This window comes from Streptomyces sp. NPDC014764 (genome assembly GCF_043082785.1).
Lineage (GTDB): Bacteria > Actinomycetota > Actinomycetes > Streptomycetales > Streptomycetaceae > Streptomyces > Streptomyces althioticus.
On record NZ_JBIBXY010000012.1, the window covers coordinates 56,789 to 112,970 of the forward strand.

Annotated in this window: 53 protein-coding genes (2 of these 53 cut by a window edge); 36 read left to right on the plus strand and 17 right to left on the minus strand. The window is 72.4% G+C overall.

What is annotated here, in order from left to right; translation table 11 throughout:
• The 4 genes from ACF1AG_RS24890 to ACF1AG_RS24905 all read left to right on the plus strand — a co-directional run.
• Nucleotides 1-82, plus strand: the final stretch of a protein-coding gene (locus tag ACF1AG_RS24890; protein WP_359601694.1) for a response regulator transcription factor. 647 nt of this gene lie to the left of the window's left edge; only the last 82 of its 729 coding nucleotides appear in the window; its start codon lies off the left edge, out of view; its stop codon occupies nt 80-82.
• Nucleotides 83-130: 48 nt separating this feature from the next.
• A complete protein-coding gene (locus ACF1AG_RS24895; RefSeq protein ID WP_359601717.1) occupies nt 131-1,534 on the plus strand; it encodes a HAMP domain-containing sensor histidine kinase in 1,404 nt (467 codons plus the stop codon).
• Between the two features lie 68 nt (nt 1,535-1,602).
• Nucleotides 1,603-2,868, plus strand: a complete 1,266-nt coding sequence (locus ACF1AG_RS24900; RefSeq protein ID WP_391810416.1) for an ArgE/DapE family deacylase — start codon at nt 1,603-1,605, stop codon at nt 2,866-2,868.
• Between the two features lie 44 nt (nt 2,869-2,912).
• Nucleotides 2,913-3,620 (plus strand): AAA family ATPase, encoded by a 708-nt coding sequence (locus ACF1AG_RS24905; protein ID WP_086704811.1) that lies wholly within the window; start codon nt 2,913-2,915, stop codon nt 3,618-3,620.
• 24 nt (nt 3,621-3,644) lie between these two features.
• Here the strand turns inward: ACF1AG_RS24905 and ACF1AG_RS24910 are convergent, their stop codons facing one another.
• From ACF1AG_RS24910 to ACF1AG_RS24925, 4 genes are all read right to left on the minus strand, one after another.
• Complete coding sequence (locus ACF1AG_RS24910) at nt 3,645-4,274, minus strand: VOC family protein (RefSeq protein WP_359601696.1); 630 nt, start codon at nt 4,272-4,274, stop codon at nt 3,645-3,647.
• Nucleotides 4,275-4,353: 79 nt separating this feature from the next.
• The gene (locus ACF1AG_RS24915; protein WP_391810465.1) at nt 4,354-5,844 is read right to left on the minus strand and encodes a SulP family inorganic anion transporter; all 1,491 of its coding nucleotides are present in this window, start codon (nt 5,842-5,844) and stop codon (nt 4,354-4,356) included.
• A 476-nt stretch (nt 5,845-6,320) separates the two neighbouring features.
• The gene (locus tag ACF1AG_RS24920) at nt 6,321-6,803 is read right to left on the minus strand and encodes a DUF4396 domain-containing protein (protein WP_391810417.1); all 483 of its coding nucleotides are present in this window, start codon (nt 6,801-6,803) and stop codon (nt 6,321-6,323) included.
• 113 nt (nt 6,804-6,916) lie between these two features.
• Nucleotides 6,917-7,795: an alpha/beta hydrolase gene (locus ACF1AG_RS24925; protein WP_359744426.1), complete on the minus strand. Its 879-nt coding sequence runs from the start codon at nt 7,793-7,795 to the stop codon at nt 6,917-6,919.
• Nucleotides 7,796-7,920: 125 nt separating this feature from the next.
• Between ACF1AG_RS24925 and ACF1AG_RS24930 the strand changes: the two genes are divergently transcribed.
• Complete coding sequence (locus ACF1AG_RS24930; protein WP_391810418.1) at nt 7,921-9,861, plus strand: BTAD domain-containing putative transcriptional regulator; 1,941 nt, start codon at nt 7,921-7,923, stop codon at nt 9,859-9,861.
• A gap of 11 nt (nt 9,862-9,872) precedes the next feature.
• On the opposite strand, the gene ACF1AG_RS24935 is transcribed toward ACF1AG_RS24930, so the two are convergent.
• Complete coding sequence (locus ACF1AG_RS24935; RefSeq protein WP_391810419.1) at nt 9,873-10,028, minus strand: hypothetical protein; 156 nt, start codon at nt 10,026-10,028, stop codon at nt 9,873-9,875.
• A 251-nt stretch (nt 10,029-10,279) separates the two neighbouring features.
• Between ACF1AG_RS24935 and ACF1AG_RS24940 the strand changes: the two genes are divergently transcribed.
• Nucleotides 10,280-11,254: a phosphotransferase family protein gene (locus tag ACF1AG_RS24940; RefSeq protein ID WP_391810466.1), complete on the plus strand. Its 975-nt coding sequence runs from the start codon at nt 10,280-10,282 to the stop codon at nt 11,252-11,254.
• 55 nt (nt 11,255-11,309) lie between these two features.
• Here ACF1AG_RS24940 and ACF1AG_RS24945 read toward each other — a convergent pair whose 3' ends face one another.
• Nucleotides 11,310-11,747, minus strand: a complete 438-nt coding sequence (locus ACF1AG_RS24945) for a hypothetical protein (RefSeq protein WP_359601701.1) — start codon at nt 11,745-11,747, stop codon at nt 11,310-11,312.
• A gap of 498 nt (nt 11,748-12,245) precedes the next feature.
• Here ACF1AG_RS24945 and hemL point away from each other — a divergent pair, with 498 nt between their 5' ends.
• The 7 genes from hemL to ccsB all read left to right on the plus strand — a co-directional run bounded on the left by hemL (nt 12,246) and on the right by ccsB (nt 20,087).
• Nucleotides 12,246-13,562: a glutamate-1-semialdehyde 2,1-aminomutase gene (gene hemL / locus ACF1AG_RS24950; protein ID WP_391810420.1), complete on the plus strand. Its 1,317-nt coding sequence runs from the start codon at nt 12,246-12,248 to the stop codon at nt 13,560-13,562.
• A 41-nt stretch (nt 13,563-13,603) separates the two neighbouring features.
• Nucleotides 13,604-14,251: a histidine phosphatase family protein gene (locus tag ACF1AG_RS24955; protein ID WP_359601720.1), complete on the plus strand. Its 648-nt coding sequence runs from the start codon at nt 13,604-13,606 to the stop codon at nt 14,249-14,251.
• Between the two features lie 154 nt (nt 14,252-14,405).
• The gene (locus ACF1AG_RS24960; protein ID WP_391810467.1) at nt 14,406-15,677 is read left to right on the plus strand and encodes a hypothetical protein; all 1,272 of its coding nucleotides are present in this window, start codon (nt 14,406-14,408) and stop codon (nt 15,675-15,677) included.
• 77 nt (nt 15,678-15,754) lie between these two features.
• Nucleotides 15,755-16,414, plus strand: a complete 660-nt coding sequence (locus ACF1AG_RS24965) for a TlpA disulfide reductase family protein (protein WP_359601703.1) — start codon at nt 15,755-15,757, stop codon at nt 16,412-16,414.
• A 1-nt stretch (nt 16,415) separates the two neighbouring features.
• Nucleotides 16,416-17,189 (plus strand): cytochrome c biogenesis protein CcdA, encoded by a 774-nt coding sequence (locus ACF1AG_RS24970; RefSeq protein WP_359601704.1) that lies wholly within the window; start codon nt 16,416-16,418, stop codon nt 17,187-17,189.
• A gap of 4 nt (nt 17,190-17,193) precedes the next feature.
• Nucleotides 17,194-18,978: a cytochrome c biogenesis protein ResB gene (locus ACF1AG_RS24975; protein WP_359601705.1), complete on the plus strand. Its 1,785-nt coding sequence runs from the start codon at nt 17,194-17,196 to the stop codon at nt 18,976-18,978.
• Nucleotides 18,975-20,087, plus strand: a complete 1,113-nt coding sequence (ccsB, locus tag ACF1AG_RS24980; RefSeq protein WP_359744414.1) for a c-type cytochrome biogenesis protein CcsB — start codon at nt 18,975-18,977, stop codon at nt 20,085-20,087. The genes ACF1AG_RS24975 and ccsB overlap by 4 nt, the downstream gene beginning before the upstream one ends.
• Before the next feature lie 66 nt (nt 20,088-20,153).
• Here ccsB and ACF1AG_RS24985 read toward each other — a convergent pair whose 3' ends face one another.
• The gene (locus tag ACF1AG_RS24985) at nt 20,154-20,603 is read right to left on the minus strand and encodes a nucleoside deaminase (protein WP_391810421.1); all 450 of its coding nucleotides are present in this window, start codon (nt 20,601-20,603) and stop codon (nt 20,154-20,156) included.
• Between the two features lie 164 nt (nt 20,604-20,767).
• Between ACF1AG_RS24985 and ACF1AG_RS24990 the strand changes: the two genes are divergently transcribed.
• Nucleotides 20,768-21,931 carry a serine/threonine-protein kinase gene (locus ACF1AG_RS24990; protein ID WP_391810422.1) on the plus strand — a complete coding sequence of 388 codons (1,164 nt, stop codon included), beginning with the start codon at nt 20,768-20,770 and terminating at the stop codon, nt 21,929-21,931.
• On the plus strand, nt 21,928-22,572 hold the full coding sequence (locus tag ACF1AG_RS24995; protein WP_391810468.1) for an RICIN domain-containing protein: 645 nt from the start codon (nt 21,928-21,930) through the stop codon (nt 22,570-22,572). Before ACF1AG_RS24990 ends, ACF1AG_RS24995 begins: the two co-directional genes overlap by 4 nt.
• A 6-nt stretch (nt 22,573-22,578) precedes the next feature.
• Here ACF1AG_RS24995 and ACF1AG_RS25000 read toward each other — a convergent pair whose 3' ends face one another.
• Together ACF1AG_RS25000 and ACF1AG_RS25005 are read right to left on the minus strand one after the other, a co-directional pair.
• Nucleotides 22,579-23,817 carry a hypothetical protein gene (locus tag ACF1AG_RS25000; protein ID WP_359601709.1) on the minus strand — a complete coding sequence of 413 codons (1,239 nt, stop codon included), beginning with the start codon at nt 23,815-23,817 and terminating at the stop codon, nt 22,579-22,581.
• 117 nt (nt 23,818-23,934) lie between these two features.
• Nucleotides 23,935-24,267 (minus strand): PLD nuclease N-terminal domain-containing protein, encoded by a 333-nt coding sequence (locus ACF1AG_RS25005; RefSeq protein WP_359601710.1) that lies wholly within the window; start codon nt 24,265-24,267, stop codon nt 23,935-23,937.
• Nucleotides 24,268-24,333: 66 nt separating this feature from the next.
• Here ACF1AG_RS25005 and ACF1AG_RS25010 point away from each other — a divergent pair, with 66 nt between their 5' ends.
• A complete protein-coding gene (locus ACF1AG_RS25010; RefSeq protein ID WP_387798143.1) occupies nt 24,334-25,791 on the plus strand; it encodes a menaquinone biosynthesis decarboxylase in 1,458 nt (485 codons plus the stop codon).
• Entirely contained in the window at nt 25,788-26,693 is a 906-nt protein-coding gene (gene mqnP, locus ACF1AG_RS25015; RefSeq protein WP_359601712.1) for a menaquinone biosynthesis prenyltransferase MqnP, read from the plus strand. Before ACF1AG_RS25010 ends, mqnP begins: the two co-directional genes overlap by 4 nt.
• 28 nt (nt 26,694-26,721) lie before the next feature.
• On the opposite strand, the gene ACF1AG_RS25020 is transcribed toward mqnP, so the two are convergent.
• Nucleotides 26,722-27,327 (minus strand): rhomboid family intramembrane serine protease, encoded by a 606-nt coding sequence (locus ACF1AG_RS25020; RefSeq protein WP_359744406.1) that lies wholly within the window; start codon nt 27,325-27,327, stop codon nt 26,722-26,724.
• A gap of 92 nt (nt 27,328-27,419) precedes the next feature.
• Between ACF1AG_RS25020 and ACF1AG_RS25025 the strand changes: the two genes are divergently transcribed.
• From ACF1AG_RS25025 to ACF1AG_RS25070, 10 genes are all read left to right on the plus strand, one after another.
• Nucleotides 27,420-28,106 (plus strand): UbiX family flavin prenyltransferase, encoded by a 687-nt coding sequence (locus ACF1AG_RS25025; protein WP_359744404.1) that lies wholly within the window; start codon nt 27,420-27,422, stop codon nt 28,104-28,106.
• Nucleotides 28,107-28,205: 99 nt separating this feature from the next.
• On the plus strand, nt 28,206-28,664 hold the full coding sequence (locus tag ACF1AG_RS25030; RefSeq protein ID WP_033272583.1) for an Lrp/AsnC family transcriptional regulator: 459 nt from the start codon (nt 28,206-28,208) through the stop codon (nt 28,662-28,664).
• 49 nt (nt 28,665-28,713) lie between these two features.
• The gene (gene mqnE / locus ACF1AG_RS25035; protein WP_359601715.1) at nt 28,714-29,877 is read left to right on the plus strand and encodes an aminofutalosine synthase MqnE; all 1,164 of its coding nucleotides are present in this window, start codon (nt 28,714-28,716) and stop codon (nt 29,875-29,877) included.
• 384 nt (nt 29,878-30,261) lie between these two features.
• Nucleotides 30,262-30,786, plus strand: coding sequence for a GNAT family N-acetyltransferase (locus ACF1AG_RS25040; protein WP_391810423.1), 525 nt, complete (start codon nt 30,262-30,264; stop codon nt 30,784-30,786).
• 108 nt (nt 30,787-30,894) lie between these two features.
• Nucleotides 30,895-31,212 (plus strand): DUF4229 domain-containing protein, encoded by a 318-nt coding sequence (locus ACF1AG_RS25045; RefSeq protein ID WP_359599318.1) that lies wholly within the window; start codon nt 30,895-30,897, stop codon nt 31,210-31,212.
• Between the two features lie 166 nt (nt 31,213-31,378).
• The gene (locus tag ACF1AG_RS25050) at nt 31,379-31,465 is read left to right on the plus strand and encodes a putative leader peptide (RefSeq protein ID WP_324614838.1); all 87 of its coding nucleotides are present in this window, start codon (nt 31,379-31,381) and stop codon (nt 31,463-31,465) included.
• Between the two features lie 57 nt (nt 31,466-31,522).
• On the plus strand, nt 31,523-32,842 hold the full coding sequence (locus tag ACF1AG_RS25055; RefSeq protein WP_359599310.1) for a dicarboxylate/amino acid:cation symporter: 1,320 nt from the start codon (nt 31,523-31,525) through the stop codon (nt 32,840-32,842).
• Nucleotides 32,843-33,007: 165 nt separating this feature from the next.
• Nucleotides 33,008-34,714 carry an SPFH domain-containing protein gene (locus tag ACF1AG_RS25060; protein ID WP_359599308.1) on the plus strand — a complete coding sequence of 569 codons (1,707 nt, stop codon included), beginning with the start codon at nt 33,008-33,010 and terminating at the stop codon, nt 34,712-34,714.
• Nucleotides 34,711-36,036 carry an SPFH domain-containing protein gene (locus tag ACF1AG_RS25065; RefSeq protein ID WP_391810424.1) on the plus strand — a complete coding sequence of 442 codons (1,326 nt, stop codon included), beginning with the start codon at nt 34,711-34,713 and terminating at the stop codon, nt 36,034-36,036. The genes ACF1AG_RS25060 and ACF1AG_RS25065 overlap by 4 nt, the downstream gene beginning before the upstream one ends.
• Before the next feature lie 23 nt (nt 36,037-36,059).
• Entirely contained in the window at nt 36,060-36,758 is a 699-nt protein-coding gene (locus ACF1AG_RS25070; protein ID WP_391810425.1) for a TetR/AcrR family transcriptional regulator, read from the plus strand.
• Between the two features lie 160 nt (nt 36,759-36,918).
• Here ACF1AG_RS25070 and ACF1AG_RS25075 read toward each other — a convergent pair whose 3' ends face one another.
• The gene (locus ACF1AG_RS25075) at nt 36,919-37,779 is read right to left on the minus strand and encodes a MaoC/PaaZ C-terminal domain-containing protein (protein ID WP_359599304.1); all 861 of its coding nucleotides are present in this window, start codon (nt 37,777-37,779) and stop codon (nt 36,919-36,921) included.
• 1 nt (nt 37,780) lies between these two features.
• Nucleotides 37,781-39,088 carry a 3-oxoacyl-ACP reductase gene (locus tag ACF1AG_RS25080; protein ID WP_391810426.1) on the minus strand — a complete coding sequence of 436 codons (1,308 nt, stop codon included), beginning with the start codon at nt 39,086-39,088 and terminating at the stop codon, nt 37,781-37,783.
• A gap of 100 nt (nt 39,089-39,188) precedes the next feature.
• Here ACF1AG_RS25080 and ACF1AG_RS25085 point away from each other — a divergent pair, with 100 nt between their 5' ends.
• Nucleotides 39,189-40,475, plus strand: coding sequence for an acetyl-CoA C-acetyltransferase (locus ACF1AG_RS25085; RefSeq protein WP_391810427.1), 1,287 nt, complete (start codon nt 39,189-39,191; stop codon nt 40,473-40,475).
• Nucleotides 40,476-40,717: 242 nt separating this feature from the next.
• A complete protein-coding gene (locus tag ACF1AG_RS25090; RefSeq protein WP_359599298.1) occupies nt 40,718-42,640 on the plus strand; it encodes a long-chain fatty acid--CoA ligase in 1,923 nt (640 codons plus the stop codon).
• 9 nt (nt 42,641-42,649) lie between these two features.
• Here the strand turns inward: ACF1AG_RS25090 and ACF1AG_RS25095 are convergent, their stop codons facing one another.
• From ACF1AG_RS25095 to ACF1AG_RS25105, 3 genes are read right to left on the minus strand one after another with little or no spacing between them, the layout of a single operon-like run.
• Nucleotides 42,650-43,336, minus strand: coding sequence for a class I SAM-dependent methyltransferase (locus tag ACF1AG_RS25095; protein ID WP_359599297.1), 687 nt, complete (start codon nt 43,334-43,336; stop codon nt 42,650-42,652).
• A gap of 50 nt (nt 43,337-43,386) precedes the next feature.
• Nucleotides 43,387-43,683, minus strand: a complete 297-nt coding sequence (locus ACF1AG_RS25100) for an AzlD domain-containing protein (protein WP_387798212.1) — start codon at nt 43,681-43,683, stop codon at nt 43,387-43,389.
• A 14-nt stretch (nt 43,684-43,697) separates the two neighbouring features.
• A complete protein-coding gene (locus ACF1AG_RS25105) occupies nt 43,698-44,444 on the minus strand; it encodes an AzlC family ABC transporter permease (RefSeq protein WP_387798123.1) in 747 nt (248 codons plus the stop codon).
• Between the two features lie 68 nt (nt 44,445-44,512).
• On the opposite strand from ACF1AG_RS25105, the gene ACF1AG_RS25110 reads away from it, so the two are divergent.
• A complete protein-coding gene (locus tag ACF1AG_RS25110) occupies nt 44,513-45,079 on the plus strand; it encodes an XRE family transcriptional regulator (RefSeq protein ID WP_359599291.1) in 567 nt (188 codons plus the stop codon).
• Between the two features lie 150 nt (nt 45,080-45,229).
• Here ACF1AG_RS25110 and ACF1AG_RS25115 read toward each other — a convergent pair whose 3' ends face one another.
• Complete coding sequence (locus tag ACF1AG_RS25115; RefSeq protein WP_006133199.1) at nt 45,230-45,433, minus strand: cold-shock protein; 204 nt, start codon at nt 45,431-45,433, stop codon at nt 45,230-45,232.
• 298 nt (nt 45,434-45,731) lie between these two features.
• Between ACF1AG_RS25115 and ACF1AG_RS25120 the strand changes: the two genes are divergently transcribed.
• Nucleotides 45,732-46,580, plus strand: coding sequence for a menaquinone biosynthetic enzyme MqnA/MqnD family protein (locus tag ACF1AG_RS25120; RefSeq protein WP_391810428.1), 849 nt, complete (start codon nt 45,732-45,734; stop codon nt 46,578-46,580).
• Nucleotides 46,581-46,776: 196 nt separating this feature from the next.
• Nucleotides 46,777-48,663, plus strand: coding sequence for a protein kinase (locus ACF1AG_RS25125; RefSeq protein ID WP_391810429.1), 1,887 nt, complete (start codon nt 46,777-46,779; stop codon nt 48,661-48,663).
• Between the two features lie 30 nt (nt 48,664-48,693).
• Here the strand turns inward: ACF1AG_RS25125 and ACF1AG_RS25130 are convergent, their stop codons facing one another.
• Nucleotides 48,694-53,400 (minus strand): FtsK/SpoIIIE domain-containing protein, encoded by a 4,707-nt coding sequence (locus tag ACF1AG_RS25130; protein ID WP_391810430.1) that lies wholly within the window; start codon nt 53,398-53,400, stop codon nt 48,694-48,696.
• A 328-nt stretch (nt 53,401-53,728) separates the two neighbouring features.
• On the opposite strand from ACF1AG_RS25130, the gene ACF1AG_RS25135 reads away from it, so the two are divergent.
• The 4 genes from ACF1AG_RS25135 to ACF1AG_RS25150 all read left to right on the plus strand — a co-directional run.
• Complete coding sequence (locus tag ACF1AG_RS25135) at nt 53,729-54,028, plus strand: WXG100 family type VII secretion target (RefSeq protein WP_078492978.1); 300 nt, start codon at nt 53,729-53,731, stop codon at nt 54,026-54,028.
• Nucleotides 54,029-54,321: 293 nt separating this feature from the next.
• The gene (locus ACF1AG_RS25140) at nt 54,322-55,104 is read left to right on the plus strand and encodes a hypothetical protein (protein ID WP_391810431.1); all 783 of its coding nucleotides are present in this window, start codon (nt 54,322-54,324) and stop codon (nt 55,102-55,104) included.
• Between the two features lie 342 nt (nt 55,105-55,446).
• The gene (locus tag ACF1AG_RS25145) at nt 55,447-55,758 is read left to right on the plus strand and encodes a hypothetical protein (RefSeq protein ID WP_391810432.1); all 312 of its coding nucleotides are present in this window, start codon (nt 55,447-55,449) and stop codon (nt 55,756-55,758) included.
• On the plus strand, nt 55,755-56,182 hold the beginning of the coding sequence (locus ACF1AG_RS25150) for a putative T7SS-secreted protein (protein ID WP_391810433.1). 814 nt of this gene lie beyond the right edge of the window; the window shows 428 of its 1,242 coding nt (coding positions 1-428); it begins with the start codon at nt 55,755-55,757; its stop codon lies off the right edge, out of view. The genes ACF1AG_RS25145 and ACF1AG_RS25150 overlap by 4 nt, the downstream gene beginning before the upstream one ends.

Sequence of the window (56,182 nt, forward strand, 5' to 3'; positions counted from 1 at the left end):
GCGCCGCAAGCTCGACGAGCCCGGCGCCCCGCAGCTCATCCACACGGTGCGCGGGGTGGGCTACGTGCTGCGGGAGGGCTGAGTGACGGCCGGCAGCGGTGCGCACCGGCCGTCGGTCCCGCGCCGCCGGATGCGGCTGCTGTCGCTGGGCACGACCTTCGCGGTGGCGTTCGCCGCGGTCACCGCGACCGTCACGCTACTGATCGGCTTCCTGTCGTACAACGCGGCCGCGCGGCTGGTGCGGGTGGACCAGCAGTCCGTCTTCGACGAGGTGGTGCAGGACCTGAGCGCGGAGGTGCGGCGGAACCGGATGTCGCCGCACGACTTCTCCTCCGCCGCGCCCGGCCACGACCTGGTGCGCCCGGCCCGCACCGACGTGCAGGTGCTCGGACCGGACGGCAGGGTCTTCGACCCCGGCGACCCCGGGCTGCCCGTGGAGGACGACGACCGCCGGATCGCGGGAGCCGCCGACGCCGGGCGGGTGGTCGTGCACGCCGGGGTGGACGTCGGCGACGACGTCTACCGGGTGGCGACCGTCTCCCTGGGCGGCGGCCGGGGCGCGGTGCAGGTCGCGCAGGAGTTCAGCGACACGGAGGACCTGCTGCGGGCGCTGCAACGGCGCACGTTCCTGCTCATGGCGGCCGTGGTGGTCGCCGCCGGGCTGTTCGGCTGGTGGCTGGCCCGGCGCATCACCCGCCGTCTCGTGGTGCTCACCGACACCGCCGAGGCCGTCGCCCGCACGCGCCGCCTCGGCATCCAGGTGCCCGTCGCCGGCTACGACGAGGTGGGGCGCCTCGGCCGCGCCTTCGACCGGATGCTGGGCCGGCTCGCCCAGTCCGAGGAGGACCAGCGCCGGCTGGTCCAGGACGCGGGACACGAACTGCGCACCCCGCTCACCTCCCTGCGCACCAACATCTCGATGCTGCGCCGCATCGACGAGCTCCCCCCGGACAGCCGCGAGGAGCTGGTCACCGACCTCGCCCAGGAGGCGCGGGAGCTGACCGACCTCGTCAACGAGCTCGTCGACCTGGCGGCCGGGCAGTCCGACACGGAACCGCCGCAGCACATCGACCTCGCGGACGTCGCCGAGGAGGTCGCGGGCCTCGCCCGGCGGCGCACGGGACGCGAGATCCAGGTCCACGCCGGCGGGGACACCACGACCCACGGACGGCCCGGGATGCTCACCCGGGCGCTGTCCAACCTGGTGGAGAACGCGGTCAAGTTCGACCGCGCGGGCCGGGCGCCGGTCGAGATCCACGTGGCGGGTCCGGCCCGCCCGGGCACGGTACGGGTGGAGGTCCGCGACCGGGGCCCGGGCATCGCCGACGACGACCTGACCCGCGTCTTCGACCGCTTCTACCGGGCCGCCGAGGCGCGCGCCCTGCCCGGTTCGGGCCTGGGCCTCTCGATCGTCCGCGAAGTGGCGCTCGCCCACGGCGGGGCCCCCTACGCCTTCCACCGGGAGGGCGGCGGCACGGTCACGGGCTTCACGGTGGCGGGGGCGACGGAGGAACGGCACGGGTCGGGGGCGTAACCCTCGCAGCGCCTGCGCAGGATGCATGCGGGGGCCGTGTCGGGCCGGTCCCCGTGAGGGGAGGCGTCGTGCTGAGCGATGACGAGAGTGCCGCGCTGGCCGCGGTGGACGCCGCGGCGATCGCGCGGACGTTGATGGAACTGATCTCCGTGCCGAGCGTCACGGGGAGCGCCGCCGAGTCGGAGCTGCAGCATCAGCTGGCCGGGCGGCTGGAGTGGCTGGGGCTGGACGTCGACCTGTGGTCGATGGACCTGCCCGCACTGCGCGCCGACCCGCACTTCCCCGGCACGGAGGCGCCGCGCGAGGAGGCGTGGGGGCTGGTGGGGACGACGCCCGACGGGGGTGACGGGCCGACGCTGATCCTCCAGGGTCACGTCGACGTCGTACCGCCGGGGGACCTGGCCGCGTGGGACGGGGACCCGTTCGTGCCGCGCGCGGAGGGGGACCTCGTGCACGGGCGCGGGGCGTGCGACATGAAGGCCGGTCTGGCGGCGCACCTCGCCGCGCTCGCGGCGATACGGGCGGCCGGGGTCCGGCTGCGCGGCCGGGTCGCCGCGCACTTCGTGGTCGGCGAGGAGGACGGCGGTCTCGGCGCGTTCGGCACGCTGCGGCGCGGTCACACCGGCGACGCCTGCGTCATCGCCGAGCCCACCGCCGGAACGCTGATCACCGCCAACGCGGGCGCGCTGACCTTCCGGATCGCCGTGCCGGGCCGGGCCGCGCACGGCAGTTCCCGGAAGGAGGGCGTCAGCGCCGTCGACGCCTACCTCCCGCTGCACCGGGCGCTGGCCGCGCTGGAGGAGGAGCGGAACCGGGACCCGGACCCGCTGCTCGCGGAGTACCCGCTGCCGTACGGCCTGTCGGTGGGCACGCTGCGGGCGGGGGACTGGGCCAGCAGCGTGCCGGACCTGCTGGTGGCGGAGGGCCGCTTCGGCGTACGGCTCGGCGAGGACCCGGCGGAAGCGCGCGCCGCGCTGGAGCGGTGCGTGGCCGAGGCGTGCGCCGCGGACCCCTGGCTGCGTGACCACCCGGCGACGGTGACCTGGCCGGGCGGGCAGTTCGCGAGCGGCATGCTGCCCGAGGGACACCCTCTCGCCGGCACGGTCGGCGCCGCGCACGCCGACGCGACGGGCGGGGGCGTGCCCCGGCGGCGCGGGGCGACGTACGGCAGCGACCTGCGGCACTACACCGGCGCCGGGATACCGGCCCTGCAGTACGGGCCCGGCGACATCGCGGTGGCGCACAGCGCGCGGGAGCACGTGAGTGTGCGGGAGGTGGTGGAGACGGCGCGGACACTGGTGCTGACGGTGCTGCGGACGGTGGGCACCAAGTGAGCGGGCGGGCTGCCCGCCCGGCCGCCCCGTGACAGACTCGACCCGTGATCATCGAACGTGCGTACGCCCATGTGGGTGCCTACGACGCGGGGGAGTGGCCCTGGTCGGTCCCGTGCGTCCGCGCGCTCCTCGACGGCGGTCTGCGGTTCACCGCCCCGGTCACCTTCGTCGTCGGCGAGAACGGCTCCGGCAAGTCGACCCTGGTCGAGGCGCTCGCCGAAGGCTTCGGTCTGGACCCGTGGGGCGGCTCGCACGAGTGGCGTTACGCGAGCCCCCGCGCCAAGTCGGTGCTGGGCGAGCACATCCGCTTCGACGCGGCGCCCCGCGGCCGCCGCATGCTCGCCTCCTGGTCCGCCCGCCAGGGCTTCTTTCTGCGCGCCGAGACAGCCCTGGACGCCCTCGGCCGGGAGGGCCTCGCCCCGGACGAGCGCAGTCACGGCGAGGGCTTCCTCGCGGCGTTCCGCGACAAGTTCCTGCGCCCCGGCCTGTACGTCATGGACGAGCCCGAGGCCGCCCTGTCCTTCTCCTCCTGCCTGGAACTGCTCGGCCACATCGACCAGCTGACGCGGGCCGGAGCGCAGGTGGTGTGCGCCACCCACTCCCCGCTGCTGACCGCCCTGCCCGGCGCGGACGTCGTCGAGGTCGGCGACCACGGCATCCGGCGCACCGCCTGGCAGGACCTCGCCCTGGTCGACCACTGGCGGCGCTACCTCGCCGACCCGACGGCGTACCTGCGGCACGTACTGGAGTGACCTGTCCCCGACGGCAGGGGCGGCTCACTCGCCGGGCTTCCGCTCCGGCGCCTCGCAGACGTAGCCGTCGGGGTCGGTGAAGGGGCCGACGGGGCTGACGAGGGCGATGCGGTGGGAGCCGCTGCCCTCGGTGGACACGCCCGTGACCTTCCCCAGCGCCTTGCGCTTGTACAGCGACAGCTTGACGCTGCCGGGGTCGCCCTTGAACTCGACGTACTTGCCGCCGAAGCTCTTGCCGACGGTGAGCCCGCGCCCGGCGTAGAACTGCCTGGTGGCCTTCACGTCCTCCACACCGAGGAGCAGCACGATCTCGTCGATCGTCCGGGTGACCGGGCCGGTGTTCTTCTTCGTCGAGGTCACCAGCTGCCAGATCGTGCCGTCGGGCGCCTGGACGACGCCGCCGTAGCCCCACAGGGACTTCTCGGCGGGCTTCAGCTGGGTGGCGCCGGCGTCGAGTGCGGCGCGGTGCAGCGCGTCGACGTCACCGGGCTGGGACACGACCAGCGACAGGGTGAAGCCGCGGAAGCCGCTCGTGGGCTCGTCGGACGGGCGCAGGCGCACCCGCTCCCGGTCCAGGCCGAAGGCGTCGGAGTAGAAGCGCGCGGCGGCCGTGGGGTCGGCCACCTCCAGCGTGACGGAGTCGATGGAGTTCATGCAGTCGACGGTAGGGCCGCCCCGGTCGCCGGCGCTTCTCGGAAACTGACCGGTTGCCGGGGCCGTCTGGGCCGTCCGGTCAGCCGCCGGCGAGCTCGCCGCTCAGCGTCTTGTGCATCCGTGCGCTGGGCTCGTTCAGCCCGACGATCTCGACGGTCTTGCCGCGCTGGGCGTACTTCGTCTCGACGGCGTCCAGCGCGGCCACCGACGACGCGTCCCAGATGTGTGCGGCGGACAGGTCGATCACGACGCGGTCGGGGTCGGTGGCGTAGGAGAACTGGCCGACCAGCTCGTTGGAGGAGGCGAAGAACAGCTCACCGGTGACCCGGTAGACCACGGTGGCGCCGTCCGGGTCGGTGACCGCGGTGACCTCGGCCAGCCGCGCGACGCGCCGCGCGAACACCACCATCGCGGTGATCGAGCCGACGACGACGCCGATGGCGAGGTTGTGGGTGGCGACCACGCAGACGACGGTGACCAGCATGACGACGGTCTCCCCGAGCGGCATCCGCCGCAGCGTCCTCGGAGCGATCGAGTGCCAGTCGAAGGTGGCCACCGACACCATCACCATGACCGCGACCAGCGCCGCCATCGGGATGTCGGAGACGACCGGCCCGAACACGATGCACAGCACCATCAGGAACGCGCCCGCCAGGAACGTCGACAGCCGGGTCCGCGCCCCGGACACCCGCACGTTGATCATCGTCTGGCCGATCATCGCGCAGCCGCCCATGCCGCCGAAGAAGCCGGTGACGATGTTGGCGACGCCCTGCCCGAGGGACTCACGGGTCTTGGAGGAGCGGGTGTCGGTGATGTCGTCGACCAGCTTGGCCGTCATCAGCGACTCCATCAGGCCGACGAGCGCCATGGCGAACGCGTACGGCGCGACGGTGGTCAGCGTGTCCAGGGTGAACGGCACGTCCGGCAGCCCCGGAACCGGCAGTGCCGACGGCAGGTCGCCCTTGTCGCCGACCGTCGGCACGGCGATCCCGGCCGCGACGGTGATCACGGTGAGGATCACGATGGACACCAGCGGCGCCGGGACCACGCCGGTGAGTCTCGGGAAGAACACCATCATCGCCAGGCCCGCCGCGATCAGCGGATAGACCGGCCACGGCACGTCCGTCATCTCCGGCACCTGCGCCATGAAGATCAGGACGGCGAGGGAGTTGACGAAGCCGACCATCACGCTGCGCGGCACGAACCGCATCAGCTTCGCCACCCCGAGCGCGCCCAGCACGATCTGGAACACGCCCGCGAGGATCACGGCGGCCACCAGGTACCCGAAGCCGTGCTCGCGGTTGAGCGGGGCGATGACGAGGGCGACGGCGCCGGTCGCCGCCGAGATCATGGCGGGCCGGCCGCCGACGAGCGCGATCGTCACGGCCATGGTGAACGAGGCGAACAGACCGACCGCCGGGTCGACCCCGGCGATGATCGAGAAGGAGATCGCCTCGGGGATCAGCGCCAGCGCCACGACCAGACCGCCGAGCACCTCGGTGCGCAGCACCTTCGGGTCGGAGAGCCAGGACGGACGCCGGGAGCCGCGCAGCCAGGCGGACGGGGACAGTGCGGAGAACGCGGAAGGCGTGGACAAAGGAGCGAGAACCTGTCGTTGCTCGGGCGCGCCCGGGACGGGGCGGGGGCACGCGGGAGGGGCGTGGGACGCCCCGTGCGGAGGGGAGGTCCGGGCCGGGAATCAGTCGGCGTGGGGCCCGGGGACCACGGTGGTGCGGCGCGGAAGGGCTCCGGACGCCGGCCGGGGGCGAAGGGTCACGGCGGGAAGGCGGCGGCGCGGGGCATCACGGACATGCGCTCGCTCTCTCCTGCGGACTGCGGTCTTCGCCGGGGGCTTCGTCGGCCCCGACACGGCTGACCGGACCACTTTACCCGTCGCCCGGGTCCGTCCTACTGCCGTGCGTGCGGGGCCCGACGGCCCCGCTCACAGGTGCCCCGTCCGCTCGACCGCCGGCCGGCGCGGAGGGGCCGGCGGTCGAGCGGACCGGCGGAGCCGGGCGGTGGGCCGGGGCGGGGCCGGTGGTGCGGTCAGTGGTGGGCGTGGTGGGCGTGGACCACCGCGTGGCCCTTGCCCCGGCCGATCATCCACTTGTTGACCGGGGTGGTGACCAGGAAGGCGACGGCGAAGCCGCCGAGCAGCGCGTACCAGAACAGGCCCTCGGACAGCTGGGCGTCCATCGCCCCCGGCGTCAGCGCGATGATGGCGTTGTCGACCAGCTCCATCACCGCGATGGAGACGGTGTCGGCGGCCAGCGCGACCTTCACGGCGGCCTTCGGCGACACCCCGGCGCGCACCACGGCGAACAGGGTGAAGGAGTAACCGAAGACGAAGGCCAGGCCGATGGCCAGGACCATCGTCGGGACGTTGCCCCACAGCAGGGCCGTGCCGATGGCCATGCCCAGGATCTCGCCGACCGCGCAGCCGAGCAGGCAGTGCAGCGTCGCCCGGATCGCCATCGACCAGGTCGCGCCGGGCGCGGCGCCGGTGTGGTGGTGCATGGCGTGGTCCATGACCTCATCCCCCTTCGAGGCGTCACGGGGACGGTGCCGCCCCCGCGCACACTCCGAACGATATACCCCATGGGGGTATTCCGGCCAGGGGTGATTCTTTTACGTCGGCCCCGTCAGCGGGTCAACAGGTCCCGGATCGCCGCCGTCACCTCCTCCGGCGCCTCCTCGGCCATGAAGTGCCCGGCCTCGGTCAGCCGGTGGTCCAGGTCCGGCGCCCAGGCCCGCCACACCGCCGACGCGTCGTAGCCCAGCTGGGCGCCCCAGTCCTGCTGGAGGACCGTCACCGGCATCGTGAGCCGGGTACCCGCGTCCAGGTCCGCCCGGTCGTGCTCGATGTCGACGGTCGCCGAGGCCCGGTAGTCGGCGACGATCGACGGCACCGCAGCGCGGCCGGCCCGCAGATACGCGGCCCGCACCTCCGGCGGCAGCGCGTCCGGTCCGGTGGACCAGGCGTCGAGGAACGACCCGAAGAAGGCGTCCGCACTGCCCGCGATCATCGCCTCCGGCAGGCCGGGCGGCTGCGCCATCAGATACAGGTGGAAGGCGACCGCCGCGGAGACGCCGTGCAGGACGTCCCACATGTCGAGCGTCGGCACGACGTCGAGGATGCCGAGGTGCGTGACGGTCTCGGGGTGGTCGAGCCCGGCCCGGAAGGCGACGAGGGCGCCCCGGTCGTGCCCGACGAGGGCGAAGCGGTCGTGGCCGAGCGCGGCGGCCAGCGCCACGACGTCGGCCGCCATGGTGCGCTTGGCGTACACGCCGGGGCTGTCGGCGGCCGGTTTGTCGCTGGCGCCGTAGCCGCGCAGGTCGGGGCAGATCACGGTGTGGCCGGCGGCGAGCCGCTCGGCGACGTGCCGCCACATGAGATGCGTCTGCGGGAACCCGTGCAGCAGTACGACGGGACTGCCGTGCCCGCCGACGGCTGCCGCCAGCTCGACGCCGTCCACGCCGGGAAGGCGGAGCTGCTCGAAGCCGGGGATGGTAGGGGTCATGAGGGTGTGTCCAGTTCTCCAGGGTGCGGGGACCTGAGCAGCGTGGGGGAAGGCGATGAGCAGCGGATCAGTGCGGCGCAGTGCGGGCGCGCACCCTCGGCCCTCCACCCACCAGGATGGAACCCATGCGCATCGACGTCCTCGGCGCCGTCCAGGCCTTCCGGGACGACGGCAGCCCCGTCCCCCTCGGCGGCCCCCGGCACCGTGAGGTCCTCGGGCGTCTCGTCGCCGCCGAGGGGCGGATGGTCACCACCGAGACGCTCGTCGACGATCTGTGGGCCGAACAGCCGCCGGCCCGTGCCGTCGGCGCCCTGCGTACGTTCGTCGCCGCGCTGCGCCGCGCCCTGGAACCGGACAGGGCGCCCCGCACCCCGCCCCGTGTCCTGGTCACCGAGGGCCCCGGTTACGCCCTGCGCCTGCCGCGCGAGGACGTCGACGTGCACCGCTTCCAGGACGCCCTGGCCCGCGCCCGGCGCACCCCCGGCGAGGTGGCCGCGCTCGGCGAGGCCCTAGCGGCCTGGCGCGGCCCCGCCTACGCCGACGTGACCGGCTCCGCGTGGGCGGAACGCGAACGCGCCCGGCTGGAGGAGTTGCGGGCGGAGGCGGTCGAACTGCGCGCCCGCCTCCTCCTCGACCGGGGCGACGGTTCCGGCCTGGTGACCGATCTGCGCGACCACGTCGCCGCGCACCCCTGGCGTGAGCCCGCCTGGACGCTCTTCGCCCGCGCCCTGCACCACGCGGGCCGCCGCGCCGACGCCCTGGACACCCTCCGCCGTGCCCGCTCCACCCTCGCCGACCAGCTCGGGCTCGACCCTGGCGCCGAGCTGCTGCGCCTGGAGACGGGCATCCTCAACGGGGTGGCCCCGTCCGCCGCCCCGGCCGCCACCTGGACCGGCCCCGGCGTCCCGCTCGGTCCGCGCACCACCGTGGACCTGGCCCGCACCCTGGCCCTGGCGGGCGGCGACGCGCTGGTCCGCTCCCGCAGCGACCGCCTCGCCGCGATCACCGCGGCGGAACGCACCGGTGACCTCGCCCTCACCGCCCGGATCATCGGCGCGTACGACGTGCCCGCCCTGTGGACCCGGGCCGACGACCCCGCGCAGTCCCGGGCGGTCGTCGAGGCCGCCGCACGCACCCTCGCCGCGCTCGGCCCCGACGCCCCCGCCGACCTGACCGTCCGTCTGCTGGCGACGGTCGCGGTCGAGAGCCGCAGCGCCGACCTGACCCCGCCGGAGCGGGACCGCGCCCGGGACGCGGCCCGGCGGGCGGAGGCGCTGGCCCGGGAACTGGGCGACCCCGCCCTCCTGGCGTTCGCCCTGAACGGGGTGTTCCTGCAGTCCTTCACCCGCCCCGGGCTCGCGGCGGCCCGCGACCGCACCGGCGCCGAGATCCTCGACCTGGCCACCGCGCACGACCTGCCCGCCTTCGCCGTGCTCGGCCGGCTCGTGCGCCTCCAGTCCGCCTCCGCCCTCGGCGACCTGGACACCGCGTCCGCGCACGCGGAGGCCGCCGAACGGCTCGCCGCCGCCACCGAGGCGCCCCTCGTCCCCGTCCTCACGGCGTGGTTCCGGGCCCGGGCCGCGGCGACCCGCAGCACCGAGCCGGGCGGACCGTCCCCCGCCACGGTCGCCGCGCACTACCGCACCGCCGACGAGGCCCTCCGCACCGCGGGCATGCCGGGCATGCGCCGGGGCCTGCTCCCGCTGGCCCTGCTGGGCCTGCGCCTGCTGCACGGCCGGCCCGCGCCCGCCGACCCCCGCCTCGACCGAGGCCCGTACCGCCCTTGGACGGAGCCCCTCCTCCTGCTCGACCAGGGCCGCGAGGCACAGGCCCGCACCGCCCTCGCCGCGGCCCCCGCACCCCCGCCCGACCACCTGCAGGAGGCGCTGTGGTGCCTGACCGCCCGTGCCGCCGTCCGCCTGGGCGACCGCGACACCGCGGCCCGCGCCGCGACCGCCCTCCGCGGCGCCCGCGCCGAACACGCGGGCGCCGCATCCGGCCTGCTGACCCTGGGCCCGGTGGCGGCGTACCTGGAGGAGGCGGAGGAGTGCGCGGGCGCGCACTGATTCCGCCCGCGTCAGGACACCCGCGGGCGCCGCGTCCTCTCCAGCACGGGCGTCAGGAAGCGCCGTACGGTCTCCGGTTCGCCCGGCTCGAAGTCCGAGGCCCCCACCACCTCGTCGATCACCGGTCCGAAGAAGGCGCATCCGAGCCGGACGGCCTTCTCCTTCACCCAGCAGATCCGTCGGCGGTCGCCCCCGAGCCGCCGCCCTGCGCATGCGGGCCCTGGTCCTGCCCGCCGAGCACAGCCGCACGCACGACGCCGCCAAGGCCGCCGGGCAGGTCCGCCGCGCCCTGCCCGGCGACCTGCCCGAGGTGACGGTGCTGCCCGGATCCACCCACCAAGCGCTCCCGCTCTCCGGGCCGGAGAAGCTGAACGAGCACCTGATCCGATCCCTCGGCCGACCGCCACCCCGCGTACGTATGCTGCTCGGCATGGGGGCCACGCCCGAGGTCGCGAGCGGACATTCCTGGGCCTCCACCCGCGCCTGGGTGGAGAAGACCCTGTCCGCCGGTGAGCGCATCGAGAGGGTGGACCGGCTTCGCGGCGGCTGGACCTCCGAGATGCGCCGCCTGGACGTCACCGGCCCGGACGGCCCCCGCTCCCTCGTGCTGCGCTCCTTCGTCAAGCCGTTCTTCGTGCGGCACGCCGAGGGCCTGCTGACCCGCGAGGCGGACATCCTGCGCCTGCTCGCCTCTACGGACGTCCCGGCGGCCACGCTCGTCGCGGTGGACGCGACCGTCCGGCACTGCGACCATCCGTCCCTGCTGATGACCCTGCTCCCGGGGACCGTCCGCCTGCACGACGAGGGCGCGGACACCCGGGCCGACGAGCTGGCCCGCCTCCTCGTCCGCATCCACCGCCTGCCCGTGCCCCCGCACCGGCGCCCCCGCACCTACCAGGCGTGGGCCTCCCCGGACCGCGTGACACCGCCCGCGGCCACCCGCCGACCCGAGCTGTGGCACCGGGCAGCCGACGTCGTCCGCCGCGACCCCCCGCCGTACGAGGGCCGCTTCCTGCACCGGGACTTCCACCCCGGCAACGTCCTCCTCACCGGCCCCGACGACGCCCCGCGGGTCAGTGGTGTCGTCGACTGGGTGGAGACCTCCTGGGGACCGGCCGACCTGGACGTGGCGCACTGCTCGACCGCCCTCGCCCTGCTGCACGGCGCCCGGGCGGGCATGGATTTCGCCGACCGCTACACCGCCGCCGGCGGCGCGCTCGCCCCGGACGCCCCCGCCCACCTCCACTGGCGCCTCCTGGGCACCCTGGGCTACGGCGACGCGGAGAAGGTCGCGGTCCCCTGGCGCTGCCTCGGCCGCACGGACCTGACCCCGGAGGTCCTCGCCGGCCGCCTGGAGGACTACCTGGACGCGCTGTTCACACGGTACGGCTGAACACGAAGAAGGGGCGGGTTCCGGGAACCCGCCCCGCCACGTCCGCCCGTCGAGGTCACGGCCACACCAGGCAGTACGCCTGATGCCCCGCCTCGTGCAGCCGGTGCGAGAAGTCCTGCCACTCGTGCAGCAGTTGGTAGACGTTGAACGCGTCGCGCGGGCCGCCGCGGTCCGGGACCGTCGACCAGATGAAGGCGGCCGCGCCGACCGCTTCCTCGCCTATGTCGCGCAGCGGGTCCACGACCGTCATGGGGAGCTTCACGACCGCGTAGTCCGGGTGCAGGACGACCAGCTCGAGCGGCGGCACCTTGTGCAGGGGGACGCCTTCGATGCCCGTGAGCACCATGGCTGCCATGGTCTCCGGCTTGATCTTGGTGAACATGCCGCCCATGCCCAGCTCGTCCCCGCCGAGCTCCTCGGGGCGCATGGAGATCGGGACGCGGGCCGCGGTGGCGCCGTCCGGCGCACCGAAGTACTTGTACGTCACCCCCACCCGACCACCATTCCTGCTCCCCGCCCCGCTCAGCGGGCCGATCCGCTCCGGCTCGTCGTGTGCACGACGCGTCTGATCCGATTCCTCCGCTTCGCGTCGGTGCCTTCCCCGCCGGGCACGTCGAGGACCCAGGTCGTCGGTCCCCTCGCCCAGTCCGCCACCGCGATGCATATCTCCACCCGACTGCTTTTCTAGGACGCGTGGCCCCCGCCGCGCAACCCGATCATCGTGACAGTGACCTCCCCCACGGCCGCCCGCCGAAACGTGCGGTGAACCATCCGTCCGCGAGATTGTCGCGGGGCCCGGCCGCCCCGGCCGCGCGAGCTGTGTGCACCGGGGATCAGTTTCGCAGATCATGGCCGGTCCGGTGCCCGGATCGGCAGCTCGCCGGGGCGCGGACGCCGCTGGTGGCCCCTGGCCTACCCTGAAACGAGTCACAGCAGCCGCAGCCCGGCGAGATACCCGGGACGTCGGAAAAGGTCGGAGAAGTCGCAGGTCATGAGCGAACTGCCATATTCGTACGAAGCCCCAGCCTCGCAGGCGCTGTTCGATCGTGCCGCGGCCGTCACTCCCGGTGGTGTGAACTCACCGGTGCGTGCCTTCCGCGCCGTCGGCGGTACGCCCCGGTTCATGGTCTCCGGCTCCGGGCCGTACCTGACCGACTCCGACGGGCGGGAGTACGTCGACCTGGTGTGCTCGTGGGGGCCGATGATCCTCGGGCACGCGCACCCCGAGGTGATCGCCGCCGTCCAGGAGGCCGTCGCGCGCGGCACCTCCTTCGGCACGCCCGGTGAGGGCGAGGTCGCGCTCGCCGAGGAGATGGCCGCCCGGATCGAGCCGCTGGAGCAGGTGCGGCTGGTGTCCAGCGGCACCGAGGCCACCATGTCGGCGATCCGTCTGGCCCGTGGCTTCACGCAGCGGAGCAAGGTGATCAAGTTCGCCGGCTGCTACCACGGCCACGTGGACGCGCTGCTCGCCTCCGCCGGCTCCGGCGTGGCGACGTTCGCACTGCCGGACACCCCCGGTGTGACCGGCGCGCAGGCCGGCGACACCATCGTGCTGCCGTACAACGACCTGGACGCCGTGCACGCCGCGTTCGCCGCCCACCCCGGCGAGATCGCCTGCGTGATCACGGAGGCGTCCCCGGGCAACATGGGCGTCGTCCCGCCGCTGCCCGGCTTCAACCAGGGCCTCAAGGACGCGTGCGCAGCGAACGGCGCGCTGTACATCTCCGACGAGGTCATGACCGGCTTCCGCACCAGCCGCGCCGGTTGGTTCGGCGTCGACGGCGTGCGCCCCGACCTGATGACCTTCGGCAAGGTCATGGGCGGCGGCTTCCCGGCCGCCGCGTTCGGCGGGCGCGCCGACGTCATGGCGCACCTCGCCCCGGCCGGCCCCGTCTACCAGGCGGGCACCCTCTCGGGGAACCCGGTCGCCACGGCCGCCGGGCTCGCCCAGCTGCGGCTGCTCGACGACGTCGCCTACGAAAAGGTGGACGCGGTGTCCGCGCAGATCCGGTCCCTCGTCACGGAGGCGCTGACCAAGGAGGGCGTCGCGCACACGCTGCAGAACGCCTCCAACATGTTCTCCGTCTTCTTCACCGAGAACCCGGTCCGCAACTACGAGGACGCCAAGAAGCAGGAGTCGTTCCGCTTCACCGCGTTCTTCCACTCGCTGCTGGCGAACGGCGTCTACCTGCCGCCGTCGTCGTTCGAGTCCTGGTTCGTGTCCACGGCCCACGACGAGCGGGCCGTCCAGCGCATCGCCGACGCCCTCCCGGCGGCGGCCCGAGCAGCGGCGGAGGCCACCGCGTGAGCCCCGAGAAGACCCCCGAGGACGTCACCGTCGTCCACCTCATGCGGCACGGCGAGGTCGAGAACCCGGACGGCGTCCTCTACGGCCGCCTCCCCGGCTACCACCTCTCCGAGCTGGGCCGCCGGATGGCCGACCGGGTCGCCGAGCACCTGGCGTCGCGCGACGTCGTGCACGTCGGCGCCTCCCCGCTGGAGCGGGCGCAGGAGACGGCCGAGCCCATCGCCAAGGCGCACGGCCTGGACATCGCCACCGACCGGCGGCTGATCGAGGCGGAGAACGTCTTCCAGGGCAAGACCTTCGGCATCGGCGACGGCGCGCTGCGCCGCCCGGCCAACTGGAAGCACGTCGTCAACCCGTTCAAGCCGTCCTGGGGCGAGCCGTACGTCGACCAGGTGGTGCGCATGACGGGTGCGCTGGAGGCGGCGCGGGACGCGGCCCGCGGCCATGAGGCGGTGCTGGTCAGCCACCAGCTGCCGATCTGGATCGTGCGCTCCTACGTGGAGAAGCGCCGGCTGTGGCACGACCCGCGCCGCCGCCAGTGCACCCTGGCCTCGCTGACCACGTTCACCTACCGCGGCGACAAGGTCGTCTCCGTGGGCTACAGCGAGCCCGCCCTCGACCTGGTGCCCGCGCATCTGCGGGCTGGCGCCAGGCCGGCGAAGGGCGCCGGCAAGGCCTACGGCGCGTGACGCCGGTGTGGGGGCGGCGCGCCGCCCCCACGGTGTTTCGTTGCGAAACCTCCGCATTCGACGGGAACCTCCCCCTTCGTCAAGTCCTCTGACTGGGTGACCACTCAAGGACGTGACGAAGGGGGTCGCCATGCGCGCTCTCTCCCGCAGGGGAATGCTCGGGCTCGGCGCGGGGGCCGCTGCCGCCGTCTCCTTGGCCGGCTGCGGCGGCCACACAGGCTCCGACGGATCGAACCCCGGGGGCGGTTCCCGTCCGGGGCCCGGCGACCGCCCCGCGTCGCCGAAGCCGACCGCGACGGTCCGGCCGATCGGCGACGGCTCCACCTCCTTCACCGGGAAGCAGCCTCACCAGCCCGAGCGGCCGGTGCCGCTGGAGCCGGGTCAGAAGCCCCCGCAGTTCGTGGTGTTCTCCTGGGACGGCGCCGGCGAGGTCGGCAACGGGCTCTTCCCGCGCTTCCTCGACCTGGCCAAGGAGCACGGCGCCTCCATGACCTTCTTCCTCTCGGGGCTGTATCTGCTGCCCGAGTCGAAGAAGCGGCTCTACGACCCGCCGAACAACCGGCGCGGCGCCTCCGACATCGGCTACCTCACCGACGCGCACATCAAGGACACGCTGAAGAACCTGCGCCGCGCCTGGCTCGAGGGCCACGAGATCGGCACCCACTTCAACGGGCACTTCTGCGCCGGCTCCGGCAGTGTCGGCAACTGGACGCCGAAGCAGTGGCGCGACGAGATCGAGCAGGCCAAGTCGTTCGTGAAGGAGTGGCGCACCAACTCCGGGTGGACCGACGTGGAGTCGCTGCCGTTCGACTACGACAATGAGCTGGTCGGCGGCCGCACGCCCTGTCTGCTGGGGCAGGACCAGCTGTTGCCCACCGCTCGTGACCTGGGATGGCGCTACGACGCCTCCTCGCCCGGCGGGCGCCAGACCTGGCCCTCCAAGAAAAAGGGCATATGGGACCTTCCTCTCCAGCAGATACCTTTCCCCGGACGGTCTTTCGAGGTCCTCTCGATGGACTACAACATGCTCGCCAACCAGTCGCTCAACTCCACCAACGCCCCGGCCCACAACTACCCGGGCTGGCGGGAGCAGTCGGCGCAGGCATACATATCCGGCTTCAAGCGGGCATACAAGACGAACCGGGCACCCTTCTTCGTCGGCAACCACTTCGAGCAGTGGAACGGCGGCATCTACATGGACGCCGTCGAGGAGGCCCTGAAGCACATCGCGCGGGAGAAGGAGAAGGGTGAGGACGTGAGGATCGTCTCCTTCCGGCAGTTCTGCGACTGGCTCGACGTGCAGAAGCCCGAGATGCTCGACCGGCTGCGCACCCTGGACGTCGGCCAGGAACCCACCGGCGGCTGGCAGGCGTTCACCCGCGACCTCGCAGGCAGCGCGTCCACGGGGGCCGCCGACCCCGCCTGAGATGCGGGTTTCCGCCCGAAGCGGGGTGCGCAGGGGGGTGCGCAAGATCCCCAGAACGGGCATGCGAAACTTTTCACATGAGTGCCGCCAGCCGCGCCCCCCAGCGCTCGAACCGAGCCGCGCAGAGCTCGTACCGCGCCGCCCGTGCCGTGCGCGCCCGCCGTCGCGCCGCCCTGGCCGCCGGTGCCGCCGCGGCCGCACTGCTCCTCACCGCCTGCGGTGACGGGGGCACCTCCGGCGGTGGCGGAGACACCGGATTCGTCACCGGCACCGACGGCATCTCCACCGTCGCCGCCGGCAAGCGCGTCGCCGCGCCCGACCTCTCCGGGGAGACCCTGGAGGGCGAGCAGCTCGACGTCGGCGACTACAAGGGCAAGGTCGTCGTCCTCAACGTCTGGGGCTCCTGGTGCAACCCGTGCCGGGCGGAGGCCAAGTACTTCGCGAAGGTGTCGAAGGAGTACGAGGACAAGGACGTCCAGTTCGTCGGCATCAACACCCGCGACGGCAGCACCACCGCCGCGCTCGCCTTCGAGAAGGACTTCGGCATCACCTACCCGAGCCTGTACGACCCCACGGGCAAGCTGATGCTCCGCTTCGAGAAGGGCACGCTCAACCCGCAGGCCATCCCCTCCACCCTGGTGCTGGACCGGGAGGGCCGCGTCGCCGCCCGCTCGCTGACCGCCCTCGACGAGGAACGGCTGCGGAAGATGCTCGAACCGGTCGTCGCGGAGAAGTGACGTGACGGCCCTGCACACGCTCGCCGCGGAGACGGGCTACAACGGCACGGTGCTCAACGGCGCCCTGCTGGTGGCCCTGCCCATCGCCGTGCTCGGCGGCCTCGTCTCCTTCTTCTCGCCCTGCGTCCTGCCGCTCGTCCCCGGCTACCTCTCCTACGTCACCGGCGTCTCCGGCACCGACCTGGCCGAGGCCCGGCGCGGCCGCATGGTCGCCGGCGCCTCCCTGTTCGTCCTCGGCTTCACCGTCGTGTTCGTCTCGGGCGGTGCCTTCTTCGGCTACTTCGGGCAGACCCTCCAGGAGCAGTCGGGCGTCCTGTCCAAGATCCTCGGCGTCTTCATGATCCTCATGGGCGTCTTCTTCATGGGCCTGATGCCCTGGCTCACCCAGCGGGAGTTCCGCTTCCACAAGCGCCCCGCCACCGGCCTCGTCGGCGCGCCCGTGCTCGGCGCCCTCTTCGGCATCGGCTGGACCCCCTGCATCGGGCCCACCCTCGCCTCCGTCCTCACCCTGTCCGCGCAGCAGGAGAGCGCCGGACGGGGCGCGGTGCTGACCGTCGCGTACTGTCTCGGACTGGGCGTGCCCTTCGTGCTCGCCGCCGTGGCCTTCCGCAAGGCGCTCGGCGCCTTCGGCTGGGTCAAGCGGCACTACGCCTGGGTGATGCGCATCGGCGGCACGATGATGATCGTGACCGGTGTGCTGCTGCTGACCGGCGCGTGGGACACCCTCGTGACGGAGATGCAGACCTGGTCCAACGGCTTCACGGTGGGGATCTGACCCGATGAGCGACACCACGACGGACAACACCACCACGACCGGTGACGACCAGGATCTGGGCGCCGCAGGCTCCCAGCTGTCCACCGCCCCCGTGGAGGACAGCCCCTCGCCCAACCTGCCCTCCCTCGGCGTGATCGGCTGGGCCCGCTGGTTCTGGCGGCAGCTCACCTCCATGCGGGTGGCGCTGCTGCTCCTGCTGCTGCTGTCGCTGGCCGCGATCCCCGGCTCGCTCATCCCGCAGACGGGCATCAACGAGGCGCAGGTCGCCGACTTCCGCGAGCGGCACGACGTCCTCGCGCCGGTCTACGACAAGCTCGGCCTCTTCAACGTGTACAGCTCGGTGTGGTTCTCCGCGATCTACATCCTGCTGTTCGTCTCCCTCATCGGCTGCATCGTGCCCCGCACCTGGCAGTTCGTCGGCCAGCTGCGCGGCCGCCCGCCGGGCGCGCCCCGCCGGCTGACCCGGCTGCCCGCGCACACCGCCTGGCGCACCTCGGCCGCCCCCGAGGAGGTCCGCGAAACCGCCCTCGCGCTGCTGAAGAAGCGCCGCTTCCGCGCCCACGTCGTCGGGGACGCCGTCGCCGCCGAGAAGGGCTATCTGCGCGAGTTCGGCAACCTGGCGTTCCACCTCGCGCTGATCGTCATGCTGATCGCGTTCGCCTGGGGACAGCTGTTCAAGTCCGAAGGCAACAAGATCGTCGTCGAGGGCGACGGCTTCTCCAACACGCTCACCCAGTACGACGACTTCAAGTCCGGCAACCTCTTCACCAACGACGACCTGGAGCCGTTCAGCTTCGACGTCAAGGAGTTCACCGGCACCTACGAGCGCACCGGCCCCAACAAGGGCACCCCGCGCACGTACGAGACCGAGGTGACGTACACCGAGGGCGCGGACGGCGGGGAGAAGAGCGCCGTCATCAAGGTGAACAAGCCGCTGGAGATCGGCGACGCCAAGGTCTACCTCGTCAGCCACGGCTACGCACCCGTGGTGACCGTCCGCGACGGCAAGGGCGAGATCGTCTACCAGGACGCCGTGCCGCTGCTGCCGCTCGACAACAACGTCACCTCCAACGGCGTCGTCAAGGTCCTCGACGGCTACCGCAACCCGCAGGGCAAGAAGGAGCAGCTCGGCTTCCAGGCCTTCTTCGTGCCGACCTTCGGCGGGTCCGCGAGCGGCACGATGCTCTCCCAGTTCCCGGCACTGGACTACCCGGTGCTCGCGCTCAACGCCTACCACGGCGACCTGAAGGCCGACTCCGGCATTCCGCAGAGCGTGTACCAGATGGACAAGACCAAGATGAAGGAGTTCAAGGACGCCGACGGCGAGCTGCTGAAGAAGCTGCTCACCCCCGGCGAGACCATGGAACTCCCCGGCGGCGCCGGCTCGATCACCTTCGAGAAGGACATCAGGGAGTGGGCCGGCTTCCAGGTCGTCCAGGAGCCGGGCGGCGGCTGGGCGCTCGGCGGCGCCCTCACCGCCATCGGCGGACTGGCCGCCTCCCTGTTCGTCCAGCGGCGCCGCGTGTGGGTGCGCGCGGTGCGCGGCGACGACGGCGTGACCGTCGTCGAGATGGCGGGCCTCGGCCGCAGCGAGTCCGCGAAGGTGCCCGAGGAGCTCGGCGACCTCGCCGGGACCCTCTACGAGCGGGCGCCAGGTGTGCCGGACCCCGAACCGGAGCCGGACGGCACACCCCCCGAAGACCCCGGAACGCCTGCCGCGTCCCCGACCTCCACGTCCACCGACCCCGACTCTCAAGCCGTGCCTGCCGAAGGGGCTGAGCAGCAGTGACTCTCGCCGCCGCGACCAACGAGAACCTCGCGGAGATCAGCAATGTGCTGATCTACTCCGCGATGGCGGTCTACACCCTCGCTTTCTTCGCGTACATCGCCGAGTGGCTCTTCGGCAGCCGCAGCAAGGTCGCCCGCACCGCGGCCGCGCTCACCCCGAAGAGGGCGACGACGGGCACGGCGCCCGCCGTGACCGTGAAGCAGGGCGGCGGCACCGCCGTCCTGGAACGGCCCAAGGTCACGGTCCGCGCCGCGTCCGGCTCGCGTGACGTGCCCGACGGGCCCGGCGCGCACGGCGGCGACGAGCAGGGCGACCTCTTCGGGCGTATCGCCATCTCCCTCACCGTGCTCGCGTTCGCGCTGGCCTTCGGCGGGGTGCTCACCCGCGCGCTGTCCGTGGAGCGGGCGCCGTGGGGCAACATGTACGAGTTCAACATCACCTTCTCCACGACCGCGGTGGGCGTCTACCTCCTGCTGCTGGCGCTGAAGAAGAACGTGCGCTGGCTCGGCCTGTTCCTCACCACGTCGGTCCTGCTGGACCTCGGTCTCGCCGTCACCGTTCTGTACACCGAGAGCGACCAGCTGGTTCCCGCGCTGCACTCGTACTGGCTGTACATCCACGTCTCCACGGCGATCCTGTGCGGCGCGGTGTTCTACGTCGGCGCCTTCACGACGATCATGTACCTCTTCAAGGACTCGTACGAGAACAAGCTGGCAGGCGGCGGCAAGCCGGGCAGCTTCGCCACGTCCTTCCTGGAGCGGCTGCCCGCGGCGGCCTCGCTGGACAAGTTCGCCTACCGCGTCAACGCGGCCGTCTTCCCGCTGTGGACGTTCACGATCATCGCGGGCGCCATCTGGGCCGGCGACGCCTGGGGCCGCTACTGGGGCTGGGACCCCAAGGAGACCTGGTCCTTCATCACCTGGGTCGCCTACGCCGGCTACCTGCACGCCCGCGCCACCGCCGGCTGGAAGGGCCGCAAGGCCGCCTACCTGGCCCTGCTCGCCTTCGGCTGCTGGCTGTTCAACTACTACGGCGTCAACATCTTCGTCTCCGGCAAGCACTCCTACGCCGACGTCGGCCTCGGCGTGCTCCAGGCGGCCGGTTTCTGACCGGCCCCGCACCGCAGCGCACGGAGGCCGCACCGGACGACAGTCCCGGGGCGGCCTCCGCCGCGTTCAGTCCCCGATGTCCTCGCCCCACAGCTCCGGGTTCCGGGCGACGAACCCCCGCATCATCGCCACGCACTCCGGGTCGTCGAGCACCACGACCTCCACACCGTGCTCCGCCAGCCAGTCGTGCCCGCCGTGGAAGGTGACGGCCTCCCCGATCACCACCCGCGAGATCCCGAACTGCCGCACCAGCCCCGAGCAGTACCAGCAGGGCGACAGCGTGGTCACCATCGTCGTCCCCCGGTACGACGGCTGCCGCCCCGCCGCCCGGAAGGCCGCCGTCTCCGCGTGCGTCGACGGGTCCCCGTCCTGCACCCGCCGGTTCCGCCCCCGCCCCAGCAGCACCCCGTCCGCCCCGTACAACGCGGCCCCGACCGGGACGCCCCCTTCCGCCAGCCCCGCCCGGGCTTCTTCCCTCGCGGTGGCCAGCCAGGCGCGGTCGAGCTGCGTCTCCACGGTGTCCGTACCTTTCGTGCGGCTGACGGTGTTTCACCATACGCATACACAGGGTCACTTGGGGCTGCGGTGCGTATGGATGTAGCGTCCCGTCAGTGGTCGAAGGGGGGCCACGGGCACTCAGGGTGACAGGTGGAACGGGGACAGAGTTGAGCGGGGAAGACATGACCGGCCTCACGGGAAGCGGGGCCGAGCCGCTGCGGGACGAGGACCCGCGCCGGATCGGGCCGATCCCGCTGCTGGGGCGGCTCGGGGTCGGCGGCATGGGCCGGGTGTACCTCGGCGTCCACGAGGGCCGCTACGCGGCGGTCAAGCAGGTGCTGCCCTCGGTCGCCGGGGAGGACCAGGACTTCCTGCGCCGCTTCGGGCACGAGCTGGACAACCTCTCCCGGCTCCCCGACGAGGCCACCGCCCCGCTGCTCGCGGGCGACCGCAACGCCCGCCCGCCGTGGTTCGCCACCGCCTACGTGCCCGGCATCACCCTGCGCGAGGCCGTCGACCTGCACGGCCCCCTGCCCCGCGAGGCACTGTGGCTGCTGCTGCGGGAGGCCGCCGACGGGCTGGCCGCCGTGCACGCGCTGGACATGGTGCACCGCGACCTCAAGCCGTCCAACGTCATGCTGACCCCGGACGGCCTCACCCTCATCGACTTCGGCGTGGCCCGCGCCGCCGACCAGAGCCGGCTCACCCGCACCGGCATGGTGGTGGGCACGCCCGCCTACATGTCGCCCGAACAGGCCTCCGGCAAGCGGGCGTCGAGCGGTGCCGTCGACGTCTTCGCACTGGGCTCCGTGATCGCGTACGCCGCCTCCGGCCGACCGCCCTTCGGCGACGAGTCCGGGCCCGCCGTGCTGTACCGCATCGTGCACGAGGAGCCCGACCTGGGGCCGCTGCGCGAGCTGGACCCCGAGCTGGCCGACGTGGTCGCGTCCTGCCTCGACAAGGACCACGAGGGCCGCCCGACCGCCGCGGAACTGGCCGGAACGGCGGCGGGACGCGGCCCGTCCGGCGCGCCCCTGTGGCCCGCGGCCGTCGGCGAACGGCTGGCCGAGCGGGCCGCCTTCGCCGCCCGCGCCCCTGACCCGCAGGACCTCCCTCCCACCCTCGGCCCGACGGAGGCGGGGGAGGAGGGAAGGAACCCGCCGGTGAGAAACCGGAGAAGAAGAAGGTGGAGCCGCCCGCGCGGAAGGAGAAGCGGCGGCGCATGCTGCCCGTCGTCGTACCGGTCGTGGTCGTCGTCACCGGCGGCACGCTCGCCTTCCAGCTCCTGCCGTACGTCACGGACTCGGGGAACGCCGCGGGCGGCCCCACGCCTTCCGCGTCCGTGAGCGTCTCCGCCGACGTCACACCGTCGGCGACCGCCGGGTCCGCGAAGCCGTCCCCGTCGGGCAGCCCGTCGGCATCGAAGAAGCCGAAGGACGACGACGCGAAGGGCCGGGAGAAGGACTCCGACTCCGGGGACGCCGGTTCGGGCGCGGGTGCCGGTCCCGGTGACGGGGGCGGCGCGGGCGACAACGGGTCGGGCACCCGGCCCGGTTCGGGCGGCGGTGACACCGACGACGGCGGGTCGGACAACCCCTCCGGCACAGGCGGCGGGTCCTCGTCGGGAGGACAGGGCGTCCTGCGCAACGCGTCCAGCGGAAGGTGCCTCTCCGCCTACGGGGGATCCGGTTACGGCAACGTCACCACGGACGACTGCGCCTCAGGGGCGGCCGCCTGGAGCCTGCGGAGTACGGGATCCGGCGCCTACCGGATCGTCCACGGGGAGTCCGGCAACTGTCTGTCCGCCTATGGATCGATGCACATCGGGACCTGCGGCGTGGACGACGCTCAGACATGGCGTCTCGGCTCGGGCGGCACCGTCGTCCTGGTGAAGACCGGGAGGTGTCTGGAACACGCCCGGGCGAGCGGCATGATCATGGCCCGGGTCTGCGACGGATCGGCGGGGCAGAGCTGGACGCGGGCGTGAGCCCGTTCACCGGGTGAGCGCCGCGCTCCGCGCCGGACCGGTCCGCACGATGTGCCACAGCTGCTCCTGGTAGGCGTCGGGCCGGGACGCGAGGTCCACCCGTGCCGACAGTGCCAGCGGATCGGCGTCCGCGCCCCGCAGCAGATCCACCGAGGTCTGAACGAACCGCAGCCACAGCCCCGAGCGTTCGGCCTCGGCCAGCAGCTTCCGCAGCCGGCGGACCGCCGTCCGCGCGTCCGCGCGTCCCTCGCGGTCCGCGCCGAACAGGAGCCGCAGGTCGGCGGCGGGCAGGGCGGTGAGCAGATGCCGGTCGAGCTCGGGAATGAGCAGCCCGGCCTCCTCCACCGCGCTCCACGCCTCGGGGCCGACCTGCACCAGCACGCGCAGCGCGGTCAGCAGCCGTTCCGCGTCCGGTCCGGTCAGGCCGGCGTCCAGCCGTACCCAGGTGTCCTCGGCCGTTTCGTCGGCCCGGCGCCGGGCGGCCGACCACACCTTCTCCGCCGTGCGCCGCCCGAGCCCCGTCGTGTCCGCGAGGCCCCACGCCCCGGCGTCCAGCACGTCCCGCACCGTGCGGATGCCGTGCCGTTGCAGCTCCGCCACCGGCAGGAGGGGGACGGAGGCCCAGCGCAGTCTGCCGACCGGGACCGCGGCCAGTTCCTCCCGGACGCGTGCGTCGTGCAGGGGCTGCCACGCGTCCCGTACCGCCCGCACCGCACGCTCGTGGTCACGGACCACCCCGCGGGCCGCCTCGCGCAGGCGCTCGGCCCGCCGGACGGTGAGCGGGGCCCACCCGGTCAGTCCGACGAGCCTGCTCAGGGTCCGGACGCCGCCGCAGACGAGCCCGGCGAACGTGACCAGCACCCCGGAGACCGACAGCGTGCTGAAGACCGTCTCCGCCCGGTCGGCGGCCGTCTCCACGTCCGGGTCGTACAGCTCGCCCTTGAGGTCGCCCTCGGCCACCACGTAGCCGAGGTCCCAGCCCAGGGAGCCCCATGCGAACTCGGAGGTGTCCTTCAGCAGTGGATCCCGGTCTGGGTCGCACCGGTAGGGCCCCGTGCGCTGCCCCGCGCCGTACGGGTCGGTCCACCGGACCGCGCAGGTGCCGTCGGGCTCCTCCTCCAGAACGGTGAGCTCCACCAGCTTCAGCTCCGGGTGCTCAGGGCCGTACTCCCAGACCACGAACCCGAGGAGCACCAACAGCAGCCCCGCTGCCGTGACCCACCGGAAGATCGGCCTGTGCCGCATCGCCGCCCCCTGCCCGCCGTCACCACGTCGTGGCTCAGTGTGGCGGGGCGTGTACGGCAGGGTCAGCGGCCGGCACCGGCAGTGGCCGCGCCCGGATGCTTCCGGGGCCCGGCAAGGTCAGTCGGTCCTGGGGTCCTCGTCCGCGTCGCGGTCCTTCTCCGGCTTCTTGTCCTCGTCGAGGGACCTGAGGAAGTCCGGGTTGTCGTCCGGCGCGACCCACTGCTGCCGGCCGCCGCCGCGGCCCCAGGAGGAGCCGCCCGCGCCGGCGGGCTGCCGCTTCTTGCCGGCGATGAGCCAGGAGATCGAGCCGACCAGCGGGAACAGCAGGACGAGGATCGCCCACAGCGGCTTGGGCATGTGCCGGATGTCCTCGTCCTTCGTGCTGATGCAGTCGATGAACGCGTAGACGCTCAGGGCCAGTGGCACGAGGAACATGAGCACCCGAAGCATGGGCCTCTCCAGCGAAAGAGGTGGGCGGTACCGGTCCAGCGTAGCCGCTCAGGGATACTGGACCGCATGGCTTACGACGATCTTCGCTCCCTGCTCAGGGCGCTGGAGCGCGAGGGTGACCTCAAGCGCATCAAGGCCGAGGTCGACCCGCACCTGGAGGTCGGTGAGATCGTCGACCGGGTGAACAAGGCCGGCGGTCCCGCCCTGCTCTTCGAGAACGTGCGCGGCTCCTCGATGCCCCTCGCCATGAACGTCTACGGCACCGACCGCCGGCTGCTGAAGGCGCTCGGGCTGAAGTCGTACGCGGAGATCGGGGAGAAGATCGCCGGGCTGCTCAAGCCCGAGCTGCCGCACGGGTTCGTCGGGGTGCGCGAGGCGTTCGGGAAACTCGGCGCGATGACGCACGTGCCGCCGAAGAAGGTGAAGTCGTCCGACGCGCCCGTGCACGAGGTCGTCCTCACCGGCGACGACGTGGACCTGGAGCAGCTGCCCGCGCTGTTCACCTGGCCCAAGGACGGCGGCTCCTTCTTCAACCTGGGCCTCACCCACACCAAGGACCCCGAGAGCGGCGTCCGCAACCTCGGGCTGTACCGCCTCCAGCGCCACGACAAGCGCACCATCGGCATGCACTGGCAGATCCACAAGGACAGCCGCAACCACTACCAGGTGGCCGCGCGGCGCGGGGAGCGGCTGCCGGTCGCCATCGCCTTCGGCTGCCCGCCGGCCGTGACGTACGCCTCCACCGCACCGCTTCCCGGCGACATCGACGAGTACCTGTTCGCCGGGTTCCTCCAGGGCAAGCGGATCGAGATGGTCGACTGCAAGACCGTCCCGCTCCAGGTGCCCGCGCAGGCGGAGGTCGTCGTCGAGGGCTGGCTGGAGCCCGGCGAGATGCTGCCCGAGGGCCCCTTCGGCGACCACACCGGCTTCTACACCCCTCAGGAACCCTTCCCCGCGCTGACGATCGACTGCGTCACCATGCGGAAGCGTCCGCTGCTCCAGTCGATCGTGGTCGGCCGCCCGCCGACGGAGGACGGCCCGCTGGGCCGCGCCACGGAACGGTTCTTCCTGCCGCTGCTGAAGATCATCGTCCCGGACATCGTGGACTACCACCTGCCCGAGTCCGGCGGCTTCCACAACTGCGCGATCGTCTCGATCGACAAGAAGTACCCGAAGCACGCGCAGAAGGTGATGCACGCCATCTGGGGCGCGCACATGATGTCGCTGACCAAGCTGATCGTGGTCGTCGACTCCGACTGCGACGTCCACGACCTGCACGAGGTGTCCTGGCGGGCCCTCGGCAACACCGACTACGCCCGCGACCTCACCGTCGTCGAAGGCCCCGTCGACCACCTCGACCATGCGTCCTACCAGCAGTTCTGGGGCGGCAAGGCGGGCATCGACGCGACGAAGAAGTGGCCCGAGGAGGGATACACGCGCGACGGCGGCTGGCCCGACATGGTCGAGTCCGACCCGGAGACCGCCGCGAAGGTCGACCGCCGCTGGAAGGAGTACGGACTGTGACCTCGGCCTCCGCCGCTCTTCCGCAGCAGCCGGGACGCACCAAGGCCTTCCTGCGCCTGGTGATGATCGAGCACTCGGTGTTCGCGCTGCCCTTCGCCTACATCGCCGCGCTCACGGCGATGTACGAGTGGGACGCGAACATCCACTGGGGGCGGCTGCTGCTGGTCACCGTGGCCATGGTCGGCCTGCGCACCTTCGCGATGGCCGCCAACCGGATCATCGACCGCGAGATCGACGCCCGCAACCCGCGCACCGCGCAGCGCGAGCTGGTCACCGGGGCGGTGTCGGTCAAGCACGCCTGGACCGGCGCGCTGATCGCCCTCGCCGTGTTCCTCGGCGCGGCCGCCCTGCTCAACCCGCTGTGCCTGGCCCTCGCGCCCGTCGCCGTGATCCCGATGGTGGTGTATCCGTACGGCAAGCGGTTCACCAACTTCCCGCAGGCCATCCTCGGTCTCGCTCAGGCGATGGGCCCGGTCGGCGGCTGGCTGGCGATCACCGGGTCGTGGTCCTGGGAGGCGGTCGTCCTCGGCCTCGCGGTCGGCATCTGGATCGGCGGCTTCGACCTGATCTACGCCTGCCAGGACGTGGAGACCGACCGGGAGATCGGCGTGAAGTCCGTCCCGGCCCGTTTCGGCATCCCCGCGGCGATCTGGGGCGCCCGAGCCTGCCACACCGTGACGACGGCCCTGTTCGTCTGGTACGCCCTGCTCACCGATGCCGGCGCCTTCTTCTGGCTCGGCCTGCTGATCGTGGCCGGCGCCTTCGTCTACGAGCACACCATCGTCCGCCCGCACGACCTGACCCGCCTCAACCGCGCGTTCTTCAGCGTCAACGGCTTCATCGGCATCGCGCTGTTCCTCTGCGCGCTGCTCGATCTGCTGGTACGCGGACTGACCGTCTGACCGCCCGACCGTCTGACCGAGGGCGGGGCTAGAGGACCGGCTCGCTGCGTTTCGCGGGGCGGCGGCGCAGGAGGAAGGCCGCCGCCACGCCCGCGGCCAGGCCGATCAGATGGCCCTGCCAGCTGACCCCGGACTGGGTGGGCGCGAGGCCCGCGAGGATCGAGCCGCCCCAGACCGCCGCCACCAGGACGCCGGCCACGATGCCCAGGGGGCGCCGCTCGACGAAGCCGCTGACCAGCAGATAGCCGAACAGGCCGAAGATCAGGCCGGAGGCGCCCGCTGTGTTGGTGCCCGCCGGGGACATCAGCCATACGCCCAGGCCGTCCGCGACGACGATCAGCGCGCACACGGCGAGGAACCGGCGTATGCCGCCGAGCGCGGCGAGGAAGCCCAGCACCAGCAGCGGCACGCTGTTCGCCGCCACATGGGAGAAGCCGAAGTGCACGAAGGCGGACGGGACCACGTCCACCAGCTCGGACGGGGTGCGCGGCACGACGCCGTAGCCGTCCAGCGCGTGTCCGGTGGCGACGTCGACGACCTCGAGCACCCACAGCAGCGCCACCCAGCCCGCCATCAGCACGGCGGCGGCCCGCACCCGATCGCCGCGTGACCACGCCGGACGCGTGTCCGTCATCGTCCACCCCCCGTCGCCGGGCCGTTGTGAGGGAGAACGCCCGGAGACCCTGGCCCGGTTCCCGTCCTGCGACTTTGGATAGGCTCGGTCCCGTGAACCCAGCCAAGCCAGGAGAGACGCGGCGATCGCCTTGGATCGTAGGGGTCTCGGGCGCCTCGGGCACTCCCTACGCCGCCGCGGTGCTGCGAGGGCTGCTCGCCGCCGGGGAGAGCGTCGACCTCGTCGTCAGCCGGGCCTCCCGGCTCACCCTGCTGGACGAGACCAAGATCGCCTTCCGTGACGCCCATTGGCGCGACGACCTGCGGGAATGGCTGTCCCGGGGGGCGGACGGCAAGCCGGACAGCTTCTCCGTCGACCTCGACGACGTGCGGTACTGGGCCGCCGGCGACCTCGCGGCCGGACCCTCCTCGGGGTCGTACCCGAGCAAGGGCATGCTGATCGTGCCCGCCTCCACGGCGAGCGTCGCCGGGGTGGCGCTCGGGCTGTCCAAGGACCTGCTGCAGCGGGCGGCGAGCGTGATCCTCAAGGAGCGCCGCCCCCTGGTCGTGGCCGTGCGCGAGACCCCGCTGAACGGCCAGACGCTGCGGCACCTGGTGACGCTGGACGACGCGGGCGCGACCGTGCTGCCCGCCTCACCGGCCTTCTACGCGGGTGCGACGCACATCCAGGACCTGGTGGACTTCGTCGCCGGACGCGTACTCGACGCGGCGGGCGTCCCGCACACGCTGTACCGCCGCTGGGAGGGTGAACTCGGCGGAGGATCCCGCGCGGACGACTGACCCACCCGACCGCGGCCGGCGCGCCCGCCGGCCGCGACGGCATCACACGGCACCACCTCTCGGAAACTTCGTACCTCTTCAGTGGAAGGCATCGATTCGATGGACGCGGTGGACAGGCAGCTCATCCAGGCCCTTCGGGAGAACGGCCGGGCCTCCTACGCGGAGCTGGGGCGCCTCGTCGGTCTGTCGGGACCCAGCGTCACCGACCGCATCAACCGGCTGGAGGCGGCCGGCGTCATCACCGGCTACCGCGCCACGGTGGACGCCCCCTCGCTCGGCCTCGGCGTGACCGCCCTCATCGGCATCTCGCTGTCCGACGCCGCCGACCACGAGGACGTGGCGCAGCGGCTGAAGGACCTGCAGGAGATCGAGGACTGCTGGTTCATCGCCGGCGACGACTCGTTCATGCTCAAGGTGCGCGCCACGGACGTGGACGGCCTGGAGAGCATCATCCGCCGGCTGTCCGGCACGAAGGGCGTCTCCCGCACCCGCACCACGATCGTGCTCTCCACCAAGTGGGAGAACCGCGTCGGTGAGCTGCCCGAAGAGGTCGGCTGACCGGGGCGTACGGTGGGACGGGTCTGTCTTCTGGGAAAGAGGTAACGGCATGGACGTCGGGCTCAAGCGCGAGCTGGAGGAGAAGGTCCGCTCCGGTGAGCGGCTGACCCGCGAGGACGGCATCGCGCTCTACGAGTCGGACGACCTGGCGTGGCTGGGCGGGCTCGCCCACGAGGTGCGCACCCGGCTCAACGGCGACGTCGTGCACTTCAACGTCAACCGCCACCTCAACATGACCAACGTGTGCACGGCGTCGTGCGCCTACTGCTCCTTCCAGCGCAAGCCGGGGGAGAAGGACGCGTACACGATGCGCATCGAGGAGGCGGTGAAGCTCGCCGAGGAGATGCGCTCGGAGAACCTCACCGAGCTGCACATCGTCAACGGCCTGCACCCGAACCTGCCGTGGCGCTACTACCCGCGGTCGCTGCGTGAGCTGAAGGCGGCGCTGCCGGAGGTGTCGCTGAAGGCGTTCACCGCCACGGAGATCCACCACTTCGAGACGATCTCCGGGCTGAGCGCGAGCGAGATCCTCGACGAACTCATCGACGCGGGGCTGGAGTCGCTCACCGGCGGCGGCGCGGAGATCTTCGACTGGGAGGTCCGGCAGCACATCGTGGACCACCGCACCCACTGGGAGGACTGGTCGCGGATCCACCGCCTGGCGCACGAGAAGGGTCTGAAGACCCCGAGCACCATGCTGTACGGCCACATCGAGGAGCCGCGCCATCGCGTCGACCACGTCCTGCGTCTGCGTGAGCTGCAGGACGAGACCGGCGGTTTCCAGGTCTTCATCCCGCTGCGGTACCAGCACGACTTCGTCGACATGAAGGACGGCAAGGTCCGCAACCGGCTCCAGGCGCGGACGCAGATGGCGACGGGCGCGGAGGCGCTGAAGACGTTCGCGGTCTCGCGGCTCCTCTTCGACAACGTGCCGCACGTCAAGGTGTTCTGGGTGATGCACGGCGTGCAGACGGCGCAGTTGGCGCTGCAGCACGGGGCCGACGACATGGACGGGTCGGTGGTCGAGTACAAGATCACGCACGACGCGGACAACTTCGGCACGCCGAACAAGCTGACGCGGGAGGATCTGCTGGACCTGATCCGCGACGCGGGGTTCCGGCCGGTGGAGCGGAACACCCGGTACGAGATCATCCGTGAGTACGAGGGGCCGGATCCGGCGCGCCGGGAGGCGCCGCAGCCGATGCGGGTCTGACTCCGTCGGAGGCCTTCTGATCACCGCCGCCCGCGACAGGGCGGTGGGCCGGTCGCGCAGATCCCCGCGCCCCTGAGGCGTGTTGCGGTGACCGCGCCCCGAAGGGGCGCGGGGAACGGCGCGAGCAACCCACGACGACCCGCACGGGAGAACCAGGGGCGCGGGGAACGGCGCGAAGAACCCGCGACGACCCGCGCGCCCGGCCCGCTGCCGGCGCCCCCTCAGGGGCGCGGGGAACTGCGCGACCGTCCGTCTGCCGGGCCGCACCCGGCAAGAAACCGCACCCGGAAAGAAACCGCACCCGGCAACGAATCACACCCCCCGCGACGGGTGACCGCCGTAATTCGACTGCGCCCCCGCAGAGGTAAGGGCTACCATCCCCTCATGCCCCTTACCTTCACCGCCGACCCCGCCATCACCCCCACCCTCCGCGACGGCATCCTCGACGTCTGGGCCGACGTCACCAACGCCGGCGGAGCCGTCGGCTTCGTCGCGCCCGTGACGACGGAGGACATCCGCCCCGCCCTGCTGCGGCAGTTCACGGACATGGCGGAGGGCCGGTCCCGTCTGGTCGTGGGGCACGACGAGGACGGCCGCCTCGCGGCCACCGCGTTCCTGACGCGGAACACCCACCCCCTGATGACCCACTGGATCTGGCTGTACACGGTGATGGTCCACCCTCGCCACCAGGGCAAGGGCCACGGCCGCGACCTGCTCGCCGAGGCCGAGCGGACCGCCCGCGCCATGGAGGGCGTGGAGGCCATCCGCCTCGGCTGCCGCGGCGGTCTCGGCCTGGAGCGCTTCTACGCCTCCTGCGGCTACAAGGAGGTCGGCCGGGTCCCGGACGCGATCCGCGTGGCGCCCGGCGACGACCGCGACGACGTGATCATGCTGCTGACGCTCAGCTGACGCCCGTACGCGCCGTACCCCGTTGAAAGATCGCCCGCCGCTCGTGCTTCACTGGACGTCGTCCCCTAAGGGGATGTTTCTGACCGTACGCACGGAAGAGTGGATGAGATGCTCCGCTACACGCTGATGCGCCTCGGGATCTTCGCGGGCTGCCTCGTTGTCGTCTGGGCCCTCGTCTACTCCGGTGTCGCGCCGCGCGGTCTCGGCGACTCAAACGGCCTGTGGATCGTGCTGCTCGCGCTGCTGATCTCCGCGCCGATCAGCTTCGTCGTGCTGCGCAACGAACGCGACCGGGCCTCCGAGCGCATCGTGCGCCGCGTGGAGCGTGCCAAGGCCAACCTCGAGGCCAACCGCTCCCAGGAGGACGCGGCCGACGACACCGCCCGCACGCAGGGCCAGACCTCGGGGCAGGCGCAGACCTCGTAACGTCCGCCACACCCGCGCACCGCACGTCGGCGCCCCGGTCCCCTCTCACCAGGGGAGACCGGGGCGCTTTGCGTTGTATGAGTGTGTTTGCGGTCACGCCTTCCAAAGAAAGGCTTTGAGGATCTCAAAGCTCAGGTGTTACGGTCATCGGGTGAAGTCAGCAGCCGTGTTCCCCACGCCCCGGAGTGTTCCGCTCGTGGCGCGCCTGCACGTGGATCTCTGCCGGGTCACCGCCGCGAACTGTCAGCCCTGACACCGCGCCCACCCGAGCCTTCCCGTCACATCCCTCACGCGTCCCCCTCACCGGAGCATGTCCGTGTCCTCGAACACGCAGTTGAAGCGGTCTGTCCGCGTGCCCTTCTGGGCCCAGATACTCATCGGCCTCGCCCTCGGCGTCCTCCTCGGCTGGATCGCCCGCAGCCAGGACCTGTCGTGGCTGGTCACCACCCTGGAGAAGGTCGGCGGCACCTTCGTCGGCCTGCTGAAGCTGGCCGTCGCCCCGCTGGTCTTCTTCGCGATCCTCGTCTCCATCACCAACCTCAGGAAGGTCAACAACGCGGCCAGGCTGGCCTCGCGGACCCTTCTGTGGTTCATGATCACCTCGCTGATCGCGGTGGCGATCGGCCTGGTCATCGGCCTGGTCACCAACCCCGGCGCGGGCACGGGTCTCAGCCCGGCCGACGGCGAGGCCCCGGAGAAGACCGGTTCCTGGATCGACTTCCTCACCGGCATCGTGCCGACCGACGTGATCACGCCGTTCACCGAGCTGAACGTGCTGCAGATCGTCTTCATGGCCGCCGTCGCCGGCATCGCCGCCCTCCAGCTCGGTGAGAAGGCCCAGCCGATCCTCACCCTCAGCGAGTCCGTCCTGGAGCTGCTCCAGAAGGCCCTGTGGTGGGTCATCCGCCTGGCCCCGCTCGGCACGGTCGGCCTCATCGGCAACGCCATCGCCACCTACGGCTGGAACCTGATCGGCAAGTACGCCACCTTCACCGTCGACATCTACGTCGGCTGCCTGATCGTCCTCTTCGGCGTCTACCCGGCGCTGCTGGCGACGGTCGCGAAGGTCGGCCCGGTGCAGTTCTTCAAGGGCGCCTGGCCCGCGATCCAGCTGGCCTTCGTCTCCCGCTCCTCCGTCGGCACCATGCCGCTGACCCAGAAGGTCACCGAGCGCCTGGGCGTTCCCAAGGAGTACGCGAGCTTCGCCGTGCCGTTCGGCGCGACCACGAAGATGGACGGCTGCGCCGCCATCTACCCGGCCATCGCCGCGATCTTCGTCGCGCAGATCTTCGACGTCCCGCTCGGCGTCGGCGACTACCTGCTGATCGCGTTCGTCTCGGTGGTGGGCTCCGCCGCCACGGCCGGCCTCACCGGCGCCACGGTCATGCTGACCCTCACCCTCTCCACCCTCGGCCTGCCGATGGAGGGCGTGGGCCTGCTGCTGGCCATCGACCCGATCCTGGACATGATCCGCACCGCGACGAACGTCGCCGGCCAGGCCCTGGTCCCGGTCGTGGTCTCCGCCCGCGAGGGCCTGCTCGACCGCGACAAGTACAACGCGGTCCACGCTTCCCCGGTCGACGAGACCCCCGAACCGGAGAACACCCGCCCGGTCCCCGCGACGGCCTGACACCTTCGCAACCGCGCCGAGGGGCGCATTCCGGCAACGAGACACAGGTGACCGTTGCTGGGGTGCGCCCCTTACGTGTGTGCGCCTTCGTGGTGTGTGATCACTCGACCACACGATTCCCCGCGGCCAAGTGCGGGGAGGGCACCACAGGCGAAGGGGGACCCCGTGGCACGTACGCGGGCGCAAAGCCTACGCAACGTCGCACAGTCGGTCGCGGGAGGCGCGGATCCGCGCGCCGCGGCCCGGGACGAGCTGCTCCGGCGCACCGGAGGCGGCGGCGCGCAGCCGCCGGACCGCGAGGACGAGCGGTTCGCAACGGGCGAGGGCATGGATCCGGCCGACTTCCCGGCCGCCCGGGAGCAGGACGGCAGCTCCGTCGACACCGTGATGCGGCAGAAGTCCGTGTCGCTGGACGAGGCCGGCGAGGCGCTGAGCCGCAGCGAGCAGTTGCGGGAGGGCGGCGAGGCCGTGCACGCCATCTACCCGATGGTGATGCCCAAGGGCCGCTCGCTGCTGTCCATGCTGCCGGTGCTGTCGCTGCTGGTGATCGGGCTGATCGGCACGTCGATCACGTCCGCGGCCGGCGGCTGGAGCGTGACCTCGCCGCTGTTCGGACTGCATTACTGGCTGATCGCGGTGGCCGCGGTCGCGTTCGTGTGGTGGCGGCAGGGCCTCGTCATGGTGCCGGACGGCTGCCAGGCGATGATCACCCGGTTCGGCAAGCTGGAGAAGGTCGTCGGACCCGGCCGGGTCACCCTGCTCAGCCCGTGGAAGCGGGTGTCGTACATCGTCAACACCACCCGCGAGTACCCGTTCAACGCGCCGGTGCGGGAGGCCCCCACCAAGGGCGGCGTGAAGGCGTCCATCGACCTGTTCATCCAGTTCCGGATCAGCGACCCGGTGGAGTTCGTCTACACCCTCGGCGCGGTGCGGGGCTTCGAGGAGAAGCTCGGGAACGCGGTCAGCGAGACCATCCGCAGCCTCATTTACGAGCAGGAGGCGGCCGGCATCTACGACATGGTCGGCGAGGACAGCGGCCGACTGCTGGAGCAGCTCAACCAGCAGTTCCGCCCCGCCGTGGAGCTGACCAACGCCAACATCACGCACGCCGAGCCCTCGGACCGCCGCTACCGGATGGACCTGGCCGCGCCCGAGATGGTCCGCATGGCCAAGGAGGCGTACACCCACGAGTACGCGCTCCAGCTGCGCAAGGAGCAGGACGAGGGCGACCTCAACCGCGAGCTCGCCTCCAGCCAGGAGACGCTGTCCGCGATCCAGGCGGACATCGCCCAGTACCAGGCGCAGATGGACACCGCCGTGGAGCGCGAGACCAACCGCGCCGAGGCGCTGGCCCGCCAGCGCTACGTGCAGGCCGAGTCGGAGGCCAAGGCCAACGCGGCCCTGCTGGAGGCGCAGGCCCTCGACATCCGCGCGGTGACCGCCGCTGAGGCGCCCGAGATCCTGGAGTACCGCTACCAGCAGCAGGTGCTCGACACCCTGGAGCAGGTCGCCGACCACCTGCCGCGCCTGGTGCGCATCGGCGGCGGCGACGGCGACGGTGCCGCCGGCATCGACTTCCTCGAGCTGGCCCGCGAACTGGTCGGCGAGCGCGGCGCGGAGCTGTTCGACGAGGCCGAGATGGCCGCCGTACGGGAGCGGCTGGCGGAGGTGTCCGCGCGGATCGCCGGCCGCCAGGAGGAGATCACCGCGCTGCTGGAGGCCGACCGGCCGACCGTCGTGCCGCAGATGCCCGACGAGCCCGCCGAGGGTGTCACGAACGAGGCGCCCGACGGCGCCGCAGCGGGCGACGAGTCCGGGCCCGCCGGGTCCCGGTCCACCGGGTCCGTGTCCGCCGAGGAGGTCAAGCCGTGAGCAGCGTCCGCAGTCACCGTCGTTCCGTCATCTCCGAGGCCGTCGCGCCCTGGGGCGACATCGCCCGCCTGCTGCGCGGCGGCGAGGCCGGCACCCTGCTGCCGGTCATCATCCCCAAGCACCGCCGCCGCCTGTGGTGGATGCTCCCCCTCTGGGCCGGCGGGTACGCCCTGCTCTCGGGAGTGATGCTCACCCTGAAGGAGTCCGGCTCCGACGGGCTCGGCGGCATGGCCGCCGCCGCCCTGGCCACCCTCTCCTACGTCTTCGGAGTGCTGCTGCTGGTGATCGGCGGTCTCTGGTGGTGGCGCTCCTCGATCGTCGAGATCGAGCAGGGCACCCACGGCGTGCTCACCCGGTACGGCGCCGTCGTACGCACCCTGGACGCGGGCCGGCACTACCTGTGGCACCCGTGGTCGCGGGTCGACTTCGTCGTCGACACGGCCACCGAGATCCCGTACTCGGCGCCCGTCATGGCCTGCCCCACGCAGGAGAACGTGCCGCTGCGCTCCATCGAGTTCTTCCTGAAGTTCCGCATCACCGACGCGGTGCTCTTCGTCCGCACCATCGGCGCGGGCAACTTCGACCTGGTGCTGTCCAGCGCCGTGCAGGACGCGATCCGGCAGCGGGCCCGCAGGGTGCGCACCGAGCGCGCCTACGACCTGCGCGGCTCGGACGTCGCCGACATGCAGGACCTGCTCAACCGCCAGCTGGACCGCTACGGCGTGCGCATCACCGGCTGCAACATCCCGGACGTGCAGCTCCCGGCGCAGTACCAGCAGCACCTGGCCACCCGTGAGCAGGTCGCCAAGGAGCGCACCGCCTACGAGCAGGAGTGGGGTCTGGTCCGCAAGCGCCGGATCGACAGCCTGGGCATGGACATCGAGCGGGCGAAGAAGATCCGCGACGCGCGGATCGTCGAGGTGCGGGCCGCGCTGAACCGGGCCCGCGAGGAGGTCGCCCAGCTGCTGGAGCGGCAGGAGACCGAGGCCCAGCGGGTGCGCTTCGAGATCGAGACGCGCGGCCGCAGCGGTCTGATCGCCGCCGAGAACGAGGCCCGCGCCCAGCAGGCGCTCGCCAAGGCGTACCGGGACAACCGGGCGGTGCTCCAGTACGAGCTGGCGCGCAGGCGGCTGGAGGTGGGCTCCCGGCTGGCCGGGAAGGCGCCGCGTCCGGTGGTGGTGCGCACCGACGGCGGCACCGACACCTCGGCGCTGTCCACACTGTTCACCGCGCACATGCTGCCCCGGCTCACCTCCGGTGACCGGGTGCTGAACGCCGGTGCGCTCCTGTCGGCGGAGGACGGCGGCCAGGAGCAGCGGTAGCGGCGGACCGTACGCTGTGTCCCATGGGTGCCGTGAAGACGAAGCGGATGCCGCGTGCGGTCCGTGAACAGCAGATGCTGGACGCAGCCGTACGGACCTTCGGGAACCGGGGGTACATGGCAGCGTCGATGGACGAGATCGCCGAACTGGCGGGTGTGTCCAAGCCGTTGGTGTACCTGTACCTCAACTCCAAGGAGGACCTGTTCACCGCGTGCATCCGCCGTGAGGCCAGGGCGCTCACCGAGGCGGTGCGCGTGGGGGCCCGGCCCGATCTGCCGGCGGACCGGCAGCTCTGGTCGGGCCTGACCGCGTTCTTCACGCATACCGCCCTGCACCCCGACGGCTGGGCGGTGCTGCACCTCCAGGCGCGCACCCACGGCGAGGTGTTCGCCGCGGAGGTGGCCGCGATGCGTGCGGAGATCGTCGCGTTCGTGACACAGCTGATCCTGGCCGCCGCGCGGGAGGCGCACCGCGACCCCGACCTGCGGGAGGCGGAGGTCTCCGGGCTGGCGGAGGCGCTGGTCGGGGCCGCCGAGTCGCTCGCCGACTGGGCCAACGCCACTCCCGGCGTCACCGCCCGGCAGGCGGCGACCACGCTGATGAACTTCGCGTGGGCGGGGCTCGGCGACCTGATGGCCGGGCAGCACTGGACGCCGCCCGACGACAGCGGGGACGCGGACGCTCCCAGGGCTCAGAACGGGGTCACCTCGCCGGTGAGGTGATTCCAACCTTCGGGCCCCCGCAGCGGGCCGGTTCCGTCGGCGGGTGTCTGCGCCCCCCCCGGATTCGGAGCGGGCTGACCTCGCCCGTGAGGTGATTCCGACCTTCGGGCCCTGCGGCGCGCCGGTTCCGTCGACGGGTGACTGCGCCCCCACCCGGATCTCAGAGCGGGCTGACCTCGCCCGTGAGGTGGATCCGGCCGCGGCCCCCGCGCAGGGCGAACCGCCCCCCGCCGTCCGCCGCGTACGTCACCGTGCCGGGCAGCAGTACCGGCGCCCGGAACTCCGCACGGACCTCGGCCGCGTCCGGGACGCCGTGGGCGGCGAGACAGCGGGCGACGGTCCACATGCCGTGCGCGATGGCGCGCGGGAAGCCGAAGAGGCGCGCGGTGAGCGGGTGCAGGTGGATCGGGTTGCGGTCGCCGGACGCGGCGCCGTAACGGCGGCCCAGGTCACCGGGGAGCTGCCACTCCTCGACGGCGGGCAGCTCGGGGTCCTCGGTCCGTTCCGGGCCCTCGGAGTACGTGGTCCGGTGCCGGGCCAGGTACGTGCTGCGCGACTCCCACACCAGCTCGTCGCCGGAGCGCAGTTCCGTGACCACGGCCGCCTCGGTGCCGCGCCGGTGCGGGGCCAGCCCGTCGACGTGCACGGCGAGGTCGTAGAAGGCGGCCGACGGGGTGGCGCGGTGCCGGGTGACGGAGATCGACGTGTGCACGAGCCCGAGCAGCGGCAGCGGGAAGTCCCGGGCGCTCATCAGCCGCATCGCCGGCGGGAAGCCCAGCACGTGCGGGTAGGTCAGGGGCAGTGTGTCCGCGGGGGCGGGGAAGCCGCAGACCTTCGCGTACGCGGCCAGCTTGGCCGGGTCGGGGCGCAGGCCGGCCAGCACCAGCCGGGTGCGGGGGTGCGCGGCGGCCGGGTCCGGGCGGCGGAACGGCGAGAGGACCGCGCCACGGGCGAGCAGCGGGGCGAGGGACGGGGAGCGGGTGAGGACGGACTCGGCCCGCTCCGGCGGGGTCGGCGCCATGTCAGGCCCCCAGCAGGCTCTGGCCGCAGACGCGCACGACCTGGCCGTTCACCGCGCCTGAGCCGGGGTGGGCGAACCAGGCGGTGGTCTCGGCGACGTCGACGGGCAGACCGCCCTGCGCGAGGGAGTTCATCCGGCGTCCCGCCTCCCGGATGAACAGCGGGACGGCGGCCGTCATCTTCGTCTCGATGAAGCCGGGCGCGACCGCGTTCACCGTCACCCCGTGCTCGGCGAGCGCGCGGGGCGCGAGGGCGCGGACGAGGCCGGCGACGCCGGCCTTGCTCGCGCCGTAGTTGGTCTGTCCCGCGTTCCCGGCGATGCCCGCGATGGAGGCGGTGGCGACGATCCGGCCGCCGCGGCGCAGCGACCCGGCCTCAAGAAGCGCGTCGGTGGTGCGGAGCACACTGCCGAGGTTCACGTCCAGCACCGAACTCCAGCGGTCCTTCGCCATGTTGACCAGGCGGCGGTCCCGGGTGATGCCCGCGTTGTGGACGAGTACGTCGAGCCCGCCGGGGAGCGCCTCGGCGATGCGGGCGCCCGCGTCGGCGGCGGTCATGTCGAGCAGCAGTACGCTTCCGCCGAGCCGCTCGGCGACCCGGCGGGCGTCCTCCTCGGCCTGCGGCACGTCGAGGACGACCACCTCGGCGCCGTCCCGGGCCAGGGTCGCGGCGACGGCCTCGCCGATGCCCCGCGCGGCGCCGGTGACCAGGGCGGTACGGCCGGTCAGGGGGCGGTCGGCGTCCTCGGGGGCGGGGCTCTCCTGGGCGCCGACGGCGATCACCTGGCCGCTGACGTAGGCGGACTTGGGGGAGAGCAGGAAGCGCAGGGTGGATTCCGCGGCGGAGGCGTCGGTGAGGCGGACGAGATTGACGGTCCTGCCGCCGCCGGTCTCCTTGCCGAGGGAGCGGGTGAAGCCCTCCAGTGCCTGCTGGGCGGCGGCCTGGTGGTGGTCGGCGGTGTCGAGCGGGGCGCCGAGTACGACGATCCGGCCGCTCTCGGCGACGGACCGGGCGACGGGGTGCAGGGCGGCGTGGACCTCGTCGAGGTCTTCGACGGTGCGCACCCCGGTGGCGTCCAGGACGACCGCGGCGGGCCTCCCGGCGGCCTCGTCCGCGGGGAGTCCGGTGCGGTCGAGGACGGGCGCGAGGTCCAGGCGGGAGGCGCCCGCGGTGAGGTGGAGCAGCCCGCCGTCCAGCGCCGGACGCTCCGCGGACCAGCGGCGCAGCGGGGCGGGCCGGGGCAGCCCCAGGCGGCGCGTGAGGAAGCGACCCGGCGCGGTGCCGGTGAAGCTCAGATAGCGGTCGGCCATCGGGGACTCCCAGGTGTGCGTGCGGGGGGCTCACTCCGTGCTTACTCTGAAGTAATGTTACCGTAGGTAAGCCTACGTCACGGTTGAGGAGCAGGTCGAGATGAGCACCCTGAAGCCGGCCGCCGTGCGGCGCGTCGCGGTCATCGGCGGCAGCCGCGTCCCGTTCGCCCGCTCCGACGGGCCCTACGCCACCGCCTCCAACCAGGAGATGCTCACCACCGCCCTGGACGGCCTCGTCGACCGCTACGGGCTCGAACAGCCGGGCGCGGTCGACGAGTTCGTGGCCGGCGCGGTCCTCAAGCACAGCCGCGACTTCAACCTCGCCCGGGAGACCGTCCTCGGCTCCCGCCTCGACCCCCGCACCCCCGCCTACGACATCCAGCAGGCCTGCGGCACCGGACTCCAGGCCGTGATCACCGCCGCCAACAAGATCGCCCTCGGCCAGACCGGGGCCGCGGTCGCCGGCGGCTCCGACACCGCGAGCGACGCTCCCCTCGGCGTCAACGACGACCTGCGCAAGGTGCTGCTGGAGGCACGCCGCGCCAAGTCCCTCGCCGCCCGCCTCAAGGCGCTCGCCAAGGTGCGCCCCGGCCACCTCGTCCCCGACATCCCGCGCAACGCCGAGCCGCGCACCGGTCTCTCCATGGGCGAGCACGCCGCCGTCACCGCCCGGGCCTGGGGCATCACCCGCGAGGCACAGGACGAACTCGCCGCCACCAGCCACCAGCGGCTCGCCGCCGCCTACGAACGGGGCTTCTTCCAGGACCTGGTGGTGCCCTTCCGCGGCCTGGCCCGCGACCAGAACCTGCGCCCCGGCTCGACGGTGGAGAAACTCGCCACGCTCAAGCCGGTGTTCGGCGTCGACGGACCCGAACCCACCATGACGGCGGGCAACTCCACCCCCCTCACCGACGGCGCCGCCGTGGTGCTGCTGGCGAGCGAGGAGTGGGCCGAGGAGCGCGGCCTGGAACCGCTGGCGTACCTCACCGCGTACGAGACCGCCGCCGTCGACTTCGTGCACGGCGACGTCGCCGACGGTGAGGACGGCCTGCTGATGGCGCCCGCGTACGCGGTCCCGCGGATGCTGGAGCGTGCGGGACTCGGCCTGGACGACTTCGACCTGGTGGAGGTGCATGAGGCGTTCGCCTCCCAGGTGCTCGCCACCCTGGCCGCCTGGGAGAAGCGCGGACTGCCGCCCGTCGACCGGGCCCGGCTGAACGTGGCCGGTTCCTCGCTCGCCACCGGCCACCCCTTCGCCGCCACCGGCGCCCGCATCGTGGCGACCCTCGCCAAGCTGCTCGCCGAGCGGGACGCCCCCGGCCGCGGTCTCATCTCGATCTGCGCCGCAGGCGGCCAGGGCGTCACGGCCGTCCTGGAACGGCCCTGAACAGCGCCGGTCCGGCCCCGGACGGGGCCATACCTGAGTGACCCTCACGTAACCCCCGACACTGCACACGCTCGATCCCGCTCCACCCCCGAACCGGCACGAACCCCTCACGCCAGAGCCGTACGATCCCCGCACCGACCGGTGGCGTCCCGAGCCGCGGACGCCACCGGTGAGCGCCTCGGCGTGCGAGGCACGTACGTCGTGGCACCACGCAGTTCGCCTGCACGCCCCAGGAGCCGCCCGTGTCCACCCCGCACCACGCCACCGCTCTCGACGCCGACGTCCACGGGGCGCCCGTCCTCGTCCCGCCGGCCACCCGCAGGCTGGACGGGGCCGTCCGCGAGGCGTCGGTCCCGCCGTTCGCGCAGCCGGTGCGGCACGGGTCCCTCGCCGACCTGCCGTTCGAGAACGCGAGCCTCGCCCCCGGCGACGTCGTCCTCAGCCGGAAGACCGGGGACGGTTCCTGGCGCGACGTCACCGCGGAGCGGTTCGCCGCCGAGGTCCTCGCCGCCGCGAAGGGACTCGTCGCCGAAGGTCTGGCGCCGGGCGACCGCATCGCGATCATGGCCCGCACCGTCTACGAGTGGACCGTCCTCGACTTCGCCGCCTGGGCCGCCGGCCTGGTCACCGTCCCCGTCTACCCCACCTCGTCCCCCTACCAGGCCCGCTGGATCCTCCAGGACTCCGGCGCCGTCGCCCTGATCACCGAGACCGCCGGCCAGGCCGCCGCCATGGGCCCGGAGCTGCCGCACCTGCCCGACCTGCGGCACGTGTGGGTCATGGAGAAGGGACACGTCGACGCCCTCGCGGACGCCGGCGCACACATACCCGGGCACGAGATCGAGGTGCGCCGGGGCATGCTCGGCCCCGACACCCTCGCCACCCTCGTCTACACCTCCGGCACCACCGGACGCCCCAAGGGCTGCGCCCTCACCCACGGCAACTTCTTCGCCGAGGTGGACAACGCCATCGAGCTGCTCTACCCCGTCTTCCGGGACCGCACGGACGACGAGGCGTCCGTCCTGCTCTTCCTCCCCATGTCGCACGTCTTCGGCCGCATGGTCGCCGTGGCCTGCGTGCGCGCACGGGTGCGCCTAGGCCACGCGCCCAGCCTGGCCGCCGAGGACCTGCTGCCCGACCTGGCGAGCTTCCGGCCCACCTGCCTGCTCACCATCCCCTACATGCTGGAGAAGGTGTTCAACACCGCCCGCGCCAAGGCCGAGGCGAGCGGCCGGCAGACCACCTTCGACCGCGCGGCCGCGGTGGCCCGCCGCTACGGCGAGGCCCTGGAGGGCCGGCAGGCCGGCACCGGCGGCGGCCCCTCCCGCTCCCTGAGGACGGCCCGCGCCTTCTACGACCCGCTGGTCTACCGGAAGATCCGCAACGCCATGGGCGGCAAGGTCCGCTACGCCATCTGCGGCGGCTCCCCGCTGGGCCGCAGTCTCGCCGCCTTCTTCGCAGGGGCCGGCATCGAGATCTTCGAGGGCTACGGCCTCACCGAGACCACCGGCGCCTCGACCGTCACACCCCCGCTGAAGCCGCGCCTGGGCACCGTCGGCTGGCCCCTGCCCGGCACGAAGATCCGGATCGCGGCGGACGGCGAGGTCCTGGTCTCCGGCGAGCACGTGCTGCGCGGCTACTGGGACCCGCAGGCGGGCGGCGTCGTGCCCGCCACCCGCGACGGCTGGTTCGCCACCGGCGACGTCGGCGAGCTGGACGACGAGGGCTACCTGACCATCACCGGCCGCAAGAAGGAGCTGATCATCACCGCGGGCGGCAAGAGCGTCGCCCCGGCCCCGCTGGAGAACTGGCTCCGCTCCCACCCCCTGATCTCCCAGGTGATGATCCTCGGCGACAACCGCCCCTACGTGACCGCCCTGATCACCCTCGACCTCGACGGCATCACCCACTGGCGCCGGATGAACGGCAGGCACCCCGTCCCCGCGAAGCTCCTCGTCGACGACGAGGAACTGCGGGCGATCCTGCAGCGTGCCGTCGACGAGGCCAACAAGATGCTGTCCCGCCCCGAGTCCGTCCGCCGCTTCGCCGTCCTCCCGGAGGACTTCACCGAGGAGGCCGGACACCTCACGCCGTCCATGAAGCTGCGCCGCGAGGCGATCCTCAGGGACTTCGCGGACGAGGTGGAGGCGCTGTACGCGAGGTAGCGCCCGGCGTCAGGAGGCCCGGCTCTCTCCGGGCACGCGGGCGATCAGGGACGCCTGAGGGGTGGGTTCACCCTGCCGGACGTCGGGCTCCCGGACGGTGCGCTGCACCAGGGCGAAACCGGCTTCCTCCAGCAGCTCAGCGACCGGCTCCGGCCGCATCCGCCGGAAGTCGAGGGTGACCGGGTGGCCCCAGGGGTGCACGTGCCGCCGAGGCTCGTCGCCCATCTGGAAGGCGACCAGCAGATGGCCTCCGGGCGCCAGCACCCGGCGGAACTCGGCGTACACGGCGGGCAGGTCCTCCGGCGGCGTGTGGATCGTGGAGTACCAGGACACGAGCCCGGCGAGGGAACCGTCGGGCAGGTCCAGGGCGAACATCGAGCCCTGCTCGAAGCGCAGCGCCGGGTTCTCCCGGCGGGCGATCGCCAGCATCGACTCCGACAGGTCCACGCCGTGGACGTCCAGACCGCGCGAGGCGAGGAAACCGGTCACACGGCCGGGACCGCACCCCACGTCCGCCACCGGCGCGCCCTGGCCGACCAGCTCGGCGAACCCGGCCAGCAGGGCCCGGTCCAGCGGCGTGGCGGCGGAGAGGTCCCGGAACGTCTCGGCGTAGTCCTCGGCGATCGCGTCGTAGAAGGCGCGCGTCGCGCGGACGTGCTCCGGCTGGTCGGCGCGCGCGGGTCGGCTCGTGGTCATGGGCGGGACGCTACCGGCGGCCACTGACAGTCCCTCAGCACCTCGTACGGCTACGGCACCCCGGCGGCCCGCAGCACCGCCGTCGCCGCCGCCGCGCCCAGCACCACCACGACGAACGGCGCCCGGCGCCACGCCAGCACCCCGCCCACGGCGACCCCGGCGGGCCGCGCCCACCCGGCGAACTCCCCGCCCTCGGCCAGCGCGCCCGTCGCCAGCAGCGCCACCAGCAGCACCACGGCCCCGGCCGACAGCAGTACCCGCACGCGGCCCGGCAGCTCCACCCGGCCGTGCAGCACGGGCCCCACCAGCCGGAAGGCGTACGTCCCCAACGCCAGCACCAGCACCATCAGGGCGGTCCCGCTCACGACCGCGGCCCCTTGCGTCGTCCGGGCACGCCTCGTCGTCCGGGCACGCCTCCGCGCAGCGCCAGACCCGCGAGCGCGGCCAGCACGGGCACCCCCGCCGGTACGGCCGGGGTGAGTGCCAGGGCGAGCACGGCTCCCGCCAGGGCGGCGCGGCGGACACCGGCGTCCTCGCGCAGGGCGGGCAGCACCAGGGCCACCAGGACGGCGGGAAAGGCCGCGTCCAGGCCGTACCGGGCGGTGTCGCCCAGCGCGCCGCCGGCCAGCGCGCCCGCGGCCACGCACACGTTCCACACCGTGAACAGCCCGATGCCCGACACCCAGAAGGCGGCACGGCGCCGGGCCGGGTCCCGCTGGGCGAGGGTGAACGCCACGGTCTCGTCGGTCACCAGATGGGCGCCGACCAGACGGGCGAGCCGGGTCCGCCCGAGGTGCTCGGCGACCGCCAGGCTGAACGCGGCCGTGCGGGTGTTGAGCAGCAGCCCCGCGGCAGCCGCCGCGACCGGCCCGCCGCCCGCGAGGAGTACGCCGACCGCGCTGAACTGGGCGGAGCCCGCGTAGACCACCAGCGACATCACCACCGGCACCCATACGGGCAGGCCCCCGGCGACCGCGATGGCCCCGAACGACACGCCGACCACGCCTCCGGCGAGACACACCAGGGAGACGTCCCGGAGCAGCCCGGCGTCGACGGCCGACGGATGGGGGCCGTGTCCGGGCGAAGGTGTTCGCTGTGCCGAACGCATGTTTTCTACAATGGACAGACACCCTCGCGTTCGTCAAGCCGAACGAAACGACTCCTGGAGCGAACGACATGACCGACGGCACGCCGTCCCGCCTGCCCCTCGACTGGATCGCCGCGGCCTTGCGCCGCGAGCGCACCCGCGTCGGCCTCTCCCTCTCCGAGCTGGCCAAACGCGCCGGGATCGCCAAGTCCACGCTGTCCCAGCTGGAGGCGGCCGGCGGCAACCCGAGCATGGAGACGCTGTGGGCGCTGGCGGTGGCGCTCGGAGTGCCGTTCAGCGCGCTGGTGGAGCCGCCGGCGCCCATGGTCCAGGTGATCAGGGCGGGGGAGGGGCCGTCCGTGGGCTCGGACCGGTCCAGCTATGTCGCCACCCTGCTGTCGGCGAGCCCGCCCGGCGCGCGGCGCGACATCTACGCCGTGGACCTCGAGCCGGGGACGGTGCGCGACTCGGACCCGCACATTCCGGGGACGGTGGAGCACATCGTGGTGAGCGCGGGACGAGTGACGGCCGGCCCCGCGGGCGAGCAGGTGGAACTCGGTGCCGGGGACTACATGGCGTATCGCGGGGATGTGCCGCACCGCTACGAGGCGCTGGTGCCAGGCACGAAATTCGTGCTGATCATGCAGCACGTCTGAGAGGAGAAGGCGTCCGGCGGGAATTCACCGGGGATTCTTCGGGTGTTCCACCGCGCCGGCCGCCCCCGGAGAAAAGGCAGGAGCCCCGTTCGCCTTACGGCGTGGGGCTCCTTGGGTACTGCTAGTCGTTCCCGGATCGGAGGATCAGGGTCAGGCCGGGGTGACGTTCTCCGCCTGCGGGCCCTTCGGGCCCTGCGTGACGTCGAAGGTGACCTGCTGGTTCTCCTCGAGGGACCGGAAACCGGTCGCGTTGATCGCGGAGTAGTGGACGAAGACGTCGGGGCCGCCGCCCTCCTGGGCGATGAATCCGAAGCCCTTTTCGGCGTTGAACCACTTCACGGTTCCGGTAGCCATAAGCCCTCCTTGGGCTCAAAGGGTTGCCCTGCTCCAGAACCAGCAAGTGTGAAGACAATTCCGCACAACTGCATCCGTCTGAGAACGACGAGAGCCCGCGGTCACATGCTCCGCAGGCTCTGTACTGCAAGGGAAACCAAACTGCAACTTGCGATGAGCCTAGCACGCAGGGGCCCGTTCGCAATAGAGGTCAAGATCACGTCACCCGAATGTTTCAACGCCCCGTTCGTCACGCGCGTGCGTTCGAACCGGTGGGGGCGACCGCTGTCCCGCCCGGCGCAAGGTCTAGCCTCACGATGTGGACAATCCTCGCACCCGGCCGCGCGTCGGCCACATCCAGTTCCTGAACTGCCTGCCCCTTTACTGGGGGCTCGCGAGAACGGGCACGCTCCTCGACTTCGAGCTGACGAAGGACACCCCCGAGAAGCTCAGCGAGCAGCTGGTGCAGGGCGACCTCGACATCGGGCCCATCACCCTGGTCGAGTACCTCAAGCACGCGGACCAGCTCGTCGCCTTCCCCGACATCGCCGTCGGCTGCGACGGCCCGGTGATGTCCTGCGTGATCGTCTCGCAGGTCCCGCTGGACCGGCTGGACGGGGCGCGGGTCGCCCTCGGGTCGACCTCCCGCACCTCCGTACGGCTCGCGCAGCTCCTCCTCGCCGAGCGGTACGGCGTGCAGCCGGACTACTACACCTGCCCGCCCGACCTGAGCCTGATGATGCAGGAGGCGGAGGCGGCCGTCCTGATCGGCGACGCGGCCCTGCGCGCCAACATGGTCGACGGCCCGCGCTTCGGCCTCGAGGTGCACGACCTGGGCGCCCTGTGGAAGCAGTGGACGGGCCTGCCGTTCGTCTTCGCCGTCTGGGCGGCCCGCAAGGAGTACGCCGAGCGCGAGCCCATGCTCACCCGCAAGGTGCACGAGGCCTTCCTCGCCTCCCGCAACCTGTCCCTGGAAGAGGTCGACAAGGTGGCCGAGCAGGCGGCCCGCTGGGAGGCCTTCGACGAGGCGACCCTCGCCCAGTACTTCACCACCCTCGACTTCCGCTTCGGCCCCCCGCAGCTGGAGGCGGTCGCGGAGTTCGCCCGCAGGGTGGGGCCGACGACGGGGTTCGCGGCGGACGTGAAGGTGGACCTGCTGACGCCGTAGCGCACGGGGGCCCGGGCGGCCGTACGCAGCCCGGGCCCGTGGCGCACGGGGCGACCCAGGCGGTCGCGGAGCCCGGGTCCGTGGCGCACGGCGGCGACCCGGGCGGCCGCACGCCGTCCGGGTCCCCCCGACCGGTCCGGCCACTACGCTGCTGGATGGCAACGGCGTACCGGTGCGACGGGGGAGGGGTGGCGCCATGCGGCCGCTCGACACGGACGAACCCACAACGGTGGGGCCGTACCGGCTGCTCGGCCGGCTCGGTTCTGGCGGCATGGGCCGGGTCTACCTGGGCCGCAGCGCCGGAGGCCGGACGGTCGCGGTGAAGATCGTGCACCCCCACCTCGCGCTGGACGAGGAGTTCCGCGCCCGGTTCCGGCGCGAGGTGGACGCGGCCCGCCGGGTCGGCGGCGCCTGGACCGCGCCCGTGCTGGACGCCGACCCCGACGCCCGCGTCCCCTGGGTCGCCACCGCCTACGCGGCCGGCCCCTCCCTCACGGCCGCCGTCACCGAGCTGGGCCCCCTGCCCGGGCACACCGTGCGCACGCTGGGCGCGGGCCTCGCCGAGGCGCTGGCGGCGGTGCACGGGCTGGGCCTGGTGCACCGTGACGTGAAGCCGTCCAACGTGCTCCTCACCCTCGACGGCCCCCTGCTGATCGACTTCGGCATCGCGCGCGCGACTGGGGGCACCTCCCGGACGAAGTCCGGGGGAGGTACGGCGTCCCTGACCTCGACCGGCGTGTCGATCGGCTCGCCCGGCTACATGTCGCCCGAGCAGATCCTCGGCAAGGGCGCGACCGGCGCGGCGGACGTCTTCTCCCTCGGCGCGGTCCTCGCGTACGCGGCGACCGGCGCGCCGCCCTTCCCCGGTGACTCCTCGGCGGCGCTGCTCTACCGCGTGGTGCACGAGCCGCCCGAGCTGGACGGGCTGACCGGCGATCTGCGGGAGGTGACCGAGGCGTGTCTCGACAAGGACCCCGCCGCCCGCCCGTCTCCGGCCGGCATCGCCCGCCGCCTCGCCCCGGAGGGCGGCGCGGCCCGCCTGGTGTCGGGCGGCTGGCTGCCGGGCGCTCTGGTGGAACAGGTGAGCCGGGCCGCGGTGAACCTGCTGAACCTGGAGACGACCGGGGGAGGACCTGCGGGCGGCGCGGCCTCGGGACCGGTGGGCTTCAGCAGCCCGTCCGTGAGGGAGGCCACGGATCCGGGCGGGCAGGCGGAGGGCGCAGCGGCCGCGGGTGAGGGCGTCGCCGCGTCCTCCGGGCCCTCGGCGGACGGGTCCGCGCCCGCCTTTGGATCGTCGGCGGACGGGTCCGCGCCCGCCCCCGGGCCGTGGGCCTCCGGTCTCGCCCCCTCCGGGGCCGTCGGCGGTGGGTTCGGGCCGCCGCCGGTCATGCCGTCGTCGGGCGGTGAGCCGGCCGGAACGGCCGTACCGGGGCCGCGGCACGCCACCGGGGCGCCCGCCCCGCATCCGCCGACGGAACCGGGCAACGGGGGCGGGTCAGCGCCCGGCTGCCTGTCCCTCTCCGTCTCCGCGGCCTCGACGCCCGGCACGGGGGGACGGGGCCGGCGGGTCAGCTGCACGGTGGCCCTGGCGGTGGCGGGCGCGCTGGCCGCGGTGACCGTCGGCTCGGCGTTCGTGTTCGACCTGCTGCCGGGCTCCTCCGGGGGCGCGGGAGCCGACCAGGGCCCGAGCGGCGCGCAGCCCTCACCGTCCGCCACCGCCCCCTCCGGCACCGTGCCCGCCGCCTACGTCGGCACCTGGGAGGGACAGGCCAGCTCCCGCGAGAGCATCACCATCCCGCTCGGCACTTTCCGCGTCACCCTCAGGGAGGCGCGGGTCGGTGAGCGGGTCGGCACGCTGCGGCACACGGACATCTTCGGCGGGATCTGCGACGACGTGCTGACCCTCAAGGAGGTCACCGCCCGGCGCATCGTCACGACCTCCGTGGGCGCGCCCACCAACCGCGACGTCTGCGACCCGGCCCGCCACACCGTCCTGCTCACCCCGGTCGGCGACGACCTGGTCTACGAGTCGGACAGCAGGGACTCGGGACGTCCGAAGGCCCGGCTCTCGAAGATCGGGTGACCGGGCCTCCCGTTCACGCGGGGGAGCCGCTCACCCCGGGACGACGACCGTACGCAGCTCGCCGTCACCGAGGTGCAGCATGCCCTTGCCCGGGGCGACCTGGCCCCCGACCATCCCCCGGGACAGCCGGACGCCGATGAGGTCACCGCTGGACGACTCCTGCGGGGACAGCAGGATGCCCCGGCGGGCCTTCTTCGCGTCGACCTGCCAGCCGGAGAAGCCGCTGCACACGTCCTCCTCGTCCCCGGCGATGACGAGGGCGAGGCCACGCTCCGTGCCGCGCGAGACCAGCTTCTTCAACTGGCTCTCCGCGTCGCAGTCCTCCAGGATCTCCCCGTCGTCGACGAGCACGGCGATCGGCTCCTCCAGGGACGCCTCGTCGACCAGCTCCTCGAACTCGTCCTCGTCGATGTCGTCACCTGTGAAGACCTTCAGCACGCCCTCCGCACCGTCCAGCTGCCTCAGCGGCGACTGGCGCGGAGCGGCGATCACCAGCCGCGTCCCCTGCGCGAGGAACGACCGGGCGAAGTTCATCAGCACCGTCGAGCGGCCCGACTTGGCCGGACCCGCGATCACGAACGCCGGTACGCCGTCGGCGAGATCAGGACCGAAGCCGACGATCTCGTCACCGCCGATGCCGGCCAGACCGAACAGCTTCGACCGCGACACGTCCGGGTCGCGCATCTCCCACGCCTCGGGGAAGGAGATCCGGCTCGGCAGGCTGTCCACCCGGAACGGCCGCCGCGCACGCGGCACTTCGGCGCACCGCTCGGCCGCCGCCTCACCGATCGCGGTGAGCGCCGCCGCCTGCCCCTGACCCGTCGTGTCCTCGGCGAGCAGCGCGAACTGCGTCTCCGTGCCGGACTCGTTGCGGAAGGCGCGGCCAGGCGGGATCTCCTCCGGCACCTTGCGGGTGGGGATGCCCAGCGAGGAGAAATCGCTGCGGTCGGCGAGCCGCAGACCGTACTTGTCCTCGGTGAGGCTGGCGATCCGGCCCACCAGCAGCGTCCGGTCACCCGTCAGCACCAGGTGGATGCCGACGCTGGCGCCCTCCCGCATCATCGTCTGCAGCTCGTCGGTCAGCGAACCGTGGTCGATCTCGCCGAGGGTGGGCACCCAGCCCTCCCAGCGGTCCAGCAGCACCACGATGTGCGGCAGCCGCTCGTCCTCGGCGGACGCGGCCCGCTGCTCCCCGATGTCCGCGAAGCCGGCGTCCGCCAACAGGTCCTGGCGGCGCGACAGTTCGCCCTTGAGGCGGTTGACCAGCCGGACCACCCGCTCGGTCTGGTTACGGCCGACGACCGCGCCGCAGTGCGGGAGCCGGGTCAGCGCGTTGAGCGCGCCGTTGCCGCAGTCGATGCCGTACAGATGCACGTCCGCCACGGAGTGGGTGCGGGCCAGAGAGCCCGCGATGGTGCGCAGCACCTGTGACCGGCCGCTGCGCGGGGCGCCGCCGATCATCAGATGGCCGAACGAGGAGAAGTCGACGACGACCGGACGGCGGGCCTGGTCGGCGGGCAGGTCCTCGACACCGAACGGCGCCGGCGGCAGTGTGCCCGGCGCGGGCGCGTACGACGGCACCTCGATGTCGTCCAGCAGCAGCGTCTCGTCCAGGGCGGGCAGCCACGGGCTGTGCTGGGCGGGGATGCCGAGCGCGGAGTTGGCGTCGCGCACCGCGTCCACCAGCACCTTCAGGTCGGTGATCTCCTCGTCCTCACGTGCCTCCGACTTCGGCTTGGTGAGCGCCGCCCGCCCCAGGTCCTCCCAGGTCAGCGGGCCCACCCAGGGTGCGAGCGCGGCCGGGTCCGCGGCGCCGGGCCGCCGGCCGCCGACGCGTCCCGACTGGAACGGCACGAGTGAGGCGTGCCCCAGCCGGGCGTAGGCGCGGCCGGGGGTGCTCTTGGAGATGTGACCGGCCTCGGGTGAGTCGATGACGTCCGTCGACTCACCGGCGTCCGTCACGCGCAGCGCGATACGCAGGTTGGTGTTGGCGCGGATCTCGGGGGAGACGACGCCGCTCGGCCGCTGCGTCGCGAGCAACAGGTGGATGCCGAGGGAGCGGCCTCGCTGGGCGATGTTCACCAGACCGGTGACGAAGTCCGGCAGATCACGCACCATCGAGGCGAACTCGTCGATCACGATGAGGAGCCGCGGCACCGGAGGGTGCGACGGGTCGCGGCGCACCAGATCCTGGTAGTCCTCGATGTCCTTGGCGTCCGCGGCGGCCAGGATGTGCTCGCGCCGCTTCAGCTCCGCGCCCAGCGACTCCAGCGCCCGCTCCACGAGATGCGCGTCGAGGTCGGTCACCATGCCGACGGTGTGCGGGAGTTTGACGCAGTCCTTGAACGCCGAGCCGCCCTTGTAGTCGACTAGGACGAACGTCATGTTCTCGGGGGTGTTGGCGACCGCCAGCGCCGCCACGATCGTCTGGAGCAGCTCCGACTTACCGGAACCGGTCGTACCGGCGATCAGGCCGTGCGGGCCGTCCTTGCGCATGTCGATGCCGAACGGCCCGTCGTACGACTCGCCGATCACCGCGAGCGTCGACTGCCCGCCCATCCGCCACCGCGCCGTGATCGCGTCGCTCGTCGGCGGCTCCAGCTGCAGCACGTCCAAGAGGCGGCTGGACCCGGGCAGCGCCGAGTCCTCGGTCTCCCCGCTGATGTCCCGCAGCGGCGACAGGGAACGCGCCAGCCGCAGACACCAGGCGGGCGACACGAAGTCCGGCCGCACGTCCTTGATCCGCTCGGCGCCGGCCTCCTCCACGCGCAGCCGCAGCTTGCCGGGCGCCTGCTGGGCCCCGCGGCCGGGTTCCGGGGCGTTGCTGTGCCACGCCTGGAAGGAGGGGAAACCGCCCGCCACGGCCGGCTGCGCCGCACGGTCCGCCTGCTGCCGCTCCTGCTCCTCGGCGTGCGGCTCCGCGACGACGAACGCCTGGCACTCGCCGGGCAGGAACCGCTCCTCGGCGTCCAGGCAGATCGCGTACATCGACACCGAGGGGCCCTCGCGCAGCAGCCGCACCACACCGGGCAGCGACCGCAGCCGCCGCGAGCCGTCCCACACGACCACGATGTCCGGGTCGCTGAACGTCGTGCCCTGGGAGCGGTTCTGCTCGGCGGCCTTCTTGCGTGCGTCGAGGATCTGCGTCAGTTCGCCGATGCGGGCGCCGACCGTCTCCGCGTCGGTGCCTATGAGGACGTTCACGTCCTGGCCGCCGGAGGGGCGGGCGTGAGGCAGCCAGCGCACCCAGTCCCAGGCCTCCTGCGCGGAGTTCTCGCTCAGCACGTAGAACTGCACGTCCATCGGGCTGTGCAGCGCGGCGGTCTGCCCGACGGCCCACCGCCCCAGCGCGCGCGCCGAGTCCCCGGGACCGGCCACGCCGATGACGCCGAGCCCGCGAAGGTTCAGCGCGACCGGGCAGTCCTCGATCTTCCAGGTGACCTGACGCCGGTGATCGTCCTGCTCAGGGTCGTCGAGCACCACCTCGGACGGCATCTGCCCCGTGCCGAACCGCAGCAGCAGATGGTCGCGGTCGGTGCGGCGCCGCTCCCACAACCGGGTGCGGGGCCCCGTGCCCATGGCCAGCACGGACGCCGGGTCGGGGATGGCGTGCCGCCGGTCGTCGCGCTCGGCGACGAGTGCGTCCTGGGCGTCCTTCTCGATCCGGGCCTTCTGCTCCTCGTACTCCTGGACCTGCTTGGCGTGTGACTTGCGGCCGTGCTTCTTGTCGTTGAAGTAGTTGGCGAAGAGGAGGACCGGGCTGAGCGCCGCCATGATCAGGTAGTACCAGCGCTGGAAGATCGCCACCATGACGACCGACCCGACCAGCGGGGTCAGCGCCATGATCCAGGGCAGCGGCCTGGCCTCGTAGTCACGCGGCTTGGAAGGCAGCCGGAAGCTGGTCTGCCGCTCGGGCCGGCGGAGCCGGGGCGGCCGGTTGTAGTCGAGCCCGACGCCGTCGTCCGACCACTTGAGGGCGGCGTTGGGAGGGGAGTAGCGGACCAGTTCGAGAAGACTGTTCCCGACGGCGATCTGCCCGCCGAGCGGCCAGTCGAAGCGGCCGCCCCGCTTGGGCCCCTGACTGCCGCCTTCCTCCTTCTTCTTTTTCTTCTTCTTCTTTCTCCTGCGCTTCTTCCTGGAGGCGCCGTCGGCTTCGCCGTCACCGGCTTCGGCGCGGCGCTTCTCCTCGTCCCGGCGCTCCTGGGCCTCGGCGATGGGCTCGCCGTCGAGGGTGACGGCGTCGTGCTCACCGTGCACGACGACCTGGCAGGTCCCGTCGGTGGCGACGGAGAGGGTCAGCGCGCGCGCCTCGGCCTCGGGGTCGTCGACGCGGACGTACGAGGCGTTGCCGCTGCCGATGTCGTAGCGCCCGACGCCGAGCCGGTGCACGAAGCCGGCCGCCGGCCCGCCGACGACGCGCAGCTCGACGAGGCCGGTGGGCTCGCCCGGCAGACAGCCGGAGGGGTCCTGGAGGGACACGACGGCGCCGTCGCGCAGGGGAGAGCCGACGACGGTCGCGGAGGGGTCGACGGCGTACCCGTCGACGTACACCATCGGCGTGTTCCCGGCGGGCGTCTGCCCCTGGTGCCCGATGGGGATGACCTGGGCGCCGGCGTGTCCGACCTGCGCGGCCAGCTCGCGCGCGACGTCCCCCACGGTCGACTCGGGATCGGCATCGAGTACGACATCGGCGGAGTCCCCGCCGTACGGATCGACGACGGTCAGAGTCAGGCGCACGCTTGTCCTCCCCAGGCCCTGCGGCCGCTTCCACCCCGCGGCGCACAGTCCCGCCGACGATATCGGCTCGGCCCGCCCGTGAGGCAGTCGGGGAGCGGCCCCCCGTTTCCGGCAGCAACGGCGTCCACAGCTTGTGACCGTTGCCTTCACAAGGTGGGGATGTGGCGGCGCAGTTCACCCCCGTAAGCTTCTGCCGCAAGAGCGGACGATCACACCGGCGGGCCCCGGAGGCCCCTGAGCCGCAGGGGCCGCGACGGCAGGCCGGTAGTTCCGCAAACAAGGGAGCCACGGGGGTTGGCCCTGCGGCGTTGCGAGAGGGAGCGGCTTCATGGCCAAAGACCTTGACATCACATATCAGGACATGCGGGAAGCTGCCAAGCATGTCGTGAAGGAGAAGGAAAAGCTTCAGGAGAAGCTGGACGGCCTCCGCAAGTACATCAACAACCTCGTCAACTCGGGCTACGTCACGAAGAGCTCCTCGAAGGCCTTCGACGAGAACTTCGATGACTTCACCAACGGCGCGAAGACCACGCTCGACGGCCTCGACGGCATGGGCGACTACCTCACCATGGCGGCCGACAAGTTCGAGCAGATCGACGACGAGCTGGCGAAGGCGGCGCGGAAGTAACTTCCGGGTGCTGGGTGTGCTTGCACCGTCGGTGGGGCGGGAGGCTTGTGGCTTCCTGTCCCACCGTTCCGCGGTGTGACACCCGGCGGGGCGTGTTGTGGGGCGAGCTGAGGAAGCCGTCCACGCCGCTGTCCACCGTGACGGGCATGTACTGAGGTCGCGTCGAGGCCGTAAGTGCTGAGTGCAGGCTGGTGGAGTTCTGAGCGAGGCTGCAGGTGACGGACCCGCGGGGTCAGGTGGAGACGGGGCTGATGGGGCGTCGGGTCGGGTGGGCGGCTGCCGTTGGCTGCTACGTGCTTGCCGTCATCGCCGGAATGATCGTCCTGGCGGACGACGCCGGCCTCGCGGTGCAGATCGCGTTGTGGGTGGTCCACGGGGCGTTGCTCTTCCTGGCGATCAGGAAGTTCGGGACACGCGAGTCCAGTTCGTATACAGCTCTCTTCATCGTGACCGTGTCATCGCTGGCGGTGGGTGTCGCGGGCATGGCCTGGGAGGACCTCACCTTGCAGCAGCGCGGGGAGACGGTGGTGGCCACGGTCGTGGGTGAGCGGCTCGACCCGCCGGAGGGGCGTGAGGGCCGTGCTTCGTACTACACATTGGAGCGCGAGGACGGGACACGGGTCCCTGGACCCGAGATGCGGACGACGTCGGACCTCTACGACGTCGGACAGATGGTGACCGTCATCGAGGACCCGGAGGCGGACCTCCGGCCGCAGACCCCGGGGCAGGCGGACGCCACCGGGGAGGTCCTAGGCGCCGCGGGGTTCGCGCTCGCCGCGGTCGGCTCGGTGGTGTGGATGGCGTGGCGGGGGGCCGTGACCGAGCGGGAGACGGCCGAGGTTGCCGGACGGTCGCGCTTGCGGAGGGAGCAGGAGGAGAAGCTACGGGAGGCGTTGCGTGCCTATTCCGCCGACCGGCGTGGCTACATCAAGGTCTCGCCGGGGGAGTACCCCGATCTGACCCATGGTCGGGCTGCGCGGATCGCCTGGGAGGAAGGGCTGCGGGCTGAGGCGACCGGCAACCGGGGGGTGTGGCGCTTCGCCGAGCGGGTCGTCGAGGAAGTGCCCCTCGAGTGACCCGGGCGGCGTCCACGCGCCAAAGCCCTGGCCGGGCCGGTGAACGGCAGCCGCTCGTGGTGGGTCGGATGTCCGGCAGTTGGCGGAGTAGCGGACGAAGAAGTGCGGGATATATCTGGTCCAGTACCATTCGGCGCTTCTGAGTGCGGAGGTCCAGGCATTCTGCGATTCCGCCCTGTTTGCTCCCGTGTGTCACCTCAACGAACTCCTTGCCGATGCAGAAGAGGATCGGTCTACTGGGAGTATCTGTCGTGCGGAGTCGGGGCGAGAGGGTGAGAGGGTGGTGCCCAACCCCTCTAAAACACGCCGCAGGTGCAGGTGTTTTGAGAAAGGGATTCAAACATGGGGGATCACATAAAGGCGGACCTGGCCGCCATCAAACAGTGCTCACGTGACCTGGCGAAAATACATGGGGAGTTCGAAAAGCACGGCAATCCTGCGGACGAGTACGGGAGTGCGATCGGCCACAACGGCCTCAAGGACGCGTTCTCCGACTTCGGGGACACCTGGAAGAAGACACGCAAGGAGCTCATGAAGGAGCTTGAGCAGCTGTCGGAGTTCACCCGGACCGCGGCCAAGGCCTACGACGACATCGACCATGAGCTGGCCAAGGCGATTCGGGACGCCAAGGCGCAGAGCAAGGGGAAGAGGTGAGCAGGACCGACGCCGACTGGCCGCCGCTGTGGCACGACGACCCTACGCCGGGCGACCCCGAGGAGGTCGCCGAGCTTGGCCGCAAGCTCCGCAAGATGGCCGACATGATCGACGAGCAGTCGCGTGTCATCAAGGCGCTGGCCTCCGTCGAGGGCTGGGACAGCGACGCGGGCAAAGGCTTCCATGAACTCGCCGACGGTACGGCCGACAAGCTGAAAAAGTCCTTCGAGCGTTACGACGAAGCCGCCAAGGCTGTCGGCGAGGAGGTCAGCGAGGGAACCTCCGACCAGTTCGCCGGCGAGATGCGGAGGGCTCAACGCAAGGCGGACAAGGCTCTTGCCGATTACCGGGAGGCGAAGGCCGACCACGACCTGGCGGACGGTGAGGCCAAGAAGTACACCGACAAATACCCGACGGTGCTCGA

Bases quoted from the DNA above. Each gene is read 5' to 3' on its own strand.
- ACF1AG_RS25075 (WP_359599304.1), bottom strand. From the start codon at position 37,779: ATGGCGCCGACCCCGCCGGAGCGGGCCGAGTCCGTCCTCACCCGCTCC.
- ACF1AG_RS24895 (WP_359601717.1), top strand. From the start codon at position 131: ATGCGGCTGCTGTCGCTGGGCACGACCTTCGCGGTGGCGTTCGCCGCG.
- ACF1AG_RS25040 (WP_391810423.1), top strand. From the start codon at position 30,262: ATGCCCCTTACCTTCACCGCCGACCCCGCCATCACCCCCACCCTCCGC.
- ACF1AG_RS25030 (WP_033272583.1), top strand. From the start codon at position 28,206: ATGGACGCGGTGGACAGGCAGCTCATCCAGGCCCTTCGGGAGAACGGC.
- ACF1AG_RS25045 (WP_359599318.1), top strand. From the start codon at position 30,895: ATGCTCCGCTACACGCTGATGCGCCTCGGGATCTTCGCGGGCTGCCTC.
- ACF1AG_RS25080 (WP_391810426.1), bottom strand. From the start codon at position 39,088: ATGGCCGACCGCTATCTGAGCTTCACCGGCACCGCGCCGGGTCGCTTC.
- ACF1AG_RS24930 (WP_391810418.1), top strand. From the start codon at position 7,921: ATGCGCATCGACGTCCTCGGCGCCGTCCAGGCCTTCCGGGACGACGGC.
- ACF1AG_RS24960 (WP_391810467.1), top strand. From the start codon at position 14,406: ATGCTCGGGCTCGGCGCGGGGGCCGCTGCCGCCGTCTCCTTGGCCGGC.
- mqnE (WP_359601715.1), top strand. From the start codon at position 28,714: ATGGACGTCGGGCTCAAGCGCGAGCTGGAGGAGAAGGTCCGCTCCGGT.
- ACF1AG_RS25115 (WP_006133199.1), bottom strand. From the start codon at position 45,433: ATGGCTACCGGAACCGTGAAGTGGTTCAACGCCGAAAAGGGCTTCGGA.
- ACF1AG_RS24965 (WP_359601703.1), top strand. From the start codon at position 15,755: ATGAGTGCCGCCAGCCGCGCCCCCCAGCGCTCGAACCGAGCCGCGCAG.
- ACF1AG_RS25085 (WP_391810427.1), top strand. From the start codon at position 39,189: ATGAGCACCCTGAAGCCGGCCGCCGTGCGGCGCGTCGCGGTCATCGGC.
- ACF1AG_RS25095 (WP_359599297.1), bottom strand. From the start codon at position 43,336: ATGACCACGAGCCGACCCGCGCGCGCCGACCAGCCGGAGCACGTCCGC.
- ACF1AG_RS25000 (WP_359601709.1), bottom strand. From the start codon at position 23,817: ATGCGGCACAGGCCGATCTTCCGGTGGGTCACGGCAGCGGGGCTGCTG.
- ACF1AG_RS24940 (WP_391810466.1), top strand. From the start codon at position 10,280: ATGCTGCTCGGCATGGGGGCCACGCCCGAGGTCGCGAGCGGACATTCC.
- ACF1AG_RS24990 (WP_391810422.1), top strand. From the start codon at position 20,768: ATGACCGGCCTCACGGGAAGCGGGGCCGAGCCGCTGCGGGACGAGGAC.
- ACF1AG_RS25125 (WP_391810429.1), top strand. From the start codon at position 46,777: ATGCGGCCGCTCGACACGGACGAACCCACAACGGTGGGGCCGTACCGG.
- ACF1AG_RS24955 (WP_359601720.1), top strand. From the start codon at position 13,604: ATGCGGCACGGCGAGGTCGAGAACCCGGACGGCGTCCTCTACGGCCGC.
- ACF1AG_RS25145 (WP_391810432.1), top strand. From the start codon at position 55,447: ATGGGGGATCACATAAAGGCGGACCTGGCCGCCATCAAACAGTGCTCA.
- ACF1AG_RS24975 (WP_359601705.1), top strand. From the start codon at position 17,194: ATGAGCGACACCACGACGGACAACACCACCACGACCGGTGACGACCAG.
- ACF1AG_RS25105 (WP_387798123.1), bottom strand. From the start codon at position 44,444: ATGCGTTCGGCACAGCGAACACCTTCGCCCGGACACGGCCCCCATCCG.
- ACF1AG_RS25055 (WP_359599310.1), top strand. From the start codon at position 31,523: ATGTCCGTGTCCTCGAACACGCAGTTGAAGCGGTCTGTCCGCGTGCCC.
- ACF1AG_RS25135 (WP_078492978.1), top strand. From the start codon at position 53,729: ATGGCCAAAGACCTTGACATCACATATCAGGACATGCGGGAAGCTGCC.
- ACF1AG_RS24910 (WP_359601696.1), bottom strand. From the start codon at position 4,274: ATGAACTCCATCGACTCCGTCACGCTGGAGGTGGCCGACCCCACGGCC.
- ACF1AG_RS24925 (WP_359744426.1), bottom strand. From the start codon at position 7,795: ATGACCCCTACCATCCCCGGCTTCGAGCAGCTCCGCCTTCCCGGCGTG.
- hemL (WP_391810420.1), top strand. From the start codon at position 12,246: ATGAGCGAACTGCCATATTCGTACGAAGCCCCAGCCTCGCAGGCGCTG.
- ACF1AG_RS25005 (WP_359601710.1), bottom strand. From the start codon at position 24,267: ATGCTTCGGGTGCTCATGTTCCTCGTGCCACTGGCCCTGAGCGTCTAC.
- ACF1AG_RS24920 (WP_391810417.1), bottom strand. From the start codon at position 6,803: ATGGACCACGCCATGCACCACCACACCGGCGCCGCGCCCGGCGCGACC.
- ACF1AG_RS25100 (WP_387798212.1), bottom strand. From the start codon at position 43,683: ATGGTGCTGGTGCTGGCGTTGGGGACGTACGCCTTCCGGCTGGTGGGG.
- ACF1AG_RS25110 (WP_359599291.1), top strand. From the start codon at position 44,513: ATGACCGACGGCACGCCGTCCCGCCTGCCCCTCGACTGGATCGCCGCG.
- ACF1AG_RS25010 (WP_387798143.1), top strand. From the start codon at position 24,334: ATGGCTTACGACGATCTTCGCTCCCTGCTCAGGGCGCTGGAGCGCGAG.
- ACF1AG_RS25070 (WP_391810425.1), top strand. From the start codon at position 36,060: ATGGGTGCCGTGAAGACGAAGCGGATGCCGCGTGCGGTCCGTGAACAG.
- ACF1AG_RS25020 (WP_359744406.1), bottom strand. From the start codon at position 27,327: ATGACGGACACGCGTCCGGCGTGGTCACGCGGCGATCGGGTGCGGGCC.